Source organism: Enterococcus sp. DIV0176, assembly GCF_050528535.1.
Lineage (GTDB): Bacteria > Bacillota > Bacilli > Lactobacillales > Enterococcaceae > Enterococcus_B > Enterococcus_B thailandicus.
In genome coordinates, this window is record NZ_CP172879.1 from 1786923 (window position 1) to 1844593 (window position 57671).

54 protein-coding genes, 1 tRNA gene and 2 pseudogenes (2 of these 57 cut by a window edge) are annotated in these 57671 nt (G+C 35.5%); 8 read left to right on the top strand and 49 right to left on the bottom strand.

Features of this window, described 5'->3' with window-relative positions:
- Positions 1-743, bottom strand: a pseudogene (locus tag IGJ66_RS08325) (adhesive domain-containing protein); its annotated part reaches 1081 nt to the left of the window's first position; the annotation flags it as partial.
- A gap of 482 nt (positions 744-1225) precedes the next feature.
- Between IGJ66_RS08325 and IGJ66_RS08330 the strand changes: the two are divergent.
- Positions 1226-2674: a helix-turn-helix domain-containing protein gene (locus tag IGJ66_RS08330; RefSeq protein ID WP_430616496.1), complete on the top strand. Its 1449-nt coding sequence runs from the start codon at positions 1226-1228 to the stop codon at positions 2672-2674.
- A gap of 136 nt (positions 2675-2810) precedes the next feature.
- Here the strand turns inward: IGJ66_RS08330 and IGJ66_RS08335 are convergent, their stop codons facing one another.
- The 3 genes from IGJ66_RS08335 to IGJ66_RS08345 all read right to left on the bottom strand — a co-directional run bounded on the left by IGJ66_RS08335 (position 2811) and on the right by IGJ66_RS08345 (position 4329).
- Positions 2811-3011: a cold-shock protein gene (locus IGJ66_RS08335; RefSeq protein WP_067480755.1), complete on the bottom strand. Its 201-nt coding sequence runs from the start codon at positions 3009-3011 to the stop codon at positions 2811-2813.
- 136 nt (positions 3012-3147) lie between these two features.
- Entirely contained in the window at positions 3148-3756 is a 609-nt protein-coding gene (locus IGJ66_RS08340; RefSeq protein WP_067480752.1) for a superoxide dismutase, read from the bottom strand.
- A gap of 114 nt (positions 3757-3870) precedes the next feature.
- Positions 3871-4329: a GtrA family protein gene (locus IGJ66_RS08345; RefSeq protein ID WP_075492071.1), complete on the bottom strand. Its 459-nt coding sequence runs from the start codon at positions 4327-4329 to the stop codon at positions 3871-3873.
- A gap of 245 nt (positions 4330-4574) precedes the next feature.
- Here IGJ66_RS08345 and IGJ66_RS08350 point away from each other — a divergent pair, with 245 nt between their 5' ends.
- Both IGJ66_RS08350 and IGJ66_RS08355 read left to right on the top strand, forming a co-directional pair.
- Positions 4575-5384, top strand: coding sequence for a DUF1189 domain-containing protein (locus IGJ66_RS08350; protein ID WP_067480746.1), 810 nt, complete (start codon positions 4575-4577; stop codon positions 5382-5384).
- Positions 5385-5506: 122 nt separating this feature from the next.
- Positions 5507-6454, top strand: a complete 948-nt coding sequence (locus IGJ66_RS08355) for a phosphoglycerate dehydrogenase (RefSeq protein ID WP_086270798.1) — start codon at positions 5507-5509, stop codon at positions 6452-6454.
- A gap of 135 nt (positions 6455-6589) precedes the next feature.
- On the opposite strand, the gene IGJ66_RS08360 is transcribed toward IGJ66_RS08355, so the two are convergent.
- The 7 genes from IGJ66_RS08360 to mltG all read right to left on the bottom strand — a co-directional run bounded on the left by IGJ66_RS08360 (position 6590) and on the right by mltG (position 12166).
- A complete protein-coding gene (locus IGJ66_RS08360; RefSeq protein WP_430616497.1) occupies positions 6590-6889 on the bottom strand; it encodes a HesB/YadR/YfhF family protein in 300 nt (99 codons plus the stop codon).
- Between the two features lie 18 nt (positions 6890-6907).
- The gene (locus IGJ66_RS08365; protein ID WP_067480737.1) at positions 6908-7573 is read right to left on the bottom strand and encodes a potassium channel family protein; all 666 of its coding nucleotides are present in this window, start codon (positions 7571-7573) and stop codon (positions 6908-6910) included.
- A gap of 209 nt (positions 7574-7782) precedes the next feature.
- Positions 7783-8415 carry a response regulator transcription factor gene (locus tag IGJ66_RS08370; RefSeq protein WP_067480731.1) on the bottom strand — a complete coding sequence of 211 codons (633 nt, stop codon included), beginning with the start codon at positions 8413-8415 and terminating at the stop codon, positions 7783-7785.
- 6 nt (positions 8416-8421) lie between these two features.
- Positions 8422-9489: a two-component system sensor histidine kinase LiaS gene (gene liaS / locus IGJ66_RS08375; RefSeq protein ID WP_271026815.1), complete on the bottom strand. Its 1068-nt coding sequence runs from the start codon at positions 9487-9489 to the stop codon at positions 8422-8424.
- Positions 9486-10217: a cell wall-active antibiotics response protein LiaF gene (gene liaF, locus IGJ66_RS08380; protein WP_067480723.1), complete on the bottom strand. Its 732-nt coding sequence runs from the start codon at positions 10215-10217 to the stop codon at positions 9486-9488. Before liaF ends, liaS begins: the two co-directional genes overlap by 4 nt.
- Positions 10218-10379: 162 nt before the next feature.
- Complete coding sequence (greA, locus tag IGJ66_RS08385) at positions 10380-10859, bottom strand: transcription elongation factor GreA (protein WP_067480720.1); 480 nt, start codon at positions 10857-10859, stop codon at positions 10380-10382.
- Between the two features lie 134 nt (positions 10860-10993).
- The gene (gene mltG / locus IGJ66_RS08390) at positions 10994-12166 is read right to left on the bottom strand and encodes an endolytic transglycosylase MltG (protein WP_270344705.1); all 1173 of its coding nucleotides are present in this window, start codon (positions 12164-12166) and stop codon (positions 10994-10996) included.
- 169 nt (positions 12167-12335) lie between these two features.
- On the opposite strand from mltG, the gene IGJ66_RS08395 reads away from it, so the two are divergent.
- Positions 12336-13493, top strand: coding sequence for a serine hydrolase domain-containing protein (locus IGJ66_RS08395; protein ID WP_270344707.1), 1158 nt, complete (start codon positions 12336-12338; stop codon positions 13491-13493).
- Positions 13494-13563: 70 nt separating this feature from the next.
- Here IGJ66_RS08395 and IGJ66_RS08400 read toward each other — a convergent pair whose 3' ends face one another.
- From IGJ66_RS08400 to map, 27 genes and pseudogenes are all read right to left on the bottom strand, one after another.
- Positions 13564-14514: an NAD-dependent epimerase/dehydratase family protein gene (locus IGJ66_RS08400; RefSeq protein WP_067480712.1), complete on the bottom strand. Its 951-nt coding sequence runs from the start codon at positions 14512-14514 to the stop codon at positions 13564-13566.
- A gap of 211 nt (positions 14515-14725) precedes the next feature.
- Entirely contained in the window at positions 14726-16150 is a 1425-nt protein-coding gene (locus IGJ66_RS08405; protein WP_271026818.1) for a lipopolysaccharide biosynthesis protein, read from the bottom strand.
- Complete coding sequence (locus IGJ66_RS08410; protein ID WP_271026819.1) at positions 16143-17120, bottom strand: glycosyltransferase; 978 nt, start codon at positions 17118-17120, stop codon at positions 16143-16145. Before IGJ66_RS08410 ends, IGJ66_RS08405 begins: the two co-directional genes overlap by 8 nt.
- A gap of 27 nt (positions 17121-17147) precedes the next feature.
- Entirely contained in the window at positions 17148-17975 is an 828-nt protein-coding gene (locus IGJ66_RS08415) for a LicD family protein (protein WP_271026820.1), read from the bottom strand.
- The gene (locus tag IGJ66_RS08420) at positions 17959-19356 is read right to left on the bottom strand and encodes an O-antigen ligase family protein (RefSeq protein ID WP_430616498.1); all 1398 of its coding nucleotides are present in this window, start codon (positions 19354-19356) and stop codon (positions 17959-17961) included. The genes IGJ66_RS08415 and IGJ66_RS08420 overlap by 17 nt, the downstream gene beginning before the upstream one ends.
- A gap of 21 nt (positions 19357-19377) precedes the next feature.
- Complete coding sequence (locus tag IGJ66_RS08425) at positions 19378-20355, bottom strand: glycosyltransferase family 2 protein (RefSeq protein WP_430616499.1); 978 nt, start codon at positions 20353-20355, stop codon at positions 19378-19380.
- The gene (locus IGJ66_RS08430; protein WP_376021763.1) at positions 20356-21411 is read right to left on the bottom strand and encodes an NAD-dependent epimerase/dehydratase family protein; all 1056 of its coding nucleotides are present in this window, start codon (positions 21409-21411) and stop codon (positions 20356-20358) included.
- Positions 21412-21422: 11 nt separating this feature from the next.
- The gene (locus IGJ66_RS08435) at positions 21423-22124 is read right to left on the bottom strand and encodes an IspD/TarI family cytidylyltransferase (RefSeq protein WP_270346133.1); all 702 of its coding nucleotides are present in this window, start codon (positions 22122-22124) and stop codon (positions 21423-21425) included.
- Positions 22125-22989 (bottom strand): annotated as a pseudogene (locus tag IGJ66_RS08440) (LicD family protein); the annotation flags it as partial.
- 141 nt (positions 22990-23130) lie between these two features.
- Positions 23131-24171, bottom strand: a complete 1041-nt coding sequence (locus tag IGJ66_RS08445; RefSeq protein WP_430616500.1) for a glycosyltransferase family 2 protein — start codon at positions 24169-24171, stop codon at positions 23131-23133.
- 21 nt (positions 24172-24192) lie between these two features.
- Positions 24193-25581, bottom strand: a complete 1389-nt coding sequence (locus IGJ66_RS08450; RefSeq protein WP_067480678.1) for a sugar transferase — start codon at positions 25579-25581, stop codon at positions 24193-24195.
- Positions 25582-25816: 235 nt separating this feature from the next.
- Complete coding sequence (locus IGJ66_RS08455; RefSeq protein ID WP_393968527.1) at positions 25817-27955, bottom strand: glycosyltransferase family 2 protein; 2139 nt, start codon at positions 27953-27955, stop codon at positions 25817-25819.
- Between the two features lie 35 nt (positions 27956-27990).
- Positions 27991-29571: a class I SAM-dependent methyltransferase gene (locus IGJ66_RS08460; RefSeq protein WP_430616501.1), complete on the bottom strand. Its 1581-nt coding sequence runs from the start codon at positions 29569-29571 to the stop codon at positions 27991-27993.
- Positions 29561-30781, bottom strand: a complete 1221-nt coding sequence (locus tag IGJ66_RS08465; protein ID WP_067480667.1) for an ABC transporter ATP-binding protein — start codon at positions 30779-30781, stop codon at positions 29561-29563. Before IGJ66_RS08465 ends, IGJ66_RS08460 begins: the two co-directional genes overlap by 11 nt.
- Positions 30782-30792: 11 nt before the next feature.
- Positions 30793-31599 (bottom strand): ABC transporter permease, encoded by an 807-nt coding sequence (locus IGJ66_RS08470; RefSeq protein WP_067480665.1) that lies wholly within the window; start codon positions 31597-31599, stop codon positions 30793-30795.
- Between the two features lie 248 nt (positions 31600-31847).
- Positions 31848-33110 carry an EpaQ family protein gene (locus IGJ66_RS08475; RefSeq protein WP_270492403.1) on the bottom strand — a complete coding sequence of 421 codons (1263 nt, stop codon included), beginning with the start codon at positions 33108-33110 and terminating at the stop codon, positions 31848-31850.
- Between the two features lie 52 nt (positions 33111-33162).
- A complete protein-coding gene (locus IGJ66_RS08480; protein ID WP_271026828.1) occupies positions 33163-35163 on the bottom strand; it encodes a DUF7657 domain-containing protein in 2001 nt (666 codons plus the stop codon).
- A gap of 46 nt (positions 35164-35209) precedes the next feature.
- Positions 35210-36061, bottom strand: a complete 852-nt coding sequence (rfbD, locus tag IGJ66_RS08485; RefSeq protein WP_075491558.1) for a dTDP-4-dehydrorhamnose reductase — start codon at positions 36059-36061, stop codon at positions 35210-35212.
- 79 nt (positions 36062-36140) lie between these two features.
- The gene (gene rfbB, locus IGJ66_RS08490; RefSeq protein ID WP_430616502.1) at positions 36141-37169 is read right to left on the bottom strand and encodes a dTDP-glucose 4,6-dehydratase; all 1029 of its coding nucleotides are present in this window, start codon (positions 37167-37169) and stop codon (positions 36141-36143) included.
- 22 nt (positions 37170-37191) lie between these two features.
- Entirely contained in the window at positions 37192-37764 is a 573-nt protein-coding gene (gene rfbC / locus IGJ66_RS08495) for a dTDP-4-dehydrorhamnose 3,5-epimerase (RefSeq protein ID WP_067480653.1), read from the bottom strand.
- 13 nt (positions 37765-37777) lie between these two features.
- Positions 37778-38644, bottom strand: coding sequence for a glucose-1-phosphate thymidylyltransferase RfbA (rfbA, locus tag IGJ66_RS08500; protein WP_067480649.1), 867 nt, complete (start codon positions 38642-38644; stop codon positions 37778-37780).
- 100 nt (positions 38645-38744) lie between these two features.
- The gene (locus tag IGJ66_RS08505; RefSeq protein WP_071868222.1) at positions 38745-39452 is read right to left on the bottom strand and encodes a glycosyltransferase family 2 protein; all 708 of its coding nucleotides are present in this window, start codon (positions 39450-39452) and stop codon (positions 38745-38747) included.
- Positions 39453-39456: 4 nt separating this feature from the next.
- On the bottom strand, positions 39457-40284 hold the full coding sequence (locus IGJ66_RS08510; RefSeq protein WP_311798236.1) for a glycosyltransferase: 828 nt from the start codon (positions 40282-40284) through the stop codon (positions 39457-39459).
- Positions 40284-41084 carry a glycosyltransferase family 2 protein gene (locus IGJ66_RS08515; RefSeq protein WP_075491561.1) on the bottom strand — a complete coding sequence of 267 codons (801 nt, stop codon included), beginning with the start codon at positions 41082-41084 and terminating at the stop codon, positions 40284-40286. The genes IGJ66_RS08510 and IGJ66_RS08515 overlap by 1 nt, the downstream gene beginning before the upstream one ends.
- Entirely contained in the window at positions 41085-42215 is a 1131-nt protein-coding gene (locus IGJ66_RS08520) for a glycosyltransferase family 4 protein (RefSeq protein WP_067480639.1), read from the bottom strand. It abuts the gene before it with no gap.
- 89 nt (positions 42216-42304) lie between these two features.
- Positions 42305-43228 (bottom strand): YihY/virulence factor BrkB family protein, encoded by a 924-nt coding sequence (locus IGJ66_RS08525; protein WP_067480635.1) that lies wholly within the window; start codon positions 43226-43228, stop codon positions 42305-42307.
- A 23-nt stretch (positions 43229-43251) separates the two neighbouring features.
- Positions 43252-44016, bottom strand: coding sequence for a type I methionyl aminopeptidase (map, locus tag IGJ66_RS08530; RefSeq protein ID WP_067480633.1), 765 nt, complete (start codon positions 44014-44016; stop codon positions 43252-43254).
- A gap of 163 nt (positions 44017-44179) precedes the next feature.
- Between map and IGJ66_RS08535 the strand changes: the two genes are divergently transcribed.
- Positions 44180-44623: a flavodoxin gene (locus IGJ66_RS08535; RefSeq protein WP_075491562.1), complete on the top strand. Its 444-nt coding sequence runs from the start codon at positions 44180-44182 to the stop codon at positions 44621-44623.
- Between the two features lie 300 nt (positions 44624-44923).
- On the opposite strand, the gene IGJ66_RS08540 is transcribed toward IGJ66_RS08535, so the two are convergent.
- Complete coding sequence (locus IGJ66_RS08540) at positions 44924-45496, bottom strand: TetR/AcrR family transcriptional regulator (protein ID WP_075491563.1); 573 nt, start codon at positions 45494-45496, stop codon at positions 44924-44926.
- Between the two features lie 260 nt (positions 45497-45756).
- Between IGJ66_RS08540 and IGJ66_RS08545 the strand changes: the two genes are divergently transcribed.
- Both IGJ66_RS08545 and IGJ66_RS08550 read left to right on the top strand, forming a co-directional pair.
- Positions 45757-46989, top strand: coding sequence for an aminopeptidase (locus tag IGJ66_RS08545; RefSeq protein WP_067480624.1), 1233 nt, complete (start codon positions 45757-45759; stop codon positions 46987-46989).
- Between the two features lie 819 nt (positions 46990-47808).
- Entirely contained in the window at positions 47809-48909 is a 1101-nt protein-coding gene (locus IGJ66_RS08550) for a hypothetical protein (RefSeq protein WP_430616503.1), read from the top strand.
- Between the two features lie 202 nt (positions 48910-49111).
- On the opposite strand, the gene IGJ66_RS08555 is transcribed toward IGJ66_RS08550, so the two are convergent.
- Positions 49112-49183 (bottom strand) — tRNA-Arg (locus tag IGJ66_RS08555).
- A gap of 226 nt (positions 49184-49409) precedes the next feature.
- On the opposite strand from IGJ66_RS08555, the gene IGJ66_RS08560 reads away from it, so the two are divergent.
- A complete protein-coding gene (locus tag IGJ66_RS08560; protein ID WP_197485182.1) occupies positions 49410-49568 on the top strand; it encodes a hypothetical protein in 159 nt (52 codons plus the stop codon).
- Between the two features lie 107 nt (positions 49569-49675).
- On the opposite strand, the gene IGJ66_RS08565 is transcribed toward IGJ66_RS08560, so the two are convergent.
- The 9 genes from IGJ66_RS08565 to IGJ66_RS08605 form a co-directional block, all read right to left on the bottom strand.
- Positions 49676-50857, bottom strand: a complete 1182-nt coding sequence (locus IGJ66_RS08565) for a GNAT family N-acetyltransferase (protein WP_067480618.1) — start codon at positions 50855-50857, stop codon at positions 49676-49678.
- A gap of 128 nt (positions 50858-50985) precedes the next feature.
- Positions 50986-51399, bottom strand: coding sequence for a DUF3284 domain-containing protein (locus IGJ66_RS08570; protein WP_067480615.1), 414 nt, complete (start codon positions 51397-51399; stop codon positions 50986-50988).
- Positions 51399-51578 (bottom strand): DUF3188 domain-containing protein, encoded by a 180-nt coding sequence (locus tag IGJ66_RS08575; protein WP_067480612.1) that lies wholly within the window; start codon positions 51576-51578, stop codon positions 51399-51401. Before IGJ66_RS08575 ends, IGJ66_RS08570 begins: the two co-directional genes overlap by 1 nt.
- 30 nt (positions 51579-51608) lie before the next feature.
- Complete coding sequence (locus IGJ66_RS08580; protein WP_067480609.1) at positions 51609-51830, bottom strand: hypothetical protein; 222 nt, start codon at positions 51828-51830, stop codon at positions 51609-51611.
- Between the two features lie 76 nt (positions 51831-51906).
- Positions 51907-53364 (bottom strand): PTS sugar transporter subunit IIC, encoded by a 1458-nt coding sequence (locus IGJ66_RS08585; protein ID WP_067480606.1) that lies wholly within the window; start codon positions 53362-53364, stop codon positions 51907-51909.
- A 141-nt stretch (positions 53365-53505) separates the two neighbouring features.
- Positions 53506-53826, bottom strand: a complete 321-nt coding sequence (locus IGJ66_RS08590) for a PTS lactose/cellobiose transporter subunit IIA (protein ID WP_067480603.1) — start codon at positions 53824-53826, stop codon at positions 53506-53508.
- Positions 53827-53855: 29 nt separating this feature from the next.
- A complete protein-coding gene (locus IGJ66_RS08595; RefSeq protein WP_067480601.1) occupies positions 53856-54173 on the bottom strand; it encodes a PTS sugar transporter subunit IIB in 318 nt (105 codons plus the stop codon).
- A 165-nt stretch (positions 54174-54338) separates the two neighbouring features.
- Positions 54339-57038, bottom strand: coding sequence for a sigma 54-interacting transcriptional regulator (locus IGJ66_RS08600; protein WP_067480598.1), 2700 nt, complete (start codon positions 57036-57038; stop codon positions 54339-54341).
- 63 nt (positions 57039-57101) lie between these two features.
- A protein-coding gene (locus IGJ66_RS08605; protein ID WP_067480596.1) for a DEAD/DEAH box helicase crosses the window boundary here: on the bottom strand, positions 57102-57671 show its 3' end. The gene runs 711 nt beyond the window's last position; the window shows 570 of its 1281 coding nt (coding positions 712-1281); its start codon lies beyond the right edge, outside the window; it ends in the stop codon at positions 57102-57104.

Consider the following 57671-nt stretch of genomic DNA (forward strand, 5'->3'; position numbering starts at 1 on the left):
GAACCCGTTGCTTGGAGTGCTTGCACAGCATTATTTAAGTCTGTTAAAATGTCCGTTAGTGATTCACGAATGATTACTTCAAGAGCACCTTCGAGTTCAGCATAGATGTATTCATCACCTTGAGCTTCGAGTTGCAAAGCAACATCAGCAGCCGTTAAGTTACTTAGATTGTTTAATAAGTTTAACTGCGCATAGACTTCTGAAAAGTTCACATTAATAGTGGCTAATGGATTAGCGACATTCGCTAACGTAATTGCTGACTCCACACCACTTACTAAGGTAGTCACCGCACCATTTACAACTGTTAGTAACGGATCTAAGGCATTCGTAGGAAGCAGAATTTCGGTTGAGAATGTTCCATCACCATTTGGCGTTACTAGTCCTTGCATTTCTTCTGGAATTGCTAGAACTGCTAGACGATTTCCTGGTAAAACACTTAAATCAATTCCACTATCTGCTGATATGATAAAATCAACAGCACGACTAGTATTTTCTAAAGGATAAGGGGCAGAGCTGGTGGTTCCACTTGTATTATCCGAAGTTAAATTACTGAATAGCTGTCCGCTAATCAAATCTGCGTAAACTTCGTTCGTTTCAAGGGTAAAAAGTGGCGTAGCAATTGAAATTGGGGCTAACCCTAACAACATACCTGTTGCTAACGACGTTCCTACAAGCAAGTACTTTCTTGAGCGGCGCTTAGCACTTGCTTTTTGGTCCATTAATTTTCGGTAGTCCTTTTTCATGTTTATCCTCCTTTTTGAAACACATCTCCTAACTGTCCTGTCCTCCGACAAAAGAATAAATATGTGAAGTAGCTAACGACCTCCCCTTTATATTCGATTTTTATACCTAAAAGGCGCCTTTTTAGGTATTTTCATTCACTAGCAACTTAAGTTATTCGGAGTTTATCAAGGGTATATTATAAAATCTATTATTTTGCTCGTTAGTCAATAAAATAACCACCATTAAACGAAATTGTTACTTTAAGATTAAAAAATAATCAAAAATGTATTATAATATTCACCATAAATAGATAAAAACTCTTATAAAACAAATAAATCTATAACACGCAAAAAAGATAAAATATCATACGATATTTTATCTTTTTGTAGTTTTACGTTATTTTTTCTTATTTTTTGCGTTTATTAAGTTACAAAAAACGAGAATTTTTAACGACCTTTACTAATACTATCTATTTTAAATAATTTTTGGAGGAATAACTTATATGAATCAATTTTTTAGTTTAGAACGCCCGATACAAATGCAGTTGACCATTCTTGAAACACTTTACTTTTCAGAAAAGTCTTATTCTTTAGAGAAACTTGCTCACTCAATCTCATCTGACAAACGATCAGCTGCTCAATATTGTCAAAAAATCCAAGAATTACCAAATGCGATTCATTTTTCCAAAACTTCATCCTATTATCGTTTCTCAGGTGATGCAAAAGAGTATCAGCTCCTACGTTCAGATATCTTAGCTCTATCGCCGATTTTCCAACTAATTTACCAGTTAATTTTACTTTCTAAAATTCAAATAAACGAGTTCTTGGATTCACTTGAAATCAGTGAATTTATTTTGCGTAGACATATGACACAATTAAATAAAAAACTTGATCCTTATCAAATCCAAATCAAAACTAAAAAAGGAGACATTTACCTAACTGGAAAAGAAACGCAAATCCGCTATTTTAGTTATTTAGTTTTATGGGAGACTTATCGTGGCGTAACCTGGCCTTTTTCAACCGTTGACTTTGAACAAACATTATCTGATGTAGAAGGTCTTTTTGAAGCTGTAGGTCAGCAACCAAATAAAATAAAAGCTCTGCAATGGTGCTATATTTCTGCCATTAATCTCTTACGATCCTCTCAAGGACATTTAATCGATAACAAGACATTACCTTCGTTTACAACACAAATCTGGAAAGAATTTTCGGAAGAAGTGGAAAGCTTTCAGCAAGCAATTGGAGATAAACTTTCGGAAACAGAATTACGTTTTTCTTTTCTCTGGATGCAGTCAAAAACAAATTTTTATTTAGCAGAAAATTTTTTGGAAAGAGCGCTAAAGCTTCATTTGGCAAAACAAACTTCAGCAAGATTATTTTTGATTAAGTTTTTTTCCTATTTAAATACATTGAAACGAAATCAGCTTAACCATATCAAAAAACGTAAGCTGTTAAACGCAACCTTACTAGCTAACTCGATGCACGCCATTTTATTTCCGAACTTTTTAACATTAAATAAAGAATTTATTTTTGATATAGAAGAAAAACATCCAAAACTCTTAGAGGAAATGACGCGTGTCTGTACCGAGTTCAAGGATCAAGACCAAGCGCTCTATTGGTTACAACCTTGGATTTTGACGGAAGCATTCCTGATTATTGCTCCACCAACTTATTTTGATAAACAGGTCAATATCAAATTTGAAAGTGACCTTCCTCATTCACTAGAGTTAGCGACAATGAAAAAAATCAATGATTCTTTACGTCCGTACATCAATGTTTTTATGACAAATGATCTTGTGATTCAACCAGATTTGATTATCCGAACAACAGACACGTTACTTACCATGCCAAAATTTGAAGAAGAACCAACAGCTGTTACAATTTCCATCCAATACATTGAAAAACAAATCCATTCACTGGTTCACTTCATTAAAGAACGTTTTACTCCATAATCCATTTTTTCTATAAATATAAATAAAAAAGGAGTCATGGCATACGCCACAACTCCTTTTTTGCATGATCTTGTAAAAGAAGTCAACTTTTTTCAAAGTCACTTGTTTTTGACAAGATCGTTTTATTCAACAAATATTATAATTTAGTCACTTCAGCAGCTTGAGGTCCGCGTGAACCTTCAACAATTGTGAATTCAACTTCTTGGCCTTCTTCTAAGCTCTTGAAGCCATCTCCTTGAATTGCTGAGAAGTGTACGAATACGTCATCTCCGCCATCTACTGTAATAAACCCAAATCCTTTTTCATTGTTGAACCATTTAACTGTTCCGTGTTCCATAAGTGTATAGCCTCCAAAAAATGTTCTTGTAAGAATTCTTCTTACAAAAATATTATACCGAATTTAGAAAACGCTCGCAAGGCTGTTTTTCACTTTTTCCGGAATCAGTCAAAGAGAGAGCTAACACATAAACATGTTATTTTGCTTGTTCAAACTGTTTATTTACTTCATCCCAATTCACAAGGTTCCAGAATGCTTCGATGTAATCAGGACGTACATTTTTATAGTTCAAATAATATGCATGTTCCCACACATCCAAGCCTAACACTGGTATTTGACCTTCCATCAAAGGTGAATCTTGATTAGCAGTTGAAGTAACAACTAATTTGCCATTATCAACAGCTAGCCAAGCCCATCCAGAGCCAAAACGACCAGTTGCAGCAGTTTTGAATTCTGCTTTAAATGAAGCAAAATCACCAAAAGCAGCATCAATTGCTTCTTTGATTGCTCCTGTTGGTTCGCCACCGGCATTTGGTGCCATAATTTTCCAGAAGAATGAATGGTTTGCGTGACCGCCACCGTTATTGCGAACTGCAGTTTTAATATCTTCAGGAATAGCATCCATATCAGAAATTAATTCTTCTACTGATTTTTCGCCAAGTTCTGGATATTTTTCGATTGCTGCATTTAAATTCGTAACATAAGTATTATGGTGCTTGTCATGATGAAGGTGCATTGTTTCTTCATCGATATAAGGTTCTAAAGCATCATATGCGTATGGTAAATCAGGTAATGTGTAAGTCATTGAAAATCTTCCTCCTCAGTAATTCTGTTAGTCTTTACACTCAAAAGAGTAACAAAGAGTTGAGATTTCTTCAAAAGTTATGCCTACGATTTTTGTTATTGTTCTTCGATTTGATCATTTGGTTTCTTTGATTTCATCGATTACCTCAGTTTTTTTGAAAATAAATAACTTACTGAATACATAGTTAGCCAAAACAACTAAAATTTGTGTAATGATTTTGGCCACATACTCATTACTATGGAGCCCCTGAATTAGTAAAATCATAGCGCCCATATCCAGTCCATAGGAAACAATTCGATAAAAAAGAAACTTGCCAAATTCTTCCAGCACGTGCCAAAAACTTGGTGATTTAGAATGAAAAACCCAAATTTTATTTGTTACAAAAGCGAACAACACTGAACAAATCCAGGAAATCGTATTGGAAACAACCATGCTGAAACCAAATACTTGTAATGCCAACGCAAAGGTCACGAAGTTTACCACCGTTGCTAGTCCGCCAAAAAAAATGTACACAAAAATTTCCCAGTACCCTTTTTCTTCTAAAAATTTTTTGATTTGCAGATATGCTTTCATTTTTGAACCTACCTTATTAAAATTCTTATTTATCATACGCTATTTTCGCAAAATTTTCAGCCAGATTATCAAAAAATTAGTAAACAGCTTCGTTTAGTCATAAAAAAACAAGCAACTAATTTCTTTAAGAATAACATTTTTCTGATTGACAACCAATCAATCGTGTAATTTTGGCTCCTTCCCTTGTATTTCCAGCCATACTTCGCTAGAATTGCTGTTGAAGACAATACTAAAGAGGAGCTATTATGACAACAAAACAATTATTATTCAGTTCATTTACACAATTCAAAAATCTCAAAGAGGCACGACAAACTCCTTTTTGGAAATCAATTCTTTATCTCTTAGCGCTAAGCGTAATCATGGCTTTGCCAATTTCATTCCAAGTCTTTCAAGTTTTGGATAACATCAAGACAGATGGACAACAAATTGCAAAAAAAATCCCTGATTTTGAAATCAAAGATGGGCAATTAGATGCCCATGGCGCTGAAGGTTTCATTTATCAAACAAATTCCATCATTTTTACTTTTGATCCAGATGGAAAACGTTCTGAACATGACATCTCAACTGATTTGATGGGTAATTTTATCAGTGTTGGCATGCTGAAAGATCAAATGGTTATTGCCTTACCAAATTCTGGCACAACTACTTCTTTGTTGGGTAGCAATGAAATGACCTTGAGTTATTCAAATGAAGCATTAGCTAACTTGAATGGGAAACAAATGCGTGAAGTCTTAGCAAAATCAACGATTCCGTTTTGGATTAAAGCAGTGACTTTTATTATCACTATTTATCCAAGTTTTCTTAACTTACTGATTACATTAATTATTGCAAGCTTTGCCGGTTATATCTATGCTCGTTTGCGTTTGACTAGAGCAACATTCCTTGATTGTTTAAAAACAATGATTTATGCGATTACTTTACCAACACTTCTTTCCACTGTGCTTTTAATTTTTGTTCCAACATTTGATACAAGTATCTTCATCACATTAGTTGGGTTATTTATTTTCATTCAGGCAAGTAAAGGTTGGCCAAGATTTCAATTACCAAAACAATAATTCTATTTGAGCTATGACAGCTGTCATAGCTCTTTTTTTATTTGCTGACCTCTTCCTCATCAACTTACTTCAAACTTTTCATACTTTGCGCTAAACTTAAGACAAGAAAGGTGGTCAAATCTATGAAACAGCCAATCATTTACTCCACTCGTCCTTTTCGTGACGAATTTATAAAACAAATTCAGACATTTGCACCAAATTATCAATTCAAAACAGAGCTAACTCCTGCTGAACTCTCACAAGTCGAGATTAGTTTAGGTTGGAATCGTGAATTTCAGTCTGAACTACTAGCAAGTAATAACTTGAAATGGGTTCAATCCATTTCTGCGGGTGTTGACACATTACCATTGGAAGAATTCTCAAAGCATGACATTTTACTTTCAAATGGTAGTGGTATCCATAGTGAATCAATTGCTGAACACCTAATGGGCGTTATCTTTGGATATTCACGTGGTCTTTTTCAGGCACAAAAAGCACAAGTTTCTCAAAATTGGCTTGGCTCATCTGTTCACTATCAAGCAATCCAGCATAAAAAACTGCTGATTATTGGTACTGGACGGATCGGTAAAATGGTTGCTCAAAGAGCAGAAGTTTTTGGAATGGAAATCTATGGTATCAACACGACTGGTCGGCCAGTAGAGCATATTAAAGAAACCTTTCCGTTAGCAAAACTTAAAGAAGTCTTACCAACCATGGATATTGTAATCAATATCTTACCCTTAACCGAACAAACTAACGGTTTATTTAATCAAGAGTTGTTTACTTTCTTTTCACCAACAGCGCTCTTCATCAATGTTGGTCGTGGACCATCTGTTAAGACCAACGAACTAATTGATGCGCTCAATCAAAAGAAACTAGCTTTTGCTGCGCTAGATGTCTTTGAAGAGGAACCACTCCCAGAAAACAGCCCACTTTGGTCAATGGAAAATGTGTTGATTACTCCACATATTGCTGGTTTGACTCCCCATTTTCAAACTAAATTTATGGATATTTTTCTCAAGAATCTTGAAAGTTATCTTTCAACACAGACTCTTGTAGTCAATCAAGTACAGTTGCTTTCTGGTTATTAAAATAAAGATTCGCTCACTGAATAAAATCGAATAATCGCGTAATTTTTTGTTTTGTGAACGAAGCAGATTAGAGTTATTAGTCAAAAAATAACGGAGAAACCAATCAATGATTTCTCCGTTGTTTTTATTTTATTGTTAATCATTTTTTTCAAAATGATAGGCTGGTTCATCCTTTTTGACGTCGTAATCGACAACTAAATCGTATCCTTTGAAGAACCATTCATCCGCTTCTTCAATAAAGAACTTCATGCCATCAATCAATTCTTCTTCAATGACATTTTCTGGTTCTTCAACTGATAAACCAATCGAAAAGCCTTCGTGTACCTCTGTTTTACCATAAACTTTTCCGAAAAAGCGAATGCCAAGGTTTTCAGGTGGATTCACTTCTTTTTTGAACCATTCTTGTGCTGCAGGTGTTACTGTTAACTTCGTCAAAATCACTCACCCCTATAATTATTGATTCATTTTATCGTCAAGCATCTCTACATCTTCCGTTTCTCCAATTACTAATAAATTATCATTTTGACGGACAAACTCATCTGCTGCTGGAGAAACAACCACTGTTCGATCCACTCGACGAATCGCTACAACAGTTAAATCAAACCGTTGACGGAAATTTAGTTCGCCAAGTGTTTTATTGAAAAACTTAGGATTAGCTACTCGAATTTCAGCTAATGAGTACGCATCCGTCAGTTCTAAGTAATCTAAAATATTTTTTGAAACTAAATTATGCGCAATTCGAACACCCATATCTCTTTCCGGATGTACTACGCGATCTGCGCCAATTTTTTCTAAAACGCGTGCATGATATTCATTTTGTGCCTTCACTAGTATGTTAGGTACACCCATTTCCTTGACCATTAGCGTTACTAAAATGCTAGCTTGAATGTCTTCACCAATCGCCACAATCACATGGTCAAAGTTACGAATTCCTAACGAGCGCAAAGTCATCTCATCTTGCGCATTTGCTACCACTGCATGCGTAGCAATATTCATATATTCATTTACGCGATCTTCATTGCTGTCGATTGCCAAAACTTCTTGTCCTGATTCAATCAATGTGCGACAAATACTGCCACCGAAACGACCAAGACCGATGATTGCAAAATTTTGTTTCAAGTCATTACTCCTCTTCATCCTTATTTCTTTTCAAGTATAGCAAAGCCTTTTCAAAAACAAAAGGGGCGAGACTTAGCCAATCTTTTTCCTTCAAAAATTGACTGATTTTCCTTCAAAAAAATAAAAAAGCGGGACAAACACAAATTTGTTTTGTCCCACAGTTTTTTTAAATTCAATCAGCTGTTCATTATCAATTATTTTTTTATTCGTTATTTGACCAAACCATGTTTGAACGCATAAATTGCGGCTTGTGTACGATCCTCAACTTCAAGTTTTGCCAAAATATTTGAAACATGGGTTTTGACTGTTTTCAAAGTGATAAATAACTCATCTGCGATTTCTTGATTACTCTTTCCTTCAGAAATCAACATCAGAATTTCATTTTCTCGTTTCGTCAGGTCTTCATGCAGAATTGGTTCGTTTCGGCGACTCATTTTTTCCATCATTTTGGTTGTTACTTCTGGCTCCAGTACTCGTTCGCCACGTTGCGTCGCACGAATTGCATCTGCTATTTCATGCGCAGTCGAAGTTTTTAATAAGTAACCTGCAGCACCAGCCTCAATTGCAGGATATACTTTTTCATCATCAATAAAACTGGTGACAATAATAATTTTTGCCTCTGGCCAATCTTTTAAGATAGCTTTTGTTGACTCAATTCCATCCATTTCTTCCATCACTAAATCCATTAGAATAACATCTGGTCTCAGTTCCATTGCTTTCTCATAGCCAATTAAGCCATTCTCAGCCTCTCCGACTACTTCGATATCCTCTTGAATAGATAAGTAAGAAGAAACGCCTAAACGCACCATTTCGTGGTCATCTACGAGCATTACTTTTATCATCCGCCGTTATACCTCCTTAATTAAAGGAACCTTGATCTCGACACTCGTTCCCTGTCCCTTAAAGCTAATAATTTTCACTGTGCCACCAATTCCTGCAACACGTTCTTTGATATTTCCTAAACCGTAACTTCCCGTTTTCGTTTCGTTCATATTGAATCCCGTTCCGTCATCAATGACCCGTAACAATAAATTATTGTCGATTCGGTGTAAATAAACCTCTAATTCATTCGCTTTTGCATGGCGTAATGTATTTGAAAGCAACTCTTGCACAATTCGGAAAAGATGATCTTCGATTGAACTGGATAATTGAACATCTTCAATCTCCCACTTCAATGAAATTTGAATTTTATTTTGTAATTCTTTTAATAATTGCTCAATTCCTTGTTTCAAACTTTTCTCTTCCAGATTAACTGGTCGTAAATGTAATAATAACGCGCGCATCTCTGATTGAGAAGCGTTAATGATCTCTGCGACCATACGTAGTTGTTTCCGAAAAACTTCTGGTGTATCACTTTTTTCTGCCTGCTCAGTCAAAGCAGACATCATCATCATGGCTGCAAATAACTGCTGTGAAACAGAGTCATGCAATTCACGCGCTAATCGATGACGCTCTAATTCTAAAATTTCTTCTTTTGTTTGTCCATTTACATATTGCGGACGACTTGTCAAAATTTGAAGTTCACTAGAAACTTCAATCATTTTTTCTTTAATTTTAATAATTTCTTGGTCAATATCTTTGATATATTCGTTATCAGCTGCTGCTAAAATCGGTTGATCCAAAATTTTTGCATCATAGTTACCAGAAGAAATTGCTCGTAACTTTTCTTCGATTTTACCATATCTTGTTTTTTGAACAACTGATACGATCAAAAAAGTCAATAATCCTACACCTAAAGAAATCGCAAATAGATGAAAAATCAGTGGTACATAAAGCAATCTTGCTTGCAGTAATTCTGCCCACCAATGGTTCTGTTTACTTGCATAAAAATAGGTGAACATAGCGAATAAAATAACCATAAATGTGCTAAGAGAGGCATAAAAGGCAATCATTGGTCGAGAAATTTTCCCAATCATACACGGATCACCTCGACATCACCAAGCAAGGTATTCGTAATAATTTTCAATCGACGTGGATTCTCGTCATAATCATTACTGTAAATTTTGATTGATTCATTTTTCAATGCAAATTGTTCTTCTTCAAAGTAAACATTTCCAACTATCGTCGCATGTTCTAAACTGATAGCAATCCCTAATGGAACAAGAATTCTTGTTCGACCAACACCTTTTCGAACGATGACAATATTATCATCTTTAGGCAACAAAGTATTGCCTAAATCAATGATTGTATCACCCGTAGCAATCGCAATATTGATGTCATCCCATTCATACACATCTGAACCAATTCTCTGATTGCCAATCAATTGTTGTTTCGTACGTTCGTTGTTATGTGGTTTCAACTGTTCTGTCTGAATCATCATCATTTGCTTTTTGCGCCAAAAAGCATTCTTGGTTAAATCAATACCAGAGATTTCAACACCCTTTAGTCCAATAAACAACACAGCAAAAATCAGCATCAACCAGAGTGCTGGACTGCTAACTAAACTGAAAAAAAGGATCAAGCTCCCTAGAATCAATTGAAATTTTTGGAATTTTTTGCGTGGTTGTTTGCGTAGTGCCAAATAAATATTGAGTGCGCCAAAGACCACGAAGATTAAAATTTCTGTATTATTAACAATTTGCCAAACAGCAAATAATAGCAATAAGGTTTCTACTACGACAAAAAATCGTAAAGAACTATTCATCAGCTTGCTCCTTTCCTATTCACTTTCTTCATCATACCTATTTTTTCTAAGCTTTACTATAGGTCTCTGGTTGTAAAAAGCTATTTTTCTTATCAAATAAACCAAAAAGAAAGACCTAGACTAATCATCTGATTATGCTCTAGGTCTCTAGTTAACAAAAAATTAAGCCTGTTCAACTTTAACGATTTTAACTAACATATCTCCACCTGGTGTAGTGATTGTTACTTCATCGCCTTTTACTTTTCCAATCAAAGCTTGTGCAATTGGAGAGTCATTTGAAATCTTACCGGAAAATGGATCAGCTTCAGCACTACCAACGATAGTATATTCTTCTTCATCACCATCAGGAAGTTCAACAAATGTAACTGTTTTTCCGATTGAAACTTCGTCAGAATCCACGCCATTATTATCAATGATTTGTGCAAAACGAATCATTGTTTCAATCGTTGTGATACGTCCTTCTACAAAAGCTTGTTCATCTTTTGCTGATTCATACTCTGAGTTTTCTGACAAGTCACCAAAGCTCCGAGCAATTTTGATACGCTCAATAATTTCTCCGCGTTTAACTGTTTTTAATTCTTCCAATTCTTGTTCTAGTTTTTCTTTTCCTTCTAGCGTCATTGGGTAAACTTTCTCTACCATTCGTAACGTCTCCTTCATCTCAATAAACTACCACAAAAGGTAACCTTTTATGGACTATAGTCCAAAAAAGATTACCATGCTTTTTCTAAAATGTAAATGTTTTTCTAAAAATGAATGAATAACACTAGTTTATTTTATGATTTATTGACATATTTTTCAACTAATTCTAAGTGTTCTTCATACGTTTTGGCAAAGTAAACATTTCCTGTACTTATGTCTGCCACAAAATAGTAATAATCATTATCTGCAGGAGATAAGACTGCTTTGATGGACTCCTCACTAGGACTATCAAATGGTCCAGGTCCAAACCCAGGATTCGTGTATAAGTTATATGGAGAATCAACCGCAGTATCAGCATAACTTACTGTCTCTTTGTGTTCGCCAAGAGCGTATAAAACGGAAATATCCGTTTGTAGCGGCATATCTGACTCAATTCGGTTATAGAAAACTCGTGCAATATTCTTACGATCATTTTCCTTGACGCCTTCTTTTTCAACTAAAGATGCCAATGTCAATACTTCTTGAACAGTGCGATTTTGTTGCTTAATCGTCGCATAGTAATCTTGCATAACTGAGTCTGTTTTTTCAACCATTTGGATAACTAAATCTTTCAACGAAGTATCCTTATAATAATCATAAGTAGCTGGGAACAAATAGCCTTCTAAATGATATTTTACATCTTTAGCTTGAGATGAACTTTCCAGCAATTCTGGGAATTTTTGATACAACTCTTTTAAGAAAGCATCATCTGTTATCAAATCTAAAAATTCTTGCTTGTCTTTCCCGGTAATCTTAGCCACCCGACTTGCTATTTGATCGATATCATAACCTTCAGGAATCGTGATTTTCCCATCAGCAACTTCTTTGGGTTCAGCAGTACCACCTTCTTGCAGTAATTTACCAATCTCATCTAAAGTCATGTTTGGAGCCATTTGATAAAATCCTGCTTGGAAACCAGTTAAATTTTTGAATTTCGTATAATAATTAAAAACGATACCACTTTTGATAACATGGTCGTTTTCTAGGATTTCACCAATTTGTTTATTCGAAGAACCACTTGGAATCTCTACTTGAACCAATTGACTATCCGAATTATCTAATGGTTTTAAACCACTTTCAACATACTTATAGGTAGTAAAACCAAATACTCCAACGATTGCTAATAAAGTGATTACGATCACTAAAATGATCTTGCCAACGATTTTATCTTCTTTTTTACGCAAATTTTTACGTTTGACCATCACTTCTTGCGTTGTGGTGTGTTCAATTTTATTTTTTTCTTCTGGATGTTGTTTGTTTTCTGACAAAACAACTCCTCCTTACTCTCAAGTTCATAACTTCATCCATTATACATGAAATTCCTTTCAGAGTGAATTCTTTTCATAAAATATATTATTGCAAAATTGTTAGTAGGAATCTTCTTACTATCCGTATTAAAATGAAGATGTTTTAACAAATATCAGAAAGGGTCATCCTATGCACAATAAAAAACATCAAAAAAGGCAAGCAAGGAAAAAGACGGTTCTTCTTGCTATCTTAACAATTTTTCTGGGATTAGGCGTAACCACGAGTTGGTATTTGCTCCTACTTTCTGACACAATCAAGCCCGTTGCAGATCAAGAACCAGCAACTGTCGTAAACTTGACAGCTTCCGAAAAAAAAGCAGCAACGGAAATGGATCAATTGCTGAAAAAATCGAAATATATTGGCACAATCTATGTTCGAAAAAACAATCGAATTATCTTAGAGAAAACTTATGGCTATGCAGACAAAGAAACAAATCAGCCAAATTCTCTATCACTCGACTATCAGATTGGTTCGATTCAAAAAGCGATGACGGCACTCCTCATTCTAAAACAAATCGAACAGAAAAAAATAAGCTTTACAACACCTTTAGCAACCTTCTATCCGCAAATTCCAGGTAGTCAATCAATCACGATTCACGACTTGTTGACAATGCGATCGGGGTTGCATAAGACCGAGCAACCTTCTGTTCCACTGACTGACCGTGACATTGTTCAATTTACTGTAGAACATTTAAAATGGACTGATTACCAGACGTATCATTATGAACCACTAAACTTTACTTTATTGGCGGGAATTCTAATGCAGTTGACTAATAAAAGCTATGAAGAGCTATTATCAGATTCGTTAATCAAACCTCTTCAATTGCAACACACCGATTTTTATGAAAATGTCAAAAATTCTCCTCAGCATGCAAAATCTTATCAAATGTCAGCTGATGATGACTACTGGAAAGAGTTAGATGAAAACGAAACTGCGATCCATAACGAATTAGGAACCGGAAATATCAGTATGAATACGTATGACTTGGCAGCTTTTTTTACAAAAGTACTATCCGGCCAACTTATTCCCAAAAAACTACTCTTCTCACTTTGGCAGAATAATCAACTGAAACATCCTTATAGCGGGGGTGTTTACAGCGGTGCAGATTACATTTTAGCGCAAGGGAACATCAATCGTTTTCACTCAGTTGTTGCTATGACAAAAGATACTAAAAACGCAATCGTTATGCAAAGTAATATCCAATCTGACACAAAAATCAAACCTGGGGCAGTTGCTATCAGGAATCAACTGTACGAAATTCTAACAGGCAAAAAACTTCCTTCATAATTTTAACTACAAAAAAATAGCGAGGTGGTAAGTAAAATTACCGCCCCGCTATTTTTTCAAAGTAAATTCTTTACTTGACAAGCTCACTTTCAATATAGCATTTCATACCAGCCAAAATATCAAATTTTGGCTGATAGCCTAATGTTTTGATTTTTGAAATATTTGCCAAAGAGTCGTGAATGTCCCCTGAACGTTCCTCTTCAAATTTCAGTTTCAACTTCACCTGTAAAATTTCATCAATTGCCTGAATCAATTCAAGTAACGTTGTACCGTCACCGGTGCCTACATTAAACTGTTTGCCTAATGCTTCTTCCTTCGTTGCCACTAACATCAACGCTTGAATCACGTCTTCGATATAAACGAAGTCCCTTGATTGACTGCCATCACCAAACAAAGTGAAAACAGTTGCCTCACCTGCCAATTGTTTTTTGTAGCGATCCATTAAAATCGAAATAACACCGCTATAAGGTGAATTTGGATTTTGATTTGGCCCATACACATTAAAGAAACGAACGGCGCTAGTTGGCACATCATACAAATGATAATAATCCAAAACATATTGCTCTGCTGCAAATTTATCCACTGCATAAGGTGTCAACGGACGAATCACAGACTCTTCTTGTTTTGGTAAAGTCAATTCATCTCCATAGACAGCTGCAGAAGAACTGAAAACTAAACGCTTTAGTTTGGGTTGATATTGGCGAATCAATTCTAATAACATCAAAACACTTTCAAAGTTCACCCGATGTGTTGCAACTGGACGCGCAACAGAATCTGCAACACTCGCAACCGCAGCTAAATGAAAAATATAGTCAAATGAATGATCACGTAACAATTTCTCCATTAGGCTTTCATCTGTCACATCACCTTTTACAAATTTAAGATTACTTGATACAACTAAATTCTCCTGTTTTCCCATGGATAAATCATCCACAACAACGATTTTATTTTCTTTACTTAAATAATTTGCTAGCGTAGAGCCAATAAATCCAGCTCCGCCAGTGATTAATATGTTATCCATTTTTTCACCTCAACTACATAATACCTTAGTTATCCACGTTAAGTTTAACATTAAAAAATGAAAAACTATAGTTATAACATTTTTTAAATATAAAAAATTTTTTCATTTATTTAAACCAAAATAGTACTAATTATAACAAAAAACTGTAGAACAAAGAATTTTTCCCTTTGTCTACAGTCTGACACAGCCACATGCTGTTCCTTTTTTGCTATTATTTTCCTATTAACAACGCTTTGAATTCTTTAAAGCTTCTGATAAATGAACGATGAACAAATAAGAAGTAAATCAGATAAACAACTAAATAAGTTAACATGCTTACAAAATTACCACCAAAAAGCTGGTTACTGATAATAAAGAATATTGTAACTATCGTCTCAAGTACCAAACTGTAGCCAACCGGAATCTTCATTGATCGACATAAGAAGAATTCTGCTAAATTACAACGGAAAGCCAAACTAAATAATATTAATCCTACTGCAAGCGTTAAGTCACCTATCACAAAAATTACCAATAAAGATGCTAGTAATGTCATTACTAACGTCAACACATTCACTAATAGAATCGTTTTTTCTTTTCTTAACGTCTTAAGATACGTATTGATAAGTAAAGACATTCTTCCCTCATAGATAATAATTGGGAAAAGAATACCCATGAATTTCAAACTTTCATTGTACTCTGGTAACCAAGCGCCTAATATATATTTTGCAGGGACATAAAATAGCAAAACACCATATGTTAATGGAACAAAAAGTCCTCTTAGTGTAACAAAAAGACTAGGAAGTTTTTGCTGATTTGTTCTTCTAAGCAAGGGAAACATAACAATCCCAACTGCGTTAACAAATGTTAAAAACATATTAGAAATACTTAAAGTAAAAGATAACTTACCGAATACTTCAATTGTCCATTTCTTTTCTACAAAAAAGCGAATAGTTCCTGTAATCAACATACTAGCTATACTAGATAGCATCAATTTACTACCAATATTAATATTATCAAATATCTCTAAGAATAGATCATTAAGACGGATTACTTTTATGCTTAACATATCTTTTACCCGAGTCATTCCCCAGATTGTAACAATTAATTTGGACAAAATATCCATGATTATCAACCAAATAAAATTGCGTCCACCCATAGAAAAGTAAATCGTAATAAAAAGAACGTAAAGATATCTATCATTTCTTGATAGCTGTGCATACTCTTTTATTCTATTTGTTGATTGGAATATATAGAGAATAAAAGTTTTCATAATAGTGATAAAAGAAACCACAGCTGTCAAAATTAATATTGTAGATTTTGTACTTGCAGGCATCATAAAAATTGCCCAAAGTATAACAGCAAAAGACATGATAATTTCAAAAGTGGCTAAATACCAAAACTGAGAACCTAAATTTCTTTTATCTAAGTTTGAGTATTCCTCGCCACCAATTTTTAAATAAATTCCGTCAATCCATCCAAAATGTAGAAATCCTACATACGAAGAATAAAATATATAAAGTTGCCAATAACTGTATTCAGTAACACCTAGTAGTTTTGGAACAAATAAGTTCAGTAAAACTGAAATTCCCAAGGTAGCAAAATTAGCTGCAACTGTATAATACAAATTTTTTATCACAGATTTTGCTTTTTCATTCACTGGCTTTACTCCTTAGATTTTTTACTTTAAAGATATGATATAAATCCGCAAAGTAGTTGAAGACACCCGGATAATTAAACGTATTAATAATGATCTTATTCATTTTTTTACTGCTTAAAATATTAATTCTAAACTCATTGGCCGCTTCCATCTCACGATAAATCTTTTCCTTTGACTCAACTTGTTTTATCTCTTCATTTTGTCGCATAAAATTTAATGCAGAATCAATCCGAACATTAAATCTTTTTAACGTATTAATTCTGGCATCATATATTCCAGTCTGTTGTTTAGCACTGGAAACTTCTTTCTGAAACGAACTATTCGCATGACGTCTAAACATAATTGTTGGCAAAGGTAGATAATATAACCCGTCATAAAGCAGTCCAGCAGCCCACATTGCAACATCATGAGCCGATTTTTCTGCTAATTTATAATAATCTTGTACTATTGGAACAAAAGTTTTACGGATTCCAAACACACACCCTGGTCTTTTTAAGAGCACATTTTCTTTGATAAACTTAACTCTGTTAGTTCCTTCGACAGTCTCAATTTTTCTTAATTTTGCCGAACTTCCAGTGTTCTCAATCAATTCATCATAATCAGACACTAACACAGAAATATCGGCATTTTTTTCAAATTCTTGTGTCATAGCTTTTATTTTAGTAGGTAACCAGATATCATCTTGATCACTGGTAAAAATAATATCACTACTGGCTTCAGAGAGAAGACTCATAAAGTTTTCTCTCCATCCTTTATTCACAGTGTTAACCTTAAAATACCAATTTACTAAATTATTTTTTTTAATATAGTCTTCGATGATAGCTGCTGTATTGTCAGAAGAGCGATCGTCAAAGATAATTACTTCATCAATTTTTCGCTCCTGATTTTTCAACGAGTCTAACTGTTCAACTATATACTTTTCACCATTATACGTTGCCATAACCACAGCTGTAGTCAAATTATTCTGCATATAAATAGAACCTCTTTTTCACATTTCTTAATCTCTAAAGTAGAAATCATACGGATGATGTGTCACTCTTTCTTCTTCAGGTGGAAGCATCATATAATCATCATATCTAAGTCTTAAAAATTGATCTCTTTCTTTGATAGCTCTGAAGGTGTGCCCTTCAAATTCAACATCCTCGTATTCTTTAAACCAAGCTGTTGGAAATACGCCCCAATATATATTGATAAACTCCATATATCCACAGTACTCGGCATCTTTAATTGGATATTTAATTACCAATTCTTCATATTTCTTTTGCCAAAAATTAAAGTCACCTTGTTTTAAAAGTTTACGATATTTAGGATAATATAAAACTCTTTTCATTTTTGCCTTTATCCAAGACCTTGAGATAGCATAGGAATTATTCAAAGAAAAAACCATATTTGCTCGATAAAGTTCACACAAATCGCCAAATTTTTTACGTTCTTCCAAATCTGTTGGAAAACCATCAATAGGAAAAATATCTACATATACGCCTAGTTGTTCATCCTCACTATTGTAATATTGCTTACTGACTGCCTTTGTGTCTCTGTCTACTAATTTAGCAAATGCGTATCGGTAGTTCTCCGTATCTTCCGGGCTTAACAAAATATATTTTTCTTGTTTTCTCAATAATGTCAATAATTTTTCATAATTTGGTCTAGTTAATACAATATCTAAATCGTCATCCCATGGGATATATCCCTTATGTCGTTCAACCCCAATTAAACTTCCGTAAAAAATCGAATAGTCAATGTTATTTTTCCTGCATAGTTCATCAATGTAAACTAGTATATCTACACTTATATCCTGGATATCTTTATTAGTTAATTTTTTCATTTACAGATTCACTCATTTCTTGATTTCCCAGATTATTGTAAGTCAGTCTTCCTAAATATAAGAAAAAGACCATTGCACCTAATTTATTAACCAAAACTATATCTGTGATTAAACAGGCTGAAATCAACACAACTAATGCAATATTTGCCCAATAAAGATATCTCGTATAGTGTTTAATTTTCAGCTTCCACAAATTAATTAATGTCTGGACAATTTTTATCACTAAAAATAAAGTGAATGGGATTGTCCCCAACAAACCAGTTGTAGCTAAAAGATAAAAGAAAAAATTATGTGGTGTCTGTTCTTTCTGGGCAATCCATGTCTGAGGTAAATTTTCCTTTGCATAGCTAAACATATTTTTGGGTGATGTTCCTAGTAATTTCTTACTTTCAAATATTTCAAATGCACTATTCCACAACTTAAATCTACTGTTTGAAATATCTGCATCTTCTCCAACATCTTTTCTTTGTAAGCTAAGTTCTTTTTCATGTGTTGAATGTTTTTTAATTATTGTGTGTTGATCTATCGAGTTGATTAATACAACAGACGCTTTTTGTGTACCAACAAATAAAAACATGCTAATTAAAAATAAAACAAACGCCATGATTGTAGAATGTAGAGTTCTTTTTAATAATGAATTACTTTTTCTAAAATAAAAGGTTAAAAAGAAACCGCTAATCACTATTACAGCGAATAATTCAATTTGCGCAGTTCTTGAACCAGACAAAACAATATAGAAGTATTGGAATAGTGAGCTAACAATCAAAAATGATTTAAATACTTTATGATTTGTTTGGAAATATAAGTGAATTGAGAATAACAAACTAATCATTGAAATTGTCGCAGCATAGTTTGGGTCCACAAATACACCATACAATCGATTTTCAATAAATCCTAGACGAACACCATAATACAATTTATCCAGTGGCATCGTATAACTAAATCTCACCAAAAACATTCCTAATGAAATTGTAACTAATAGGAACCACAAACCAACTAATATTTTTTCAAACCACTCAAACAACTTAGTGTTTTTCTTGCTGCTCATCTCATATACCACAAAGAAAAACAGCATCTGCCAAAATATTATTTTTATATTAGACAATAAACCAGTTCCACTTACCAAAGATGAAATAAGCATTGCCAATGTAAAAATTATTAGCAACAAATCTAACTTTTTCTTTTTTAAAATCCATAAAATTCCATTTCTGGCTAATAGACAACCACCAACAATAGCTATTATTCCAAAAATTAAGCTATCGAAAATAGAAGGTATTACGCTATACAAACTGACCATTCTAATAATCAACATAAATTCCCAGAACAAAATAAATGGCACTTCTGCTTTATCAAGCACTTTATTCACATTATTCAATATCATTTTTACTCTGACTCCGTATCTTTAATCATTTTTTGTTTTTTTTACTCTTGATTCTAGTAAAGATAAATAGCGATAGACATTAGGATGAATCATTAAAGCAATCATCGATATTTTTCTTGCTTTAGTGAAGTATTCATTTTTCAGAATAAATAGAAGGTTGTTTTTTAAAAAATAAATAATTTCTTTTTTTACTGATTTGGGAACTTCTTTTTCACTCGCCATTATTTTATCTAATACAACAAAATACGCCCAACAGACTCTTGTGTGTGCGATTGAAGAATAATTTGGATAATTTGTATTTATATATTTTTCATTTTCTACCCATGCTTCAATCGTGTCTAAGTCTTTCTCAGAGTAGGGTGACGTTGTAATACTGTTCGATCGATGGTAATAGTAATACTTTGGCTTCATGTCAGCAACCACTTTTGTAACATTCTCTAATAACAAAAACATTACTGCGCCATCCTCAGTTATCTTTCCATCAGGATACGTGATATTTTTAAATAACTCTCTCTTGTACAATTTATTTATTGGATGAACAGAAATAACCTTAGCTTCAAGTATCATTTTTACAGCTTCATCTCTGGTTAAAACATAATATCCTTCTGGTTTTGCTTGTGGTTTTTTCCCTTCATAAACATCATAAATACCACATATTGAAATATCCGCGTCTTCTTTTTTTAAATTATAGTGTAACAACTCATACATATCATCCTCGATATAGTCATCACTATCCACGAATCCTATATACTTGCCACGTGCATTTTCTATACCAGCGTTTCTAGCAGAGCTAACCCCCATATTTTTTTGGTGGATGGCCTTTATTCTAGAATCCTTTGCGGCGTATGCTGTGCAAATTTCACCCGATCTATCAGTTGAGCCATCATTTACCAGAATTAATTCAAAGTCTTTAAATGTTTGACCTAATACTGATGAAATAGCCTTCTCTAGATATTTTTCTGCATTAAATATCGTCATAATAATACTAATTTCACACATTTACTTCTCACCCTTAATTATTTCAACGGTATGTTCTAACGATTCCTCTAAATCAAATAAAGGCATCCAGCCCGTTGCTGTCAATTTTGTATTGTCCAAAACAGCTGTATTTGCTTTAGAAAATCCTTTACTTTCAATTTCATCTGGTAATTCAAAAATAACTTTTTTACCACTGATGTTTGCTAATTTTTTTGCCAAATCTTTCAAATGCAAATCAAATTGCTCGTTTGAAACATTGTAAGCTTGACCACTTTCACCATGTAATAGTAAATACAAAATTGCAGAAACTGCATCTGCAACATAAACATAAGAAAAGTATTGGTTACCTTCACTTTTTAACACGATATCTTCCTGATTGACAGCATTTAGAATAAATTGAGAAGAAGCTTTGGTATCAGAAGTTAACATCGTTGGCCCAAATGTTCGGCATAGACGTGGAATAACAATATCTAACCCATTTTTCGCAATGTATGCTTGACAAAGTGATTCGCTCACTCTTTTGCCTTCTGGATAACCAGCACGTAACGTATTACAGTCAATATAACCACAATATTCTTCGTTAAATTTTTCAACGTCTCCACGATTTTCACCATAAATTTCAACTGTTGATAAAAATAATGTTCGTTGGACATTGGTTGCCGCTGCATGTTTTAACACTTGATCTGTCCCAGCTAAATTGGTCATGATAGTTCCAATTGGATCAGTTGCATAGGCTTTAGGATGTGTGTTGCTTGCTCCATGAATCATATAATCAACCAAAAGATCTTCCGGTAAAGGTTCTGTCACGTCGCCTTCAACAATCTCAAAAGTTGACAAGTTTCGATATGTTAAAAAACGCGTTTCAAGTTTTTCCCGATTTCTCCCCATAGCAAATACTTTGATTTTTAATCCCAATTGCTGGTTTGCTAGCATCAAAGTGTCAATTAAAAATGAGCCAATCATTCCAGAAGCACCAATCATTAAAATTGATTTACCATCAAGTTTTTCCAGTTCAGGTAGACTCTCAACTACTTTCGCCAAATCAGCTTGATACATGGGCTGTTCAACTAATGTCATCTTTATCTCACCTAATCTTTCATTTTTAAATAAGCTTTAAACAATTCCAAGTCATCCGTTGTAGTCAACTTGATATTTTTATCAGAACCAGCTGCAAAATATAACGTCTCACCCAGATCTACCATCATTGTATTTGTGTATGAAGAATCAGTCATCCCAATGTTTTCTGCTACCGCGCGGTTATAAGCTGCAAGCAGTTTACCATATTGATAGGCTTGTGGAGTTGATACTCTTCGCAAAGTATTACGGTCCACGTATTCAACCGTCGTATCCTCCGTTTTTTTAATAAAAATTTGTTCATTATAAGGTAATGAAGTCACGCCATTTCCATATTCCTTACATTTCACAATAACATCAGACAAAACAAGTTCATCAACCAATGGACGAATACCATCATGAATAATGATCGTATCATCTTCATCAGAATGGTCTTTCAAAAATTGGACGCCATTATTTATTGATTCTTGTCCTTTTGAACCACCTGTTATTACCCATTGAACTTTACTTATATTAAATTCTTTAATGTAAGCCCACATCGTTTCTTCCCATCCGGATTTACAAACCACTAAAATGCGATCAATTTGCGGATGTTTCTGAAATGATTCAAGTGTGTAAATAATGATTGGTTTACCTTCAATATTTATAAATTGTTTTGGAATATCTTGTCCCATTCGTTTACCGACCCCGCCGGCAATAATAATTGCTGTAATCATTTGTTCTTCTCCTTTAGTTAAAATATATTCCTTTGTATTTAGTATAAGAATTTTCAGGATCTATAAAAATTGCTTCATGATGCGCAATTTGATTTTCCTTTGATGGTACCTTCAAATAATCACCAAATGCTTTTCGCAAATAATCATCGTACCCAACAGGAATAGGCATTTCCGTATTTTCAAAAGGAACCCAAATTGCTGAGGAAAAATCTTTAGCTGGATAAATATTTCCCATATACTTGGGGCCAACACATAGCTCTGTTATATTTTCAGTTGGTTTTTGGTTGTACTTAGTCATTTGTTTTTCCGCAAATGACCAAATAGTATATTTAATCTTTCTAGGGAAAATACCCAATAACACCCTTCCAATCAGCTCTAAAAGCTTACCATGATTTTTAGGAACTTGTTGACTACGATAAAGCGAATAAATCAATGCCCATATTTTTTGTTTTTTTCTATCTTTTACTGAATCTGGTGCCACATCAAGCGGAAATATATCTAATTGAATTCCGTGGGGAATATCCAAATCAGCTTGGTACGTTTTTATAAATGTCGTCTGTACATTTCTAATGGTTGTAAAAGAATTGCGATCATTATTGTCTCGGCTTGGCTTTAATAGAATGTATTTATTTTGATGTATATCAGTTCCCCACAACTCACCAAGCTTTTGATAATCTTCTCGTGGCATAAAAAAATCAAGATCATCATCCCAAGGAATAAACCCTTGGTGTCGTATAGCACCGATTGCTCCTCCCCCACAAAAATAACACAATAAATCGTGTTCCTTACAAAAGCTAACAAAATATTGTGCCATCTCAAGATTTACTTGTTGAATTTTTTTTAATTTTTGATCCTTACTATACATATTTACGCCCCGTCAATATTTTTATTAATCTTGTACATTTTCTCATAAAGATGGTTATATTTCAATTACTCTTCTAACTACCATTCTAAAAGCAACAAAAAAAGATATTTTCTTAAGAAATAGAAAATATCTTTTAGCTCCTTAATAGACCCGCTTCAAAAATGACATCAAACCAGGTAGTTTTACTTCAATAAAAGAACCTACTCTTATAGCCAATAAAAAAAACGTTATTGGCAAATTATATAAAAATTTCGTAATCTTTTTTGCTGTAGAATCTGTCACAGCCATTGCTTTGGCTTCAATAATTGTCGGATCTCGTAAGATTTCAACCGCTTCACGCTTTTTTTCCTTTTTTGTTAAAGTGTCTGTTTCATAGATAGAGAAAATTACTGATGTTGCCCCCTTTAGCAACAGAGCAGCCATTCCAGCCTTATCTTGATCTTTAGTGATAAAATTAGTTAGCTCATAAAATTCTTTGAATGTTGCGAATTTATTTTCTTTATACTGATTAGTGATTCCCTTTCCACCTTCAAAATTATACGTATATGCAAGAGCAGAATTCATGACCACTTGTTGGCAATATTGATAATAATCCAAGTTAAATATCCGATCTTCACAACTACTATAATTTTTAAAGCGAATTTGATGTCGTTCTAGTATCTCTCGTTTATAGCATTTGTTCCAAACAACATACATCAACTGTTTACTCATCAATTCATACATATCATTTAAAAATTGCTGATTATCTTGATAAACAAAATCAGAAACCAAGTATTCTTTTTCAGAAATAATTTCAGTTTCATTCAATGTTCGGTAAACAAATGAACTGATAATCAAATCAGTTGTTGGATGATTAGTAAGTATTTGTTCATAGTTTTTTAGTACATCTTTTTTAGGTGTATCATCTGCATCAAAAAATAGAACATATTCTCCACGAGCATGTACCAAACCTTCATTGCGAGCAACTCCAGGACCTTGATTTTCAGTCGTAATAAGCTGAAAACGATCTTTACCTTGAACTAGCTCACTAATCACTTGCTCGGTAGTATCTGTTGATCCATCGTTAACAATAATCACTTCATAATCGTTAAATTCCAGTTCCATCAACATAGAAATGGTATGCGAAATGGTTTTTTCAGCATTATAAACAGGTATGATAATACTAAACTTAGGAGTCTTCATCTTCCCTACACCTTTCACCTTTTATCCATAAATCTTATCTTCTGGGAAATGCAGTTCTGCTAAAGAACAAGCAGCTTCTTCATCCACACCTTGTGAAGACATTTTATCGAATAAAATTTTAATTGTTTGCAATAAGATTTTCAAATCCAATAACAACGAATATTTTTTGATATATAACAAATCAAAACGCAACTTACTATTGTAGTCTGAGACATATTTCCCATAGACTTGCGCATAGCCAGTAATACCCGCACGGACATTATGACGTAAATAGTAATAAGGATTTTCTTCATTAAATTGATCAACAAAGAATGGTCGTTCTGGACGTGGACCCACGATTGACATATCGCCTTTTAAGACATTAAAGATTTGTGGTAATTCATCAAATCGTACGGCACGAATAAATTTACCAACAGGCGTTACGCGTGCGTCATTGCTTTTAGCAAGGACTGGGCCTGATTTTGATTCAGCTGTTGCGCTCATTGAACGGAATTTATAAATCGAAAATTCTTTTTGATTTTTTGTGATACGCACTTGCTTATAGATAACAGGACCTGGTGATGTTACTTTTACTAAAATCGCTGTTAATAACATAAATGGTGAAGCCAAGATCAACAAAACAAGTGAAACAAGAATATCAAATAATCGTTTGAAAAGCTCATCTTCTGGAGGGATTCTAAAACCAGATGATTCAATAATGCTTTCATCTTCAAAATTCATGATATTTGGATTGATCATGATCAAGTTTTCAAATGTTGTATTTAAAAATAATTTTTTCTCTTTCTTGGTAACCAACTGGTAGATTTTAATTTTTTCTTGTTCTTCAATTTCCGAAGCCAAGTACACAATATCGATTCCATCAATCAGTTGTTTCGTATGCTCATAAAAATGATCAACGATAACTGCTTCTACTTTATGTTTATTATTTTTCTTTGATTGGAAATTTTGAATTGCTGGTGCAACATCTTTTTCTAAACCAACAATAATCACTTTTTTGTCACTGCTGATTTTCAAGTAAAGTTTATACACCAAAATGCGATAAGTGCTGACCAAAATCGTTCCGATCACAAAAGAAAGTAAGATAACTAACCGCGGAAATGCAAACCAGCGCCCAGCAAAAGTTACAATCATAATCCCAAAGGTCATCAATACTTGACCAATAACAGTTACAAAAATAATGTCGCTGATCATTCGATTATAAAAGACGTAAGCCCCTAACAAAATATTAAGAACAATAAATATAATCGAAATAAAAACTGCGGAATTCTCAAAAGTTTCAAAGTTACGAACTGGTATTTCTCCTTGAAACTTCAGTAAAAAGCTTATATAGACTGCAACGTTATAAACAATCACATCCATTAAAATAATAAATATTCTGCGAGCGGCGCTCCACTCCCCATTTTTATTCATATATACACTCCTAACCTCAGAATAATGCCTTTATCATCTTACCATAGCAAGCCTTAAAAGCCTAGCGAGTAACCAAAATGTAAAGGAAATTAAACTATTATATGCAATAAAATAGACTATTTTATCTTTTCATTTTTGTTTCTAAAATCCACACTCGGTGTCTTCATTCTTACAGGCGTGATAAATAACAAAAAGCGATGAACGTATCCAAGTTCGATACGTTCATCGCTTTTGATTAGTCCGGTCTTAGAGAGAAATCTCCAATACCTTCTTTAGTCAAATTATCATTGTAAAATGGATCATGTGCAATGTAGCTTGGCCACTTGTCTTGCATTTTTTTGATTTCACCAGCAAAGCGTTTTTGTTTTTCTGGAGTATCTTCATATCCTCTTGATTTTGATTCAAAATGATAAAGTTCCACTTGATGTGCGTAAACATTGTTACGTCCCAGTTCATAGACTTTCAAACATAGATCAACATCATTAAATGCAACTTCTAATGTCTCGTCAAATCCGGAAACAGCATGAAAGTCACTTGCTTTAACCATCATACAAGCTGCAGTCACTGCTAAATAATCAACATCAATCACCAAACGACCAAAATAACCGCAGTGTGTTTTATCATAATTATTTAGCGCATGTCCTGCTACGCCACCAATTCCAACAAGGACACCAGCATGTTGGGTTGTTTCATCTGGATAATACAATTTTGCACCTACACAGCCAATTCGATCAAATTGTGCATAAGAAACCATTGTCGTCATCCAGTCTGGTGCAATAACTTCAGTATCATTGTTCAAAAATAAGAAATACTTTCCACTTGCTTTTTCAGCTGCTAGATTATTGATCCGTGAGTAGTTAAACGGAATATCAATCAACTCGACAATGAAACGATCGTTTAAACGCTCTTTGTAGTTTGCAAACAATTCTTGCATTTTTGGATCCGTACTTCCATTATCTGCAATAATAATTTCATAGTTGGGATATGTTGTTTTCTCAATAATTGAATCAACACAGACTTTTAAATCTTCATACCCATTTTTAGTTGGAATAATGACACTCACTAAGTCTTCTTTAATCACGTCATACATCACTTCATAAAAACCCGAGATTCTTCCCGGACGTACTTTCCCTTTGATTCCACGACGATTCAGTGCATCAGTCAACGCTTTTACACCAGAATCATAAATATAACTTTTCGCTTCGCCACTACTTGCTGTAGAACCTGGAATCGTTCGCCAGTGATACAGAACTTTATCAATATGATAAATATGATTTGCTGGAATTTTTTCTGTCACACGTAAAACAAGATCATAATCTTGTGAGCCCTCATACCCCTTACGAAATCCACCTAATTCTTTCACGATGCTTGTGCGATAAACACCTAGATGAGAAATGTAATTGTTTCCCATTAGTGTATCTGGTGACCAATCAGCTTTAAAATGGGGGTCAAAACGATTCCCATCAGAATCGATTTTATCTTCGTCGCTATAGATTAAATCCAGCTCAGGTCGTTCGTTCAATACCTTGGCTACTTCATATAGCGCTGAAGCTGGCAACTCGTCATCATTGTCCAACAAAGCTAAAAATTCACCCGAAGCTAATTCTAAAGCTGAATTAGTTGCTAAGCTAATATGTCCATTTTCTTGTCGAAAGACGACTTTGATTCGCTCGTCTTTTGCTTGGTAAGTTTCCAGACATTTGCGAATAGCCGGATCTGTTGAAGCATCATCACTAATGCATAGTTCCCAGTGATCATACGTTTGTCCTAGAACAGAATCAATGCATTTTTCTAACCACTTAATTTCAACATTGTAAACAGGCATAGCAATTGAAATCAATGGACGATATTCTAAGGCAGTAGCAGCTTTACGCTGTGCTTCTAAATCAACTTTTTCGTGACGAGTAATCCACTCTGCATAGTCAACTGAACCAGGTTTCAATTCTAGCTTGACGCGACGAACAGCTTTTTTTAAGCCATGTGTTCTTGCGTAATTGACACCTTTTTTCAGCAAACGTATTTGTTTTTGCCAAGAGGTCTCAAATCCATCATCAAAAGGATAACGTCCATTTAGCTTCACGGCAATTCCATTTTGGTGAGTAGTTGTCTGAAAATCTAAGATAGCTTTTCCTTTTAATTTTCCTGAAAGTCGAATTTTAAATCCGCTTTGCGTTTTGACATCTAGTTCGTATAAATGATTGATGTCTAAACGAACGACAGGCGTTGTTTCAATCAAAACTTGGCTTTTTTCTACTGTGACTGAAGGGATTTCTTTAGTTACTTCATCAATTGCCCAACCCACAATAAGTAAGTCTCCAGTAGCTCGTTCCCGAGTGATTGTATCAATAAATACAGCAATTTCTTTCTTTGTCACTGTCCAGTTACTCCTTTATCAAGTAGGCCAATGAATTACATTTCAATAATCCAAGTTTGACCATTTTCTGCTGTTACTTCAATTAAAAATGTACGTTCATGTTCACAAAGAATCTGCAATTCAAAACCGGCAGGAACATTTTCTGCAAGATTTTCAGCCTCATTCACTTCTTTGCGATAAATCGGTTTAGCATCGAAAAACGGTGATTGATCTACTGATAAATGATAAGACAATGCGTTTCGATCTGCTTGTGAGATGCCCCAACCAATAATTGTTAAAACTTTGGTTTCTTCATCCCAATGCTTTTCATCAATACATAACGCTAACTCTTTTGCTTGAACTTTTTTAGGAGTTTCTTTTGTTCGACGAGTTTTTTTTGATTTAATTACCCATTCATCGTTATCTAAAAGTGAGCAATAACGCGTAGTTGTTGTTTGCAAGTAATGATCAAGCTTAGCATTTTCTTCTCTAATTTGATAATTATCTTTTTCTAAATCTGCTATTTTCCCTGTCAATTCTTGATGAACAGCCATCATTGGTTGAACAGTTTCCAAGACTTCTGAGAAAGTTTGAGTAAGCTCTCCAATAAAACGATAATGGATATTCACCGTTAATTCGTGTCCAGCGACATTTTTTACTGCTAATTCTGGTACGCTTTTTCCATCAAATAGATAGCAATCCCTGTTTGTTTTTAGCGCAGCATTTGAACGAATGAAATCAATTTTCTCTCCCGCAATTTCAGCAGTAAATTCAATAAAACTTGGCTGTTTTTCAAAACGGAATAACACGTTTTCAATATTTTCAGCAATTGGAAATGTCAAACGTTGGTTTTCACCAGTGTAATTGTTAATAGGAATCTGTTGACTGGTTTCTCCCTCAGCCGTTTGTTGAACCAAATCAAAGATTTTCACGTAATTTGAATTTTGTGGCTGTGCAATTTCGGGTACTGCCTGTTTTTTTAACGAGAAGAAGTATTGATAAACTTCTCCAAATGGACGCATTTTGAAGTCATATCGAACCGCTTCTGGCAAATCTTCGTAACGAGAAGAAAGCTCGGTGTCTTCTACTGCTAAGTATAAATAGTCTTCGATGTTAATCATCAAGCCAGCTTTTTCAAACACTCTTTGAAAACCATCATGCGTATAAAATGAATTGTGTGTTTCATCTAACAAGCCATAAGAAGTCCATGGAAGTTGATTATTAAATAAATCAATCATTACAGAGTTATGAGCTAAGTTAGGGAACGTAATCAAAATTTCTCCATTTTCACTCAAAAATTCACTGACTTTTTTCAAAGTTGCGCCTGGATCAACCAAATGCTCCAAGACATCTGCAAACAAAACATAATCAAATGTTTGACCTTCAAAATAAGTGGCCCATTCAAAACTTTCAATGTCCCCATAAAAGCCATCCTGTGCAAATTCACTCACAAAATCAAATAGCTCTTTATCTAATTCGACAATGCTAACCTCACATTGCTTCGCACCAATCAAATGTTTTGTTAATCGGCCATTTCCCGGACCAAATTCTAACACTTTGCTTCCTGGTTTGATTTGAGCGGCGATTTTTCCAACACTACTTTGCTCATCTAAATCCATTTCAAAATCATATTTCATCTTTTTGACTACCTTCTTCCCATTTGTGATCCAAGATGACAATACCTTCACCAATGTATGAGCCACTAACAAATAAGTTCATATATTTTGTCTTATAAACTAACGGAACTGTAGCATTTTCTTCAAAAACTGCCACATCAAAATAATACTCACCAGCTAGTAAGCCTAGTTTTTCATATTCAAGATAAAAAACATTTTCACCTTTTTTCCAAGGAATCGTTATGTCATCCAATAATGTGTTCAACCCACAAACATAAAAATTATCAACCGTTCGTAAAGCAATCCCCAAGACTGGTTTTTTGATTGACTCGTCTTTGACATTATAGGTAACTTTCACAAAGAGTGTCTCCCCTTGTTCAATCATATCGACCGGTTTCTTCTCTTTATCAAGCAACTCGGCACTTAGCACATCAACAATATCTGGTGCGGCATGACGTTCAACTTGATTCTTATTGCGGTCGACTGTCTTCACTGATTTTTTCTTCAAGAAGTTTTCATAATTGGTCGTAACGTCCATCGTATCCCCGTATTCTACGACTTCACCGTTTTTCAACCAATAACTACGGTCACAAAAACGACGAATTGAGCTAATATCATGGGATACGAATAAAATCGTTTTTCCAGAATTCTTGATTTCAGTAAATTTTTCCATACATTTCAATTGAAACTCTAAATCACCGACTGCTAATGCTTCATCAACAATCAAAATATCTGGATTAACATTGATTGCTACCGCAAATGCTAAACGGACAAACATCCCGCTTGAATAAGTTTTTACTGGTTGATAAATATGATCCCCAATATCGGCAAAATCAATGATGTCATCGACCATACCTTCAATTTCATCTCGTGAAAATCCTAAGACCATGCCATTTAAAAAGATATTTTCATAGCCAGAATATTCTGGATTGAATCCAGAACCTAACTCAAGCAATGCAGAGATTTTTCCATCGATTTCCATTGTACCAGCAGAAGGTGTCAACACACCGGTAATGATTTTAAGCATCGTCGATTTTCCTGAACCATTTTCGCCAACAAAACCAATCATTTCGCCTTTTTTTATTTCAATATTAACGTTTTTCAATGCATAAAAGACATCGTGATAAGATTTTTTGAAAGGATTCAGTGCCTCACGAAAACGATCACTCGGTTTTGCGTACATATTATATGATTTGGTGATGTTTTCTAATTTAATCGCATATTCTGTCATTTCTATTCTCCTTACAGTACATCTGAAAAATGTGGTTTCAATCTACGGAACACAGCTGAACCAACCACAAAGAATGCTAATGTAACTACCCAAAAGTATAAAGTATACATGCCATGTTCAAAGAACCACGCTTGGCTCAAGAAAGATTCACGATACCCTTGAACGATGTAATAAAGTGGATTTAATTTCAAAATTTGAACAATTGTCGGGTTAAACTGACTTGGACTCCAAAGAATTGGTAATGTCCACATAATCAATTGCAACAAAATCGTAATGAATTGTACGATATCTGGTAAAAACGGTTGGATAGATGCTGTCAACCAAGTGATCCCTGTTAAAAATGCACACATACAAAATAGATAATAAATCAGTTGTAGTGTCATAATGGTTGGGAATATTCCATGTCCAATTGTCACAACTAAGCCAATCACGATAAAAAAGAGGTGTGTGTATAAATTAGATAAAATTTTCGTACTTGGCAAGATACGAATGTTGAAAACGACCTTCTTGACTAAATACGTGTACTCTCGAAAGACTAATGTCGTTGAGGTAAATGCATCTGAGAAGAAGAACCAGGGAACCATCCCCGTAATCAGATAAACAATGAATGGATATTTACCATCAGTCATTGCAGCTTTCAAGCCGAAGCCAAAGACTAACCAGTAGATCAACACAGTGAATATCGGGTTGATGAATGCCCACATGATTCCTAAAAAAGAACCAGCATAACGTGATTTAAAGTCATTTAATGAAAACTGAATCAATAATTTTCTGTTCTGATAAATATCTTTCATAAATAAAAACAGATCTTTAAACATTTGTGTTCCTCCAAGCGATTTCTGTTAATTACAATCAACTGCCATTTTACCATATTTTTACTAGCTGACTGCGATATTATTTATTTCTTAATTTTTCTATTAAGTAACAAATACTCGACCGTTACTATTCTACAAAAGATAGTTTCTAATTGCAATCAAGCAAGGTATCACTTCATTTCTGATGCATACTTATTTTTATAAAAAAAGAGAGTGAAACAAAACTGTTTCAGCCTCTCTTTGATTACTTCTTAATGATGATACTTCTTCATCCGTGAAAATTCATTGTGATTCTCTTCTGGATTTTCGAACGACTCATCTGCTGTTTCTAATTCATCCGGTACTTTTTGCATTTCTGCTGGCTGGTCAAAGCGGTGAACACTCATTCCTAGTAATAGATAAATAATCGGAAGCCAAGCGAAAGAAGTCAAAGTATCTTCCATAAAAGATTGTGTCATTATGCCAAAGAAAGCCCAGATAAAAGTTAATTGGCCGTTCGATAAATCACCTTTTAGTGTTCTTCGACCAATAAAAATCAGTAATAAAGTAACCACGATGGCTAATCCAATCACTCCATAAAGATTCAAGAAAGAATTATAACTATTATGATTACCCAAAACTTGATTTGCTCGTTTCGTGTAAAAATAAGGTTTCATTCCTACCAACACTTGTTGCGTTTTAGCAGCCAAAGTCTGATAAAAATCTGCCCAAATTTCTTCTCTTCCAGTAAAAAGATTTACTTCTTTTGAAGCTGCCGCAAAATATGAAAGTGGTAAAGCGGCAACTGCGGTCACCGTATAAATGATAAATGGTGCGCGAGTCACTCGCATAAATGACTTAGGAATCAAGTCCAAAAGAATAAAAACGATCAATGCAACTAATGCACCTCTTGACTGACAAACCCAAATCGTGGCAAACGCTGCAACGACAGCTGGCACACTTAACAGACGAATGTACCACTTTTCAAATGAGCTAGCAAAACCACTAATTAAGAAAGCCAGTGTCATCACTGATGCGCCTATCGTGTTGGTATTGATCCAAATATCAGAAAGCTTGTTCCCTGGAGACCAGATACTTTGTCCTTCACGAATCGGAATTTCCGTAAAAACACGATAGACAGTCACTGTCAGAACAACTGAAAACAACAGCAAGAAAACAGCTCGATCTATTTTTCCAAACTCAATCCATTTTATCGACAATACAAAAGCAATAATCAACGGAATCATCATATCTGTGTAAAATGAAGCGCTTCTCACTTCTCTGAAATACGAAAAGAAGAAAAAGAACAGGAAACCAATCCCAATAAAAATAAAATCAATACCTCTTGCTTTGTAAACATTCAATAAAAACAAAACGGCTATGCCGCCCAAAATTAATTGCGAACTATTTTCATATAAAAATAGTGCAGTGTTGTTGCTTAGCCCAACGGTCCATATAAAATACAATGAACCTACTAATAGAAGCAGCCAAGCAACACTCATTTCATTAATCATTTTTCGTAGGATTTTCTGCATTTCCCCACTCTCCTGTACTAGCTTCTCTCTTTTATTTAACTGAATAACTTTGTTATTGCTGGCTAATGATTTGTCCATTGGCCGGATAATCTACTTCAAATATTCGATAGCCATCATTGTCTGGGCCATATAATTGAGTAAACTGCGCCTCATTTAATTGATTGTAGTCTGCTAAAGGTCGCTTACTTACGACATAACGTATACCAAATTTTTCGGCATCATCAAAATTCAATGTCACAGAGAACATATCAGGTCGATCAAGGATAAACGTTGTGTCTTCCTTCGCGATAAATGCACGAGTGTGGGCATAACGATTATAATATTTCTCATAGGTTCCATCTGGATCAATGATTTCCCATGCTTTCATATCTGGATAAAAACGAACCGTATTGAATGATTTTACTCCAAGTGTTGGTGTAAAATTATACAATTCATCTTCAGATAACCATAATTGATCTGGATGTTCGTTATTGATTTTTTGAATTTCTTTCGCTAAAGTCTTTTCAAAAATAGCACCCGTTCCTTCAACAACCGGATTGACAAAAAAACCAGAAGCGACAATTAATGCTGCGAATGAAACATAAAACAAATGTCTTTGGTGAAACAAAGCAAACCCTAGCAACAATGTTCCTAGTACAACGATCCCTGTAATTTCAATCCCTGAAAAATAATTAATCATGCTAGAAGTGAAGATTGCCACAGCAAACGTTCCAGCATTAACAACTAATAAGACAATTTTATACCAGGTTGGAATAACATCTTCTCGCCAAACATAGGCAATGAACCAAATCGTTAACAGACAAGCTGCAAAGCCAAAAGTTGTAAATGCACGGGATGCTGGTACATAGGAAAGAAGCGTAATTTCAGCTAATTCTTTTGGTAAGCCAACGGTGATCCAAAAAATCGCAAACAAACAAAAAACCATTAATATTCGTCCTAATAATTTCTGTTCACTGTTTTTCTTACCAAATAATACAAATGGGCTAGCCAAAAGCACAGTTGGGAAGAAATGATAGAAAAAGGCCACTTCTGAATTATTTGAAAATGTAATGTCTGTAAATGGAATCTTCCAGTTAGTCAAAAAGTAAAAGAACTTACCAAAAGTGAATTCTCCACCTGTACTGATTCGTTTTCCTGGATACAACGTTTCTAGTGAAGCCATCAGGGCATCCTTCGAAACTAGCCAAAAATGAACCATGATCCCTCCGATTATCGCTATCGCCCCGACAATCAGGACAGCATCCAATAGATCCCAAACTACTTTTTTCCTGAAATGAATCAACAGGCCAACAAAATAAAAGACGAGCAAATAACCTAACATTACTTGATGTGCTGGGTAAATGACTAAAATGAAGCCTAAGCCAAAAATAACTACCAGCAACATCATCAGGGCTCGTATCCCTTTGCGATCATGTTGATAAAAATAATGATAGAAAGCCACCATCAGTCCGACAGTGAAGAAAATCAAATCTCCCACATGTTGCATGAACCACCATTGAACAGCCGGCGCAAAGGTCAGTGCAAATGAACCAACCAATGACAATCCCTTTCGTTTTCTAGTGATGATCATCAATAATTCAAAAGACAACAAGAGCATGCCGACGATTTTCATTCCCCAGTACCAAGATAGCCCTCGATCACGTCCCAAGAAGAAAAACCCCCAGTTAAATGGCTTGCCGATAACCGTAATGTCTTTAACCGGTGAATTATAAGCAATAATCATATTTTGACCATTTAAGGAGTAATCTTCGTTGATTACTGGATAATCATTTTCTGCTTGCGAAAGATAAAATGGCGTCTGTACCAGCCATTCATCTGAGCGAACTTCACGATCTTTCCCAAACAAAACATCTGTTTCTTTCCCGTCATCTCGCTGAGAAACGTATTTATCCCACATGCCAATTGAGCTGCCATTTAAATTAAATGTGACGACTATGACAATTGCTAGTAAGCCAAACAAATAACGGAGCCTAAGCAATGAGTCAAAAATTGTCTGAGGCGCACGATTTGTTTTTTCAGTGCTATGCCGTACACTTCTCGTTTGTTTTTCCATAAAATTCCCCAATTTCTCTTTTGTTTCCTAAACTAGCAGAAACGAATTACGCTTTTGCTTCTTCAGCGGCAATCAGCATTTGTGCCAAAGCTTCTTGCCAAGTTGGAATAGAAAAACCTAATTTTTCAGCTTTCTTAAGACTCATCACAGAATATTGTGGACGTACTGCTTTTTGTGGAAATTCCGCTGATGTCACAGGTGCTACTTCCACGTCAGTATCTTTTAAGATTTCTCTCGCGAATTCATACCAAGAGCAACTGTTTTCGTTTGATAAGTGGTAAATGCCATATGGTGCTTTTTGTTCAATGACGTATACCATGAACTCGGCTAGTGTACGTGTCCATGTTGGGCGTCCAAATTGATCGTTTACAACTGTCAAACGATCGTGTGTTTCCGCCAGACGTTGCATTGTAAATACAAAATTATGGCCATAGATACCAAATACCCAAGAAGTACGGATAATATAATAATCTTCTAAAATTTCTTCGACAGCTTGTTCACCTAAAAGTTTTGTTCGACCATATTCGTTCAACGGATTAGTTGAATCATCCACTTCGTATTCTGCTTGTTCTTTCTTTCCATCGAATACATAGTCTGTACTAATGTAAACCAATTTAGCATTGACCGCTTTCGCAGCAAGTGCAACATTTCTTGTACCGTCGACATTGATTTTCTCGTCTAATTCTTTGCCTTCATCCTCTGCTTTATCAACTGCAGTGTAGGCTGCACAATGAAAGATAACATCCGGTTTCAATTCGGCGATATATTCCATGGTTCCTTTTTCATCAGTAATGTCTAATTCTTTCGCATCTGTCGAAACATATGGTAGATTTTTTTCATCTAATAGATGGCGCAATTCTGTACCTAATTGGCCATTTCCTCCAGTTAATAAAAACATTGTTTTTCGCTCCTTTAAATTTGTTTGAAAAAAGAGACAGGCTAGCGCCTGCCTCACACTTTTATCTCATCAATAATTGTTATTGACCATTTTTGGCATATGCTGCTTCTACGGCTTCTTTTTCTTTTTTCCACCAGTCTTCATTTTCTTCATACCACTTGATCGTATTCGATAAACCATCACGGAAATTCGTGAACTCTGGCTTCCAGCCAAGTTCTTCACGTAATTTAGTTGAATCAATTGCGTAACGTAAATCGTGACCCGCACGGTCTTTTACGTGATCGTACGCATCTTTTGATTGACCCATCAACTCTAAAATCAATTCCATCACTGCTTTATTGTCTTCTTCGCCATCGGCACCAATCAAATATGTTTCGCCAATTTCACCTTTTGTCAAGATTAACCAAACAGCAGATGAATGATCGTTTGTGTGAATCCAGTCACGCACATTTTTGCCGTCGCCATATAATTTAGGACGAATACCACTTAAAACGTTAGTGATTTGACGTGGGATAAATTTCTCAATGTGTTGATAAGGTCCATAATTATTTGAGCAGTTAGAAATTGTTGCACGTAAGCCAAATGAACGTACCCAGGCTTTCACTAATAAATCTGATCCCGCTTTAGTTGAAGAATAAGGACTAGAAGGATTGTATGGTGTTTCAGCTGTAAATTTTTCGCCTGGACCATCACCATGTCCTGGTAAATCTTCTCTTAATGGTAAATCGCCATAAACTTCATCCGTTGAAACATGATGATAACGCACATCATATTTTCGACAAGCTTCCAATAAAGTATATGTCCCAATAATATTGGTTTGAACAAATGGAAATGGATCTTTTAATGAATTATCGTTATGTGATTCAGCTGCATAATGAACAACTGCATCTGCGTCTTTCACTAGACGATCAACTAATGGTGCATCAGCAATATCGCCCACCACAAGTTCTACCCGATCACTTGGTAATCCCGCTAAATTTTCTTTGTTTCCAGCATAAGTTAATTTATCTAAAACAGTTACATGAACTTCCGGATGGTTTTGTACGACATAGTGCACAAAATTTGAACCGATAAATCCAGCGCCACCTGTTACAATGATATTTTTCATTAAAATGGTTCTCCTTTAAAGTTTAAATTTCGCCATAAACGAATGGATTTTCTGCTTCAAATTCTTTTAACGTTGGATGGTTATGATCCTTTTCTGACATAATTGCTTTACTGATGTCAATTGGCCACTCAATAGCTAACTCAGGATCATCAAAAGCAATTCCGCCATCTGCAGCAGCGTCATAATAGTTATCGCATTTGTAAAGGAAGTTGACATCTGGTGTCAGCGTAACGAAACCATGCGCATATCCTTTAGGAACAAGTAGTTGACGGTGGTTATGTTCGGATAAAATAAAGCCGTCCCATTGTCCATAAGTTGGGCTGCCTTTACGAATATCAACGACCACATCTAAAACTGCTCCAGTGACTACACGAATCAATTTTGTTTGAGCAGATTCTCCTTTTTGAAAATGTAAGCCACGTAGCACGCCGGCTTCAGCAGATAAAGAGTGATTATCTTGAACAAAGTCATAAGTCAACCCATGTTCTTCAAATTTTGCTTTTGAATAGCTCTCAGTAAAAAAGCCACGGTGATCACCAAAAACATCCATTTCGATAATCTTGACATCTGTTAATTTTGTATCAGTTACTTTCATGTTGTCAGACTCCCTATTCAGCGGCCAAAGCTAATAAATATTGACCGTATTGATTTTTTTTCAATGGTTGCGCTAATGCAAACAATTGTTCTTTCGTAATGTAGCCCATGCGATAAGCAATTTCTTCTAAACAAGCTACTTTTAAATTTTGACGTTTTTCAATGGTTTCAATAAATGTTGAAGCTTCAAGTAGTGATTCGTGTGTACCAGTATCTAACCAAGCAAACCCACGTCCCATCAATTCAACAGATAAAGTTCCTTTTTCTAGGTACGCTTTATTGACATCTGTGATTTCTAATTCACCACGTTCAGATGGTTTAATGTCTTTTGCAATTGAAATGACATCGTTATCGTAGAAATAAAGACCTGTAACAGCATAGTTTGATTTTGGTTGAGTTGGTTTTTCCTCGATTGACAAAGCATTCATGTTCTCATCAAATTCAACAACTCCAAAGCGTTCAGGGTCATTTACATGATACCCAAACACCGTTGCGCCACTTTCTTTTGCTGCAGCGCGCTGCAACATTTTAGATAGACCGCCACCATAGTAGATATTGTCGCCTAAAACTAAGCAGACACTGTCATCGCCAATAAATTCTTCACCAATGATAAAAGCTTGTGCTAAACCATCAGGACTTTCTTGAACTGCATACTCAATTTGAATCCCCAAGTCATGCCCGTCCCCAAATAATTCTTCGAAACGAGGTGTATCTTGTGGTGTTGAAATAATCAAGATTTCTTTAATTCCAGCCAACATCAATGTTGACATTGGATAATAAATCATTGGTTTGTCGTAAATCGGCATCAACTGTTTTGAAGTTGCCTTTGTCAATGGGTACAAGCGTGTTCCGCTTCCCCCAGCAAGAATAATTCCCTTCATGGCTTTAAGCGCTCCTTTTTTCAAATTTCACTTTGTTATTATCTCATCAATCCAAACATTTGTCATGAGCTATTTGGCATTTAATACTTTTTTATTAAACTTAGTGTCGCTGCCACTTTCTTTTTAGGTAGGACACCAATAAATGAAATCGCCACGCCAATTTTTGTTGAAAACTGGAATGCGTTTGGATCTCACTTGCGTTCAAGTCGTGGCGTCGATACAACGTCAACGGTTCGCGAATAAATCCGACCTGATTTCCACCTAATAAACCAATCCACATATCGTGCATAGGTACATCATCTGGAATTGGTAAGATTTTAGGCTTCAGACTCGAACGAAAGGCCATACCAGCTCCAATATAATGACTACGGACAAAGTTATTCAACCATCCTTCTTTTGAATGCCGATAAGTAAAATAAGAGGGATAAATGGTTTTAAGATCCTCGTCCACAATCACCAAGTCCGAAACAACAACTTGCCTTTTCGGATGGGCTGCAAAATCAGCCGTTATCCTTTTCACTTTATTGTCTAACCAAACATCATCTTGGTCAGCCAAAAAAATGATTTCCCCATTTGCTTGTTCAATTGCATGAGCAAAATTTTGAATCAGTCCACGTTGAGGTCCTTTTAATAGTTTAATACGTGAATCTTGTTGCGCGTATTCCAGCAAAATATTCCAAGTGCTGTCAACTGAACCATCATCAGAGATAACTAACTCATCGGTTGTAGAAAGCTGTCGTAAAATGCTATTTAATTGTTCTCTCAGATATTTTTCGCCATTAAATGTGGCCATGCAAACAGATCGCAAAAACTTACACCTTCCCCATCTCAACATAAACTCGCAAGGTTGAACGCCAAATTTTTCGGTTCTTCACTGTCAAAAATTGTTTAATGCTTCTTAACAGCAGCTGCTTACGATGCTTTTTCCAATGAATTTGATCGTACTCGCGATAAAATTTTGTTTCGGCAGCTAAAATCGATTCATATCTTGTTGTCGATACTTTTTCATAATTGAGCACAGATAAGTCATGCTCCAAGCGGATTGGTAAAATTTCAATTTTTTTGTGAAGTTGATAAACTTTCCAAAAAAACCAATGATCTAAAAAATCTAAAGAAAAAGCAGGATTAAACCCGCCAATTGTTTGTAAAAATGAGATTGAAAAAACTGTTCCCGAATTGATTGCCATCACTCGTTGCTCCGTCAGCCCTACTTCAGAAACTGCTCGATAGGTACGATTAACATACTGATCGGCATAAACAGGTGAAATTTGTTGCCCTTGATCAAAAATCATCGGTACAGCAACAACACAGTCATCTGAAAATTCAACCTGACTGATTTGCTCCAAATAGCTTTCATTTAAGACAGTATCTTGATCCAACGTAATCAGTCGTTGAATCGTGGGTTGAGCTTGCGACAGTGCATAGTTGTATGCTGCTGCCAATCCCGGATTTTGCGCATCATGATAGTAATTCACGAACTTTTTTTCAAACAATGAATGGTGTTGCTCCGTTGGACTGTTATCAAAAATAACGAGTTGGATTTTTTGATCCAACACAGCTTGTGATAATAGAGCAAAAGAAGGTGTTTTTTCTATGGGTTGCTGATACAATACGACAACAACTAAATTAGTTGGTTTCATTAGAAAAAACGCCACCCCCACTTATGGAAAAATTTTGCCATCGAAGACATAAAAATTCGGAATAATTTAAAATTACGATGTGCACCTTTTCCATATAAATGAACGACTGAGTGCGTTGGGGTATACAGTAATTTGTAACCCGCTTGTTCAAATTTCAAACACAAATCATTGTCTTCAAAGTACATAAAATAGCGAGAATCAAATCCTGCAACTTCAGTAAACTTCACTGTGTCAACGACCATGAAACTCCCAGAAATCATACGAACATAACTATTTTGATTTAGCGGAAGATCCCTGCACTCAAACTTAGCCAATCGTTTATCAAACAACTTTTTCACCCATTTAAAGGGAATGAAACGCAGCATATAATCAAAAACATCTAGGCGTTCACGAATCAAATATTGAATAGAACCATCCTCGTTTAAAATCTTAGGTGCTAGCATCGCACATTCAGGGTGGTCAACCAGTAACTCAACAACTTCGGTAATTGTTTGCTCGTCTACCAAAATATCCGGATTAAAAATAACAGCATAGCGATACTTGCTGTTCAACAGATTTTGATTATGTCCGTAACCAAAACCACTGTTTTCCTGATGAAAGTTAATGTGTAGATAAGGATAGTGTAAATACTCCTTCAATTTAGCCTGATATTCAGGCGAGGAGTTATTATCAAAAATAATGATCTCAATTGCTGGGTTTTCACCAATGGTTGCAATCAAGGTATCTAATGTACGAAAAATCTTTTGACTATTTGCGGTCACTATACTGATTAGGACCGGCTGTTCTAATTTTTTATTCATCTAATGATGGTCCCATTTCTTCAAATATTTCTGCAGTACTTGCGTACGATATTCTTTATTTCCCAAAAATCGTAAAGTTTTCAAAATAAATTGATGTTTCTCACCAATCAACCCGATTAACTCCAGTAACAAAATAATCGCAAATAACATTACTAGTACCAGAACAATTGTCCCGACCTGACCAGCATAATTCATGATCATTGCTGTGAAAGAAAACATTAATGCCATCGCATAAATCGCCAAAACTGCTCCTTTGTGTGTGAAGCCTAAGCTTAATAAGCGGTGATGCAAATGCTTTTTATCCGCAGTTGAAAAAGATACTCGGTTTGCCTTGCGACGAACGATTGCAAAAAAAGTATCCGTTACTGGAACACCCAAAACAATCAATAAAGAAATTGATGAAACAAACGTTACATTTTTTAACCCTTGTAAAGATAAAACAGCCAACATAAACCCTAAAAATAATGCACCTGTATCCCCCAAATAAATCTTAGCAGGATAAAAATTATACGGGAAGAAGCCGATGATACTCGCTACTAAACAGAAAATAACAATTGGAATATACACAGTGGATGAATGCAAAAAGAAATACCCAATGATTCCAATTGTAGTCAACCCAATCAGTGATACTCCCGCAGCCAACCCATCCAATCCATCAATCAAATTCACGGCATTCGTAATACCGAAAATCCAAAAGATTGTTACTGGAAAGCTTAACCACCCGAGTTCAAAATGGCCAAAAAATGGTAAAGTAAACGAGTCGATATGAATACCTGCTAAAAAGTAGATAACAAGTGAAGCGAATAAGATCCCGACACTCTTTTGTTTTGGTGTCAACTCAAATCGATCATCTAATACCCCCGTAATGATAATAATCAACGCTGCTAATAAAATTGGTACAATATAAAATCTTGGAATAATATCATGAAACAAAATCAACGTTGAAATAACAAAAGATATAAAAATTGGCAACCCTCCGGCACTTGGCATCGGTACTGTATTGATTCTTCGCGCGTTCGGTTTATCGACCATTCCTGTTTGGACAGAAATTATTTTAAATATTGGTGTTAAAATCAACGATAATACTATCGTTAGAAAAAACCTAACGACCATACTAAACGAAACAAGCATCTGGACACCTACTTTAACTTGAGAGTTTTCCCGTTATTATAAAACACTACCATTAGTTTACAATAAGTCGAGTAAAAGAACGTAGGAATTTACGTTTTTTTATTAGAAATTTTATTTTTTATTTTTTCAACCCAACGATTAAGTGGGCCTTTACGACGTGTCGCCTGACTCCCCAATACATACTCTTGAACAACCGCATTAATGATTCCACCAAGAATGACAATCGTGGCAGCAAAGTTCAACCACAGCATCAAAACGATGAAACTTCCAATGATTTGATAACCGCTGACACGTGAAGCAAAATACTTCGCATAGATCCCAAAGACCTGCGACAACAACATCCAGCCAACCGTGGCAAAAATCGTTCCAGGCAAAATCGTTTTTAACTTCAATTGCGCATTAGGCACAATCAAATAAATCAAAAACAAAATCACAAATAGCGCAACTAATGTTACAGGCCATTTCAAAGCTTGGAACTGATCAATCAAATGTAGCGGAAACTGAAAAATCGGTTGAATTGCTTCAAGAATCAAGTTTCCTAACCCTAAGACGATTGTCACCCCACCTATCGCAACCATAAATAAGACAATGACCACTAATGAAACAAGGCGGACAATCAAAAAATTCTTTCGATTGTCCACACCATAGGCTTTATTCATTGCAATTTGTAATGCGTTGATACTTTGACTTGCTGACCAAAGCGCAGCTAATGCAGAAATTGAAAGCAATCCGCCAGAGCTTTGCGTCAGTAGATCTTTGATTGCAGGGCCAATAAATTGGTAAATCGTTTCAGGCATAACCTCTCGAACATAAGTTAACACTGTATTTGGATCAATATTTAAAAAAGGCAATACGTTGCCAAATGCAATAATCAGCGGAAACAACGATAACAACAAGTAATAAGCAACAACCACAGAAGTTGTTCCAATTTCCGAATCATTCATTCGCTTTTGCGTTGTTTCGATAAAGCGCATAAAATCCTTATTTTCTTTAATTTTCTGCCAAATCCCCATTTATTTCCCCTATACTTTTGTTATTAGTATGTGCCTTCTTCACCTTGTGACGTTAAAATTTTTGGACCGTCTTTCGTAATCGCCAAAGTATGTTCATACTGACAAGATAACCCACCATCACGCGTATATGCAGTCCAGCCATTTGGGTCCATTTTCATCTTCCAAGTTCCGGTATTGACCATTGGTTCGATGGTAATGACCATGCCTTCTTTCAATCGAAGTCCCTTACCTGCTTCACCATAATGAGGGACAGCTGGTTCTTCATGAATCGTTGGACCAACGCCATGACCGATGAAATCGCGGACAACAGATAAGTTTTCAGATTCAACATAGGTTTGGATTGCATGACCAATATCTCCAATGCGATTGCCGACTTTCGCTTGTTCAATCCCAAGGTATAATGCTTTTTTTGTTACTTCCATTAAATGATCGATTTCAGGTGTTGATTCGCCAACGACATACGCCCAACAAGAATCAGAAATGCCACCTTTTAAATCAATACACATATCAACTTTAACTAAATCGCCACTTTCTAGTGGTTTTTTGCGAGGAAATCCATGACAAATTTCATCGTTAATACTAATACATGTCGCATATTCGTAACCTTCAAAGCCGATTTGGGCAGCAATTCCACCGTGGCTTTCAATATAATTTCTGACAAAAACTTCAATATCCCAGCTTGTAATACCAGGCTTGATAAAATCGCGTAAGTTTTTATGCACGTCTGCTAATAAGGCACCAGACTCTGCCATTGTTTCAATTTCACGTGCTGATTTTAATGTAATCATTCTCTCGTCTCCTTTTTACAAATCGTTCTCATTTTACCATAGTTACCAACGTTTAGCCAAATCACAGTTATCATCTCATCGAGTTCTATTTTCTTTTTTACGCATGGTTTGGTATAATTCTTACGTATTAAGTTAAAATCGTTGATAAATTAGGAGGCAAATCATGACTTTAGCAAAAATCGTTTATGCAAGCATGACCGGCAATACTGAAGAAATTGCTGATATTGTAGCAGAAGCTTTTGAAAATTTAGATATTGATGTAGAAATCAATGAATGTACCCAAGTAGATGCAGATGAATTTGAAGACGCAGACATTTGTGTTGTCGCAACCTATACATATGGTGATGGTGAACTACCAGATGAGATTGTTGATTTTTATGAAGACTTGCAAGAAGTTGATCTTGAAGGAAAAATTTATGGCGTTTGTGGTTCTGGTGATACATTTTATGATGAATTTTGTAAATCTGTAGATGACTTTGATGCTGTCTTTGCCAAAACGGGGGCAACAAAAGGGGCAGAAAATGTCAAAGTGGACTTGAACGCTGAAGAAGAAGACATCGAAAATCTTGAAGCCTTTGCCAAAGCACTTGTCGCTAAAGCAAACTAGTTTCAACTACTCAAATATATGTAAGAAAACCGCTAAAAATCACTGTTTGATTTTTAGCGGTTTTTAGTTTTACCGATTTTTTCTACTTACTCGTTACGCACTAAAAACAATAAAGAGTCTGGGACAAAACCAAAAATTCAGCTATTCTTACTACATTTTTTAATTAAGAAAAGCCTAAAATCAGCGTTTTAAAAAACGAATTTTAGGCTTTTTTTCTGTTTAGGCTTCTTTTGTCCAAGCTCTTTTTCAAAAAATGATTCAACTAGCTTATGTAAAAACAATGTACAGCATGAAGTCACACTAATAATTTACCTTGATTGGTTCTTCCTGTACAAGAATTGCATCGATACTATCTTGAATCAATTTTTCAATTTGAGCATCAGTTGGGTGAATAATTCCTGAAGACATCAATGCAGCAATCCCAGTTGCGACGATCCAAGTACCATTATGAAGTGATTCGATTTGTTCTTTTGATAAATTTGCATATGCAGCATCTTGTTTGACTGCATTCGTGAAATAATTATAAGAAAATTCTTGCATCTCTTCCCCTCCACCATACTCTTCCAAGTATAAAGAACGATACAATTTTTTCTCACGATTGGCAAAATGAATGTAATTGTACGCTAAATCAATGATTTTATGCCCTGTGTGTTCAACTGGAAAAACTTCATTGCTTAGATAACTATAAATTTGTTCAAATAACTCTGTTTTTAAATCATCCATATTTTTGAATTCCAAATAAATTGGCTGTGTCGAACATTTCATTTTACTGGCAATATTTCTTGCAGTAAATCTTGAAAAGCCCTCTGTAGCAACCACTTCATACGCAGCAGCTAAAATCTGCTCTCTGGTAATCGTCTTTTTTCTTGCCATAATTTTTTAATCTCCTCAAAAATTATTTATAACGCTTCCACCTATTGGTTATTTTAATTGTAACACGTTTTTTTTGATATGCAAAATTTGTTTTTTTACTCTTCGTCCACCCTTTTATCACAGGAATACTCTTGGTTTCCGTTTTTATAAAAATCATAAAATCCAACATATCCATTCCTTATTTACTAATTGTTTCTACTATTAATAAATGTTATCATATTACTGGTTATTAAATCAAATAATGAGGGGGAGTAATATACATGTTAGCAAATTTTAATAAATACCTTGAGAAATATGCACGTCTAATCACTGAAACTGGTGTCAATGTTTCAGCAGGACAAACCGTTGTTCTACAAATCAGCGTTGACCAAGCACCATTAGCACGTCTGATTACACAGGAAGCCTACCAATTAGGGGCTGCGGAAGTCATCGTACAATGGACAGACGATACTATTCAAAAAGAATTTTTAACTCATGCTGCAACAGACCGTATCGAAAATGTCCCACAATACAAAATCGACCAAACAAATGACTGGGTAGAAAAAGGGGCTAGTCGAATTAGCGTCGTTTCTGCTGACCCGGATTCTCTAGCTGGTGTTGATGGCGATCGTGTAGCAAGTTATCAAAGCGCTGTTGGTAAAGCAATGATCAATTTACGTAAAGCAACTCAAGCGAACAAAGTAAGTTGGACAGTCGTCGCTGCTGCTGGCAAACAATGGGCAGCCAAAGTGTTTCCTGATTTACCTGAGTCCGAACAAGTCGATGCACTTTGGGACGAAATTTTCAAAACTACTCGTATTTATGAAGAAGATCCTGTACGCGCATGGAAAAATCACGATGAAAAATTAGCGAAAAAAGCAAATGAATTAAATCAAGAACAATTTACTGCTTTACACTATATCGCACCAGGAACTGACTTAATTATTGGTCTACCGAAAAACCATTTATGGGAAGGTGCTGGCAGCTTGAACGCACGCAACGAAAAATTCATGGCAAACATGCCTACTGAAGAAGTTTTCACAGCTCCTGACAGTCGTCGTGTAGATGGATTTATTTCTAGCACGAAACCTTTAAGCTATGCTGGAACAATCATCGAAGGAATGAAATTTACCTTCAAAGATGGAAAAGTGATTGACTTCTCTGCTGAAAAAGGCGAAGAAGTTTTAGCAAAACTATTAGACACAGATGAAGGCGCACGTCATTTAGGTGAAGTTGCTCTTGTTCCAGATCCGTCACCCATTTCCCAATCTGGTATTATTTTCTTCAACACTTTATTTGATGAAAATGCTTCAAATCACTTGGCACTTGGTTCGGCTTACGCATTCAGCTTGAAAGGCGGAACAGAAATGACCGAAGAACAACTAGCTGATGCTGGCTTGAACCGTAGCCAAACCCACGTAGACTTCATGGTTGGTTCTAATCAAATGGATATAGACGGTATTCGCGAAGATGGTTCAACTGTTCCAATCTTTAGAAATGGTGATTGGGCATAGTTTTTTCCAGTAATAGCTCTTACATTACATGAGCTATTCAATACAAAGACCTCAACCAATAATAGTATCTGGTTGAGGTCTTTCTTTTTGAAAACAGTCACAGCAACATTGCTTTAAAACTATTACGTTAGCCACAGTATCTTAACACGGAGATCAAGAAAATAAACTACCAAAAAAATTTCTTTCATTTAAACAACTTTGATAATGACAAAACGTTGTACTGATTCTTTTTTACTTCAACGGAGACATCTAAATTTGACTATCATTATAGGTTGGTTAGCTACTTGCTTCATCTAGTGCATGAATCATAAGATATCCTTTTTATTGAAAAGTCTACATATCTTCTACATATCTTAAATACATTGTGATAATCCACACCCTTACTTGCTTTATAAAGATACTTTACTAACCAATCTCGAAACACCCATGCTTCAAAATTCATTTAGTCATTTTGTATGCTCAAGAAATCCTAGCTATTGGTAGCGCTTTTCGTGTGTTATATTAAATTTTCGTTTATACTTAAAATGGCGCTGATCTGACAGTACAAACATGAAAAATGATTTTTTTAATTTATTCATTTTTTACTATCTTCCTGTAGTACTTATACTTCCACCATGGAAACCCCCGTCGGGATTTTGATAATCACTTATTCAATTCAAAAAATTGATAACCATTTTTATTATGTTAACAACCTAAAAGAATTTAATGTCTCGGTTAAGAATATAATTTAAACTAAAAAAGTCCACGCGGCAACGTGGACTAAAACCTTATTTCTAAGATTCTCTAACAAAATTATATCACAGAGATGAGGAACTAAAAATGAGAAAAGTGTTAGGTAGTTTGGCATTGTTTGTATTATTATTTTTTTTCACGGGCTGTGAAAAAAACATCACAACAAAAGATTTAAAAGCAAATGATTGGTTAATTGAAACAACTAAAGAAGGTGAACCAAATATAATAGCCTCATTTTCCGACCATGTCGTTTCATTTAGCATTGATACCAGTGAAATGGACTCTAAAGCTAACGAATGGGAAGCTCTAGGTGAAGAATTTGCCAAAACGTTAGTAGAACAAATGAATTATAAATTTGAATACACGCTAAAAAATAATGAAATGGTGTGGAAAGATGATGAAGATAAAAAAAACGATGCTACCTATATCGTTAGCAAGGAAAAAAAAGATCTTATTTTAGCACCTGACAAGAATAATAAGTCGGACAACAAGGAAAAATTGATACTAAAGCCCTATACAAAAAGGAAAACGATTAAATCTACAAAAAGCACTAGCTCCAGTAGTGATAAAAAATCTTCGAGTACTACAAAGGCTAGCACCAGTACTGCCTTTTCAACAAAGGAGAGCACTACAGAAATTTCAACTGTAGCTACTACTAACGACTATCAAGCAATACTAAATGAGTACACGACCAGTTTACAAAGCTCTACTCCATCTCTAATAGAAGAATTTAGAAGCGAGGCGGCGAATAATACGTCCGGAGTCGATGGATTAGCTGCTATTTCAAATAATAAGGTTGAAAAACTTGCGATGATTTCCACTGAAGGAATGAACCAAATGGCAAATTATCATTATTCGATTTCCGATAATTACGCTACTTATGAAAGTTGGGCCAGTAAATTGACCGACGTATACACGACTGAATCTCAAAAAATAATCAGTGAATATTTAGCATACTCAATGACTGTAGCTGTCGATGCAAACGACAAAAATACTGAACAATCCGTCCAGCAAGATTATGCCTCTTCTAGCAAATCTCAATCGGAACGTGAAAGCACTTCTCAATCACCTCAAACAGAGTATGAAAGCTCAACTGATACAGGTTATGAAGAAGTATCGCAAAGCCCTGAAAACATGTCTGCTCATACAACGATATCGTCCGAGCCAGTGAAAGTCCAAAACAAGTAGCCTGACTTATCAGAATACCATTCGATCAACGATTGGTATTAAATAGAATTGATTCAAACAACTACTTGCTACATCATTTGGCAAGAGTTGAGAAGTAAATAAAAAAACTTGTTTGGCACAAATTGGGGACCAAAAGTAAACAAAAAGCCTCTAAAACTAACTTTTAGAAGTAAGTTTTAGAGGCTAACTTTTTAAGCCATTACGTTCCCTGCCGGAATCGAACCAGCAACTAATCCTTAGGAGGGATTTGTTATATCCATTTAACTAAGGGAACTTTTTAACAATTAATCGAAACATAAAGAAACATAAAAACTACTTTGAACAATTTAAGTCCAACAGAATTATTGTAGCTGTTTTGTTTTTTTCTTGCAAGCCTTCCCCTGACAAAAAACGAAGTATTTCTTACGTTTTTTCTTCTCAAAGCAAACTATTCGCAATCTTCTACTCGCTGATGCTACACTTAGAGTATGAATAAGTCTTATGCTTAGGAGGAATATTTGATGACAGAAAAGCCGAAAGAAAAAATCTATGCTGAACGTTTCGATGCCTCAAAGAAAGATCGGGAAAAAATTTCAAAAGCTGCTATCCAGGAACATAAAGAAGATCATCCTCAACCGCCAAATAAAAAATTCAAGTTTAAGAAAAAACCCACTCAGTAGGAACTGATTGTGTCCGTGATAAAACACGGACGAAAAAATTTTATGAACAAATAAACGTTTAAAAAAAGGGTCAGGCAAAGTGCATCGCATTTTGTCTGACCCTTTTTTTAGAAATAATCGTTTAAAACAGGTTTTTGATCTGGAATCAGTTCCGCCAATTTTTCAACTAGCGCTTCTGAACAAATTAATTTTTCTTGGAAAACCAATTCTTGAACTTTTTTATAACCCATAAATAATTGCGTTAAACTTTGGATTGTCCCACTAACTCTTGGCAACATAGAGTCTGTTACGGGATTGACACGAACTTCACCGTCAACTAGGACCACTTCAAAGATACCTTCATTCCAACTTGCGTAAGCATCTTCTGTTACTTCAACAGCAAAAGCCACTTGTGTTTTTGGAAATGGATAAGCAGCTAAAAATTTAGCTAAGTCAACGATTCTTGCCATCATATCTGGTGTGATTGTTGTTTTTGCAAAAGGATTGGCAAGTAGTGTATTCAGATTATTGCCAGCGTAGCCACAAGCAAATGCAAATGTTTCAAATGCCCCACTGTGTGAACCAACAAAGCGAGCAAGCGCCTGAAACGCAGTGTGTGTCAAATAGCCCCATTCTACAATGGTAAATGTTGGTGTATCCAAACGATAAACTAAATAACCTGCTACTGCACCAGCTTCATCATAATACAATGCAAACTGATGTCCTTTCTTTTGGCGGAATTTAAAATCAATCCACCAAGCTTCCCGTGCAACTGCACCACGTTGATTGTCAGCCATTTTAGGATAAATTTTTGCTATTGCTTCTTGTGCCTGGTCAAACGAAGTCCGAACCATCTTTCCCGGTACTTTTTTGACTGCGGGGAAATCACGACTAGCTAATTCATAATGAACTTTTTCAAATAACAGTTCATAGCCATAACGACGATAAAAAGGATAAGAAAATGGTGCTAAATAAGACAATGTCACATCTCTTTCTCGACAATCAGTAAGGATTTGCTCCATGATTTGATTGATACCGCCTTGCCCTCTTGCCTCCGGATACGAAGCAACATAACCAATTCCAGCCATCAACAGTTCTTTCCCATGAAAAGCAACCGGAAACGGTGTAGCCATTACTTGGCTCATCAATTGTTCTTCTTCATTGAAAAAACCATAATTCCATGAGTGTTCTGCGATGGTTTGAAATCGTTCCCGCCGTTCAAACGTATCTTCAAAATTAAATGCGTAAGCAGCTAAATCAAACATCTCGTCGATTTGTGCACTGCCTAATTCCTTGACCTTTTTATTCATTCTTGCTACTCCTCCTACACAAAAAACTGATTGATAACTCGCTTGAAGTTTGGTTACTTGCAAACTCCAATCCACGCTCAATCAGTTCATTTACAACTTGCTTTTTCTTTTTGTCATGTAATGATAACCTAATACGTTTCTTCAATCATCGTCAACATTTTTTTGAATTGGCGACGTTTGAAATACATCAAGATTGTGCCCAAAACCATATCATTCAATTTTTGCAATACGCCATGCGAAGTCATTTGTTCCGTATAACGGATTTCACATGAGGAATCATCGATTGGTTTGATTTGATAGTGAACAACAAAATCATTTTTGGTCGTTGATGTCCGAAATTTATAAGATTGATTTTCGATAACTTCCTCGATTTTGATTCGAGCACGGCTTGATTTAGAAAATACTTTTACATATTCAAAGTTATTTAGCTGTTTACGTGTGATGCTTTTCCCTGTTGCTTTACGCACATCAAAAAGAACAGAGTCCATAACTTTATCGTAAAAGAACGATGCCGGAATATTCAATTTTTTTGTAAGTTCCATTAGTTATTTTTCTCCTTTACTTCTTTTTTCTTTCCTTTTTTAAAGAAATAGATACCTAAACCTAACAAAAACAAGCCCGTAACCATACTATATAAATCATAACTTTGGGTATTGGGGTTTAGACTATACAATAACACTAAAGAGCCAATACTACATAAAAATAAGCCATTTTTTATCATTTAAACCATCCTATCTTTCAAACACTTTTATTATACTGCAGTTGCTTGGAAATATAAAACTGTGCCCCAAGGTTGCGCTTTGATTAGTTCTTTTGCCTTTTTAGCGGCTACTTCTGGATCACTTGCTGTTGTTTCAAACATTAGCTTAATCCCTTGTTTTTCTTTAAATTGGAAGCTAATTCCATCTTCGTTAAATCCTTCTAAAAGTTCTTTGATAGCATCTTGTTGCATTGCACTTGCGATTGTAATCATTGATTTGTCCTCCTAATATTTACAAAAAAGACTGCCTCCACCTCACTGGAAGCGTCAGCAGTCTATCTTTAGTTAATTATTGTTCCCCAGCATTAGGGTCCATTTTGTTTGCTGCAATAACAAATGGTGCCCAGATTAAGAAGGTAACGACCATACATACTAAGGTTACGATTGGCGCACGCCAGTCTGCCCCTGTTGCTAAGAATGATAGTAAGAATGGCGGTACAACCCATGTTACTTGTTGCGATACCGGTGCGACCAGACCTAGGTAAGTTGCTACCCAACCAATTGCTGTCGCAACAACTGGCGCAATCAAGAAAGGAATGAACATGATTGCGTTCAATACGATTGGTAAACCAAACATTACTGGTTCATTGATATTGAAAAGACCAGGTCCAATTGACAGTTTTGCAACTGTTAGATAATCCGCACGTTTTGAGAAAATCAAGATAGCAATCAAGAGAACGATTGTCCCACCTGAACCACCAAACCAAGCGAACGCATCAAATGAACCACGAACCCACATGTAAGCTTTGCCGTCTTCAATAGCATCTAAAACAGCTGGTGTACCTGTTTTTCCATTGTAACCTTTTTGGAAAATATCGATATTGATCAATTGTGCTTGTCCCCAGATACCTTCTAGCACTGGTGCCAATACGTTTGGACCATGAATCCCGAAGAACCAGAAAATTTGCACAAAGACTGTAACGATTAATACAGCGCCGATCCCTTGTGATAAACCAAGGAATGGTTCAGCAATGTATTTTTGAACTAAGTCAATAATCAATTGACCATCAGTGAAACGTCCGACAACATAGTTAATAATTGCAATTACATATAAAGCGATTGTTGCTGGCAAAATAGCTGCGAAAGCTTTAGAAACTGCCGGTGGTACTGAATCAGGCATTTTGATTGTAATGTCAGCTAACATCAATTTACAGAAAATAATAACAGAAATGGCACCCATAATCATAACAGTGAAGTAAGCATTTCCATTTAGGTGATTTAAATTCAACCAACCCCATAAACCAACAGATAATGTACCATCTGCTACAGTCGCACCAACACCACTATTGTTGATTGCTTCTGCTACATTTGCTGGAACATCCACATTTAGCGCTGCTGAAAGAGAAGGACCAAACGCGATCCCTTGAATCAACGTTGCTAAACCTACGATACCACCTGCTAGGTCATTTACACCATAAGCTCGTGCTAAGTTATAGCCCCAAGAAAAGGCAAAAATCAAACCTGCGATAGCTAGTGTTCCGTTCCAAACAAAGCCGTTGATACCAATAATAACATTTAATACTGCAAAGAAACCTTTGTCTGCTGCTAAACTATCTGCATAAGTACTAATAAATTGCTGTGGCAAATCACGAATGATTGCATTGATCATTACAGCAACAGACCCTGCCATCGTTGCAGGCATTGTACCGATAAAAGCGTCACGTAAAGCAACTAAGTGCTTCTGCGCGCCAATTTTAGCGGCAACCGGTAGGATGTGTTTCTCCATCCAAGCTGTTAATCCGTTCATTTTATTGTTCCTCCTATAAGTTTATTTATACAAAGAGTTGCCTCCCTATACCAAGTTAAAAAATCCGTTCAAAATTTTTTTCTTCTTCCGTTCAAAAAAGAAGGTGTTGGCGTATAACTTCTCCCGTTCAAAAAAGAAGTATTACTCATTTCCTAAGCGACGATAAATATCAATAATTTCTTTTGCTAAATCTGTAAACGCAATCGAAGTCATCAAGTGATCTTGGCTATGAACCGTTAATAAAGTCACTTGTACATGATTTCCTTGTGCTTCTTGTGTTAGCATTTCTGTTTGTGAATGATGTGCTTGGACTAGTGATTCCTCAGCATCTGCGATTTTTTGATCTGCTAAGGTAAAGTCACCTTGTTTCGCTGCCGCGATTGCTTCCATCGCATCACTTTTTGCGTTACCACCATACATAATCAAACCCATGATGGCTTCTAAATTTTGTTGATCTTCCACGTTTGTCTTCCTCCAAATTTCTTAATCAGTTATTTCATTAAACTTTCTGCTTGTTCAAGTACTTTTGCACCATTCATCATGCCATAGTCTTGCATGTTGATTACATCTAAAGGAATACCTTTTGGCGCTAATTTTTGTTCAAATTGGGATTTCATGAAGCGGACTTGAGGTCCTAATAAGAGTACGTCTACATTTTTTGCTTCTAAATTGTTGTCTGCATCTGAAGCTGAAACTGCAAAGATATCTGCATCGATTCCTTTTTCTTCAGCTGCTTTTTGCATTTTTGTTACAAGTAGGCTTGTGCTCATTCCAGCGGAACAAACTAACATGATCGTTTTTTTCACCATTTTCTCCACTCCCTCTAATTTGTTTTACACTTTATTATAACGCAAGAAGCGTGCCAATAAAAAAAAGGCTAAAATAGCGTTTTCACGCCTTTTAGCCTTCAAAAACAGTGCGCACACTATTGGTTTTGTGTGCAAAACAACGATTAGTGTGCTGTACTGTATACTCTATTCATTTTTAATCTTATTTTCCAGAAACATCTGTGTAAGATACGCAATCTCATCTTCCGAGATTTTGATTTGATACTTTCTTTCTAACGGCATTAAATTTGTACGAACCATATCCATCTCAAGTCGATATTTCTTAGCAAATTCTGGCAGTTGTTTAAAGACACGGCTCTCTTCATTTTTGATAAGAGCGTCAATCATAAATGCTAAATGAATCAAGATTCCTGCATCGACTCCTGGCTCCACGATGATTGAAATATCTGTTTGAACTTGTTGAACTACCTTTTGTAAGGAATAAATCAGTTCATCGATTGCCGGAATGGCTGATAACGAGTCTTTTAAAGAATAGACAATCTTATCAATTGGGATTTCATCGTCAGCCATTCGTTTCAATGTGTTCAACTTCTCATCATTGAAAATATCATATGCTGAAAAGAACGGGATATTTTGATAATCCACATCCACCGTCCCAGCAATTGCTTTAATCTCGTATTCTTCTAAAAGAGCATCAATATGTTTTTTGAAGGACTCTCTTTCTAAAAATTGCATTTGGATCAACTCAACTTTTTGTTGATTGATAACTGGTGCAATCCGTTGGTAAAGCTTCGCGGCTACGCCCTCACCAGTAAAGCAAGTCACGATAACTGCTTTTTTACGTTGATTATCTGCCACATCACCCAACTTGAATTGGTCACGAACAATTGATTCAAAGGATAACTGGATATTTTGATAAATATCTTCTAAACTTCTTCCCACATTCGCCATTCGGATTGCTTCAATCACAATCATCGTACTTGTCATCGTAATTGCTTTTGTCCGAACACCGGTCTCTTCATAAATCAAATTACTAAATGTGTTTAAGGAACCCATATCAGTTAATAACAGTAATCCATTGCTTAGTTGTGCTTGACGAGCTTTCACGTAAGCTAAGACTTCTTCATACATCGTTTGCACTTCCATAGCAAGCGGCATGTTAAAGGCTGCCCCGATTTTAGTTCCAAGAAGTTCCTGCGCCATCTCCAACATACTGGAAGCCGTTTGGCGCCCATGCATCAACACAAGGACATCGACATTATTTTCTTTGACCCGCTCGCTCTCACCTAAATTAATTGATAAAAACATACTGATGAAGCCTATCTCATCAAACGGAATCTCAACTTCGCACTCGTCTTCAATAATAGTAGATAAATCAATTGCGACTTGAAATTCTTTCTTAAAGTGCTTGCGGATATTATTCAAATCCGGATGAACAATCATGTGTCCATCACGTACGCGATCTAATGTACTTTGTAAATGTAAAGCAAAAGCAAACCGTGCTTTTTCATTATAAATCCGATCCAATCGTTCTTCTGCCACATCATATAATTGGTTCGTCAACTGCCAGATATCATCTGGCAACAAATCTTTAGGAATATTGCTTTGCGTTAGCTCTTCGACATAGGTTTCAAAGTATTCATCGACATCTTTTGAAATCAGCGCTTCTAAATCGATACTTTCCACACCAGTTTCAGCCAAACTAGCTACTTTTTCTTCAATGTCATTATAAACTTGCATATTACGTTCAGGATCTTGTGACCAAACAACATCTGCCAATCCTGGCTCAAAGGTCAAGTATTGGCTTTTACTTTCGATAAAATGATCTAAGCGCTCTGGAAGTTCCTTGATTTTTAATAAGCCTTTTTGAACTTGTAACGAAAGTTCTTCTTTACGAATAATCAACTTTTGTTCATTATGCGTGCGGTAATGCAGAAATGATTTGGCACAAACTAATTTTAAATCACGTTTCACTTGACCGATATTTCCTTCTGCATCATAGAGCATAAATGCTAAAATCGCTTCTCGTTCAATGTCGATGCGTTGATTCAATCGATTAGCCTCTTGTTTAATGAAGAGCGAAATAATTTCATACCGTTCATCCAATGAACGTGAAGCTAAGTTTGGCAATGTAATTGCCATCGGAATACGACGATTAAACGTCGTCAAGAAACTTTCAGAAGACTCCGTCGTAGCACCTATAATTTGCACAGCTGCTTCATGAACTTGCGCACTTTCACCTAATGGTCGATAGATTCCTTTATCAATAAAAGTAAACAACATTTCTTGACCTTCAGGTGGAAGTCGATGGATTTCGTCAAGGAACAAAATTCCGCCATCTGCTTTTGCAATTAACCCTGGGCTGTCTTCTGCAGCTCCCGTGTAGGCGCCTTTTTTGATCCCAAAAATGTGTCCAAACAGCAATTGAGGATTCTGTGCATAATCAGCACAGTTAAATGAAACAAACGGTGCATCAGGTGCCAAAGTTTCAGAGTCCATCGCAAAATGATACATACATTCTGCAAACATAGATTTCCCTGTACCTGTTTCCCCAAAAATAATTGTATGTAAACCTCTTGGTGGATAGAGAATCGCTGCTTTTGCTTGTTGGATACTCACTTTTAGCGATTCGTTTTCTCCTACTAATGTTTCAAAGGTTACTTGTGTTGATGAATCAACATGGACTTCTTCTTTTGCTTCTTTGGACATAGAATAAACCACCGGACGACCAGCGGTTTTCATGATTTGTCGCTCTTTATATAAATCACTTAAATAACGGCTTGCATTACTTCGATCAATGTGAAGATGTTTGGCTACGTCACTTGCAGTTAAGCCGTGTTGATTGATTGTTAATAAATGGATGATTTCTTTCTGGCGAGCATTCATACAAACCCTCCTTTAGTGAGTTTTCATTGATGCCGTTTTCAACATAATAACACAAAAAGGCGCTTATTTGCGCCTTGCTCCTTTATTTTTTTGCTTTTTTGTTTTCTTCTTGTTCTTGTTTTTTTTGTTGATTTTTTCTGTTTCAGGAAGCATTTTTGTGTGTTTTGCTACTGTTGGATTCACCTTTTTTAGTGGACGTTCTGTTTTTTCTTCTTTTTCAGCAGGCTCATGATGTAACATCCCACCATACAAATAGATTTCGGTCATCGTGATGTTTGCTTCACGCGCGATTTTCTTCATATCTCTTAGCTGATTGTCTTGAACCAAAGTAATGACCGTACCAGCATTTCCCATTCGACCTGTACGACCTGAACGGTGAAGATATGTTTCGACATTGAAGGGAACTTCCGCGTTGATAACATAAGGTAGTTTAGCAATATCTAAGCCACGAGCAGCCACATCTGTTGTCAATAAGGCTGTTGTTTTACCTGCCTTGAAATAATCCAATGCTGCTTTTCTAAGTAGTTTATTTTGATCTGAAGCCAAACTTCCCACCGTTACACCACGGAATGTTAGTTTTTCTTCCATCAGACCCAATTCACTTAGCTGGTTAAAGAACACTAATCCTTGAAA

Bases quoted from the DNA above. Each gene is read 5' to 3' on its own strand.
- IGJ66_RS08330 (WP_430616496.1), top strand. From the start codon at position 1,226: ATGAATCAATTTTTTAGTTTAGAACGCCCGATACAAATGCAGTTGACC.
- IGJ66_RS08335 (WP_067480755.1), bottom strand. From the start codon at position 3,011: ATGGAACACGGAACAGTTAAATGGTTCAACAATGAAAAAGGATTTGGG.
- IGJ66_RS08340 (WP_067480752.1), bottom strand. From the start codon at position 3,756: ATGACTTACACATTACCTGATTTACCATACGCATATGATGCTTTAGAA.
- IGJ66_RS08345 (WP_075492071.1), bottom strand. From the start codon at position 4,329: ATGAAAGCATATCTGCAAATCAAAAAATTTTTAGAAGAAAAAGGGTAC.
- IGJ66_RS08350 (WP_067480746.1), top strand. From the start codon at position 4,575: ATGACAACAAAACAATTATTATTCAGTTCATTTACACAATTCAAAAAT.
- IGJ66_RS08355 (WP_086270798.1), top strand. From the start codon at position 5,507: ATGAAACAGCCAATCATTTACTCCACTCGTCCTTTTCGTGACGAATTT.
- IGJ66_RS08370 (WP_067480731.1), bottom strand. From the start codon at position 8,415: ATGATAAAAGTAATGCTCGTAGATGACCACGAAATGGTGCGTTTAGGC.
- liaS (WP_271026815.1), bottom strand. From the start codon at position 9,489: ATGATTGGGAAAATTTCTCGACCAATGATTGCCTTTTATGCCTCTCTT.
- liaF (WP_067480723.1), bottom strand. From the start codon at position 10,217: ATGAATAGTTCTTTACGATTTTTTGTCGTAGTAGAAACCTTATTGCTA.
- greA (WP_067480720.1), bottom strand. From the start codon at position 10,859: ATGGTAGAGAAAGTTTACCCAATGACGCTAGAAGGAAAAGAAAAACTA.
- IGJ66_RS08395 (WP_270344707.1), top strand. From the start codon at position 12,336: ATGCACAATAAAAAACATCAAAAAAGGCAAGCAAGGAAAAAGACGGTT.
- IGJ66_RS08400 (WP_067480712.1), bottom strand. From the start codon at position 14,514: ATGGATAACATATTAATCACTGGCGGAGCTGGATTTATTGGCTCTACG.
- IGJ66_RS08410 (WP_271026819.1), bottom strand. From the start codon at position 17,120: ATGCAGAATAATTTGACTACAGCTGTGGTTATGGCAACGTATAATGGT.
- IGJ66_RS08415 (WP_271026820.1), bottom strand. From the start codon at position 17,975: ATGAAAAAATTAACTAATAAAGATATCCAGGATATAAGTGTAGATATA.
- IGJ66_RS08420 (WP_430616498.1), bottom strand. From the start codon at position 19,356: ATGATATTGAATAATGTGAATAAAGTGCTTGATAAAGCAGAAGTGCCA.
- IGJ66_RS08425 (WP_430616499.1), bottom strand. From the start codon at position 20,355: ATGTGTGAAATTAGTATTATTATGACGATATTTAATGCAGAAAAATAT.
- IGJ66_RS08430 (WP_376021763.1), bottom strand. From the start codon at position 21,411: ATGACATTAGTTGAACAGCCCATGTATCAAGCTGATTTGGCGAAAGTA.
- IGJ66_RS08435 (WP_270346133.1), bottom strand. From the start codon at position 22,124: ATGATTACAGCAATTATTATTGCCGGCGGGGTCGGTAAACGAATGGGA.
- IGJ66_RS08445 (WP_430616500.1), bottom strand. From the start codon at position 24,171: ATGAAGACTCCTAAGTTTAGTATTATCATACCTGTTTATAATGCTGAA.
- IGJ66_RS08450 (WP_067480678.1), bottom strand. From the start codon at position 25,581: ATGAATAAAAATGGGGAGTGGAGCGCCGCTCGCAGAATATTTATTATT.
- IGJ66_RS08460 (WP_430616501.1), bottom strand. From the start codon at position 29,571: ATGAAATATGATTTTGAAATGGATTTAGATGAGCAAAGTAGTGTTGGA.
- IGJ66_RS08465 (WP_067480667.1), bottom strand. From the start codon at position 30,781: ATGACAGAATATGCGATTAAATTAGAAAACATCACCAAATCATATAAT.
- IGJ66_RS08470 (WP_067480665.1), bottom strand. From the start codon at position 31,599: ATGTTTAAAGATCTGTTTTTATTTATGAAAGATATTTATCAGAACAGA.
- IGJ66_RS08475 (WP_270492403.1), bottom strand. From the start codon at position 33,110: ATGCAGAAAATCCTACGAAAAATGATTAATGAAATGAGTGTTGCTTGG.
- IGJ66_RS08480 (WP_271026828.1), bottom strand. From the start codon at position 35,163: ATGGAAAAACAAACGAGAAGTGTACGGCATAGCACTGAAAAAACAAAT.
- rfbD (WP_075491558.1), bottom strand. From the start codon at position 36,061: ATGTTTTTATTAACTGGAGGAAATGGCCAATTAGGTACAGAATTGCGC.
- rfbB (WP_430616502.1), bottom strand. From the start codon at position 37,169: ATGAAAAATATCATTGTAACAGGTGGCGCTGGATTTATCGGTTCAAAT.
- rfbC (WP_067480653.1), bottom strand. From the start codon at position 37,764: ATGAAAGTAACTGATACAAAATTAACAGATGTCAAGATTATCGAAATG.
- rfbA (WP_067480649.1), bottom strand. From the start codon at position 38,644: ATGAAGGGAATTATTCTTGCTGGGGGAAGCGGAACACGCTTGTACCCA.
- IGJ66_RS08510 (WP_311798236.1), bottom strand. From the start codon at position 40,284: ATGAAACCAACTAATTTAGTTGTTGTCGTATTGTATCAGCAACCCATA.
- IGJ66_RS08515 (WP_075491561.1), bottom strand. From the start codon at position 41,084: ATGAATAAAAAATTAGAACAGCCGGTCCTAATCAGTATAGTGACCGCA.
- IGJ66_RS08520 (WP_067480639.1), bottom strand. From the start codon at position 42,215: ATGCTTGTTTCGTTTAGTATGGTCGTTAGGTTTTTTCTAACGATAGTA.
- IGJ66_RS08525 (WP_067480635.1), bottom strand. From the start codon at position 43,228: ATGGGGATTTGGCAGAAAATTAAAGAAAATAAGGATTTTATGCGCTTT.
- map (WP_067480633.1), bottom strand. From the start codon at position 44,016: ATGATTACATTAAAATCAGCACGTGAAATTGAAACAATGGCAGAGTCT.
- IGJ66_RS08535 (WP_075491562.1), top strand. From the start codon at position 44,180: ATGACTTTAGCAAAAATCGTTTATGCAAGCATGACCGGCAATACTGAA.
- IGJ66_RS08540 (WP_075491563.1), bottom strand. From the start codon at position 45,496: ATGGCAAGAAAAAAGACGATTACCAGAGAGCAGATTTTAGCTGCTGCG.
- IGJ66_RS08545 (WP_067480624.1), top strand. From the start codon at position 45,757: ATGTTAGCAAATTTTAATAAATACCTTGAGAAATATGCACGTCTAATC.
- IGJ66_RS08550 (WP_430616503.1), top strand. From the start codon at position 47,809: ATGAGAAAAGTGTTAGGTAGTTTGGCATTGTTTGTATTATTATTTTTT.
- IGJ66_RS08560 (WP_197485182.1), top strand. From the start codon at position 49,410: ATGACAGAAAAGCCGAAAGAAAAAATCTATGCTGAACGTTTCGATGCC.
- IGJ66_RS08565 (WP_067480618.1), bottom strand. From the start codon at position 50,857: ATGAATAAAAAGGTCAAGGAATTAGGCAGTGCACAAATCGACGAGATG.
- IGJ66_RS08570 (WP_067480615.1), bottom strand. From the start codon at position 51,399: ATGGAACTTACAAAAAAATTGAATATTCCGGCATCGTTCTTTTACGAT.
- IGJ66_RS08575 (WP_067480612.1), bottom strand. From the start codon at position 51,578: ATGATAAAAAATGGCTTATTTTTATGTAGTATTGGCTCTTTAGTGTTA.
- IGJ66_RS08580 (WP_067480609.1), bottom strand. From the start codon at position 51,830: ATGATTACAATCGCAAGTGCAATGCAACAAGATGCTATCAAAGAACTT.
- IGJ66_RS08585 (WP_067480606.1), bottom strand. From the start codon at position 53,364: ATGAACGGATTAACAGCTTGGATGGAGAAACACATCCTACCGGTTGCC.
- IGJ66_RS08595 (WP_067480601.1), bottom strand. From the start codon at position 54,173: ATGGTGAAAAAAACGATCATGTTAGTTTGTTCCGCTGGAATGAGCACA.
- IGJ66_RS08600 (WP_067480598.1), bottom strand. From the start codon at position 57,038: ATGAATGCTCGCCAGAAAGAAATCATCCATTTATTAACAATCAATCAA.